The organism is Thiomicrospira microaerophila (assembly GCF_000934765.1).
In the GTDB taxonomy this organism is placed as follows: Bacteria; Pseudomonadota; Gammaproteobacteria; order Thiomicrospirales; family Thiomicrospiraceae; genus Thiomicrospira; species Thiomicrospira microaerophila.
In genome coordinates, this window is record NZ_JYNN01000003.1 from 115,343 (window position 1) to 163,708 (window position 48,366).

Sequence of the window (48,366 nt, forward strand, 5' to 3'; positions counted from 1 at the left end):
TTAATGACGAATGACACGCGGGACATTCACTCTATTTTCAATGGTTACAGGTTCATACACCACGCGACCTTTTTCAGAGTCATAGCGCATCTCAACATGCCCGGTTAAGGGAAAGTCCTTTCGCAATGGATGACCGACAAACCCATAATCTGTAAGGATGCGACGCAAATCTGGATGCCCTGAAAACAAAATACCGAAAAGATCAAACGCTTCACGCTCAAACCAATTAGCACAATTCCAAACATCAACAACGGAGTCGACTATGGGCTGTTCGGTATTATCCGGATAAACTTTAATACGTATTCGATTATTATTACAAACCGAAAGTAGATGATAAGTAACACAAAAACGGCGTGGTTTTTTAAGCGTTTCATCTGACTCTATCTCATCAAAGTCAAATACACCACGACTAAAACCTGTATTACATGCTTGCGCACTTTCCCAATTAGCTATTCCATAACTTAAATAATCAACACCACATAAATCAATAAGCATATCAAAACCTAGTTCGAATCTCAGTTGGTTAAGAATGTTTTTTGAATTAGCTGGGGACACCTCAATCGTTAACTCGTCAAACTGAATTTCAGACGATAACAAACGGCCTTTAAAATGCGTATCTACTTTATTTTTTAAATCTAATACAGACTGTTTCATAAGGGCTACTCTTTGTAACACAAACACTATCTTGCAATAGTATTTGTGCGTCGAATTTTGTTTTGAAGTTGGATAATACCATAAAGCAAAGCTTCGGCTGTTGGAGGGCAACCTGGCACATAGACATCCACAGGTACAATGCGGTCACAACCGCGAACCACTGAATAAGAATAATGGTAATAACCTCCACCATTAGCACAAGAACCCATTGATATTACCCAGCGCGGCTCAGCCATTTGATCGTAAACTTTTCTCAAAGCTGGCGCCATCTTATTGACCAGCGTCCCCGCTACAATCATTACATCTGATTGCCGAGGACTTGGACGAAAAATAATACCGAAGCGATCAAGGTCATAGCGCGAAGCCCCTGCATGCATCATCTCAACAGCACAACAGGCTAACCCAAAGGTCATTGGCCAGAGTGAGCCTGTACGCGCCCAGTTAATGAGTTTATCTGCCGAAGTGGTAACAACCCCCTCTTTTAATACGCCTTCTATTCCCATTCTAGCGCTCCTTTTCTCCACTCATAGATAAATCCAACAACCAACAAGGAAAGGAAAACAGCCATTGACAACAAACCAAACAACCCTATTTCATCCAGAACAATGGCCCATGGAAATAGAAATGCAATTTCAAGGTCAAATATAATAAAAAGAATGGCCACCAAGTAAAAGCGGACATCAAACTTCATCCGTGAGTCTTCAAAAGGTTCAAAGCCACATTCATAAGGCGAGTTTTTCTCAGCATCAGGCTTATTGGGGGCTAGAACGAAACTCATCAGCAATGGCCCAACGCCAAATAACACACCAAGAACAACAAAAACAAGAATAGGTAAATAGTTTTCTAGCATAGGTTTTTTCCACCTTTTCTAGGATTAAAAACCCGGCAGAAGCCAGGCTTAAAAAAATGGTGCCGATGGCCGGACTCGAACCGGCACAGCTTGCGCCACTACCCCCTCAAGATAGCGTGTCTACCAATTTCACCACATCGGCTTTTAAATTAATTCGGTACAACCGGAATATCAGAACGCGCATCTCCCTCTTTTGAAGGTGCCTGCTGTTCAGTTACAACACTTTGATAGCCTTTGACTTCTTTACTTGCGACATAGGCCAAACTTAAACTTGTGATAAAAAACAATGTTGCCAAGGCCGCCGTCGTACGCGACAAAAATGTAGCTGTACCACGGCTTCCAAAAAAAGACTGAGAGGAGCCACCAAAACTAGCTCCGGCGTCCGCACCTTTACCATGCTGAATTAAAACCAACACGATAAGGACAAACGCAATAACGATATGAATCGCTAAAATTATTCCGAACATGCATCACCTGCAGCATTACAAATTGCTAAAAAATCAACCGCATTTAATGATGCCCCACCAATGAGTCCACCATCTATATCAGGCTGACTGAACAGTACAGCCGCATTGTCTGGCTTTACACTGCCGCCATATTGTATAATCAAACGCGCGGCAATGGCCTCATCTTGCTCTGCCACAAGACCTCTAATAAAAGCATGTACAGCCTGCGCTTGCTCAGGTGAAGCTGTTTTACCTGTACCTATTGCCCACACAGGCTCATAGGCCACAACCACATTTTCAAACGCTACAACACCGACTTGGTTCAGCACAGCGCGAATCTGAGCAGCCACTACCGCTTCTGTTTCTTCTGCTTCTCGCTGCGCCAAGGTTTCACCTACACAAAGAATAGGAGTTAAACCGGCATCTAATACCAACGCTGTTTTTCGTGCCACGTCTAGATCGGTCTCACCAAATAGTGTGCGACGTTCAGAATGGCCTACTATAACATAACGACAACCTAAATCTTTAACCATATCTACAGACACTTCGCCTGTAAAAGCACCTTGACCGGGTTCATTCGCAATATTTTGCGCACCCAGCTGAACAAATCCTTCACCTAGTGCTGTTTTCACCAGATCAATGTATGCAGCAGGAGGACACACTGCGACATCTACACCTTTTATCGAACCTAACCCAGCTTGTAAATCCGAGGCCAATGATATAACCATCGCCTTAGAGCCGTGCATTTTCCAGTTACCTGCAACAAATGGCTTTCTCACTAATCTAATCTCCAAGTCAAAACTCCGCTAATATTAGCGGCTTTAAAACAAAAAAACAATATTGACAATTTCACGAAAAGGACTCTCTAACCTCAAAAGCTAGACGATTCGCTAACTTCATAGCTATTTCATCCGATGAACTTTCCACCATCACTCTAACCAATGGCTCTGTTCCAGAAGCTCTCACTAGCACTCTAACAGATTGATTAAATTCAGATTCTATTTCATGTATTGCTTTTTCGAGTGCCGGCGAGTCAGTAATTTTAAAAGGTTTAGTAATTGAAACATTTATTAACCTCATTGCAAATTTTTTAATCTCTTTTTGATAGTCGTGTAATTTTTTATTCTCTCTCACTAACACAGACAAAACCTGCAATGCCGCAATAATACCATCTCCTGTTGTCGATTTATCCAAACAGAGCACATGACCTGACCCTTCTGCACCCAGAACCCAATCACGCTCTTTGAGTGCTTGCATGACATAACGATCACCTACATTCGCACGAACAAAGCCTATACCCTTCTCTCTAAACGCATTCTCAAACGCCTTGTTGGTCATCAAAGTGCCGACCACGCCTGACTGACTTTGATAAAGGCCTGTTGCTAAAATATACAATATATCATCACCATCAAAAACACATGCGCGACTGTCTAGCATCATTAAGCGATCACCATCACCATCCAGCGCAATACCTAAATCCGCCCCCACCTCGCGCACCTTATTCTGCAACGCCAATAAATCAGTAGCACCACATCCTTGGTTAATATTGAGCCCGTTGGGTTGATCACCGATTACGGTCAGCTTTGCACCCAGCTCGCTGAACACCAGTGGCGCAACATGATAAGCCGCACCATGCGCGCAATCTAATACAATATGCAATCCATCCAGTTTTTTGGTTTCACGATAAGTGCTTTTACAAAACTCAACATAGCGCCCGGGCGCATCATTAACACGAATTGCGCGCCCGAGCTTGGCTAAATGATCCTGGGCTTGCCCCATCGACATAGGCTGCTCAAACGCCGCCTCAATAGCCCACTCCATCTCATCAGAAATTTTTAAACCTTGCGCATCGAAAAACTTAATACCATTATCATGATGAGGATTATGTGATGCGCTAATTACTATACCCAAATCGGCATGAAAGGTTTGTGTTAGATAAGCAACCGCTGGGGTTGGCATAGGGCCAAGCAGCATCACATCCACACCGGCATAGATCAACCCTGCCTCAAGCGCCGATTCAAACATATAACCAGAAATGCGCGTATCTTTACCAATCATCACCTTGCTTGCACCTTGTGATTTAAGCACACGCCCAACGGCCCAACCTAGTTTTAAAATTTGCTCGGGAGTCATCAACCCTTTACCAATGCGGTCACGAATACCATCCGTTCCAAAGTATTTTTTTGCCATCCACTTCCTGCCTTAACAGTTCAAAAAATTAAAGACCCAATGCATCAAGCAACGTTAACGCATCACAGGTTTGCTTAACATCATGCACTCGAACAATTTGAGCGCCTTGCTGCACGGCCAATACAGCGGCAACAACACTTGGCAGCATTCGCTGCTCCACAGACAGGCCGCCCAACAACTGGCCCAGCATTGATTTTCTTGACACACCGACTAGCACAGGGCACCCCAGGCTGGAAAAGTCTTGAAGACGTTTAAACAGCGTGAGATTATGCTCCAAGGTTTTCCCAAAACCAAAACCAGGATCAACCACTATCCGGTTTTTCGCTATACCTGCTAAGACACAGGCTTGGATACGCTGATTTAAAAAGTCGATGACATCTAGTACGACATTTGAATAGCGCGGTGACTGCTGCATCGTTTTAGGCAAGCCTTGTTTATGCATTAAACAAACGGATACCGTTGAACGTACTACCACATCCAGTGCTTGTGGCGATTGCAGCGCATTGACATCATTAATCATCGCTATAGGATACTTTAGCGCTTCAGCCATCACTTGCGCCTTATAAGTATCGACCGAAATAGGTATATCTGTTAAAGACTGTACAAGCTCAATCGCGGGGATCACCCGCTCCAATTCCTGCTCAACTGAAACAGCCTGTGCACCAGGCCGGGTTGACTCTCCACCGATATCTATAATATCAGCACCTTCACTAACAAGAGACACTATTCTGCGCTTGAGAGCATCCGATCCGACGTAACACCCCCCATCAGAAAACGAATCAGGTGTGACATTCAAAATCCCCATAATCTGAGGCTTGTGCGACGGCATAAAAGTTAACATGTTTTTTTCCAATAAAAAACCCGCTTATTCGCTACATACAAATAAGCGGGCAAACAAGCACAATGATTAATGCAACCTAGGTTCAGGCTCAGTCACATCCGACTGAGGCAGCTCACCCGACAAGTCATCCTCAACAAATGCTGACTCATCAACCGAACTCGCGGCATCATCAGGCTTTGTGCTTGGCTCTGTCCAATCCTTAGGTGCACCAGGCTCGCGCCCCTCCATGATATTTTTAATTTGTTCTGCATCAATTGTTTCGTACTGCATCAAGGCTTCCGCCATGATTTCCAATTTATCCTTGTGTGTGGTTAGAATATCTGTTGAACGCTTATAGTTATCATCAATAAGCTTTCGCACCTCACTATCAATTAACTTTGCTGTTTCGCCTGATACCGACGACAACTTTGAGCTACTCCCCAAGAAAGTTTGCTCTTCTTCTTCATATAATAAAGGCCCAAGCTTTTCTGACAAGCCCCACTTCATAACCATGCTGCGCGCCAGCTTGGTTGCACGCTCAATGTCATTACTTGCGCCTGTTGTTACTGAATCGGCACCAAAAATCATTTCTTCCGCTATACGACCGCCATACAGGCTAGACAACTGACTCTCTAGTTTTCGCTTACTATAGCTCCAAGAGTCTTCAACAGGTAAATACATGGTAACGCCCAATGCACGACCACGCGGAATAATACTCACCTTGTAAACAGGATCATGCTCTGGCACAAGATAACCTACAATTGCATGTCCAGCTTCATGATAAGCCGTCAAACGTTTTTCCGCCTCACTCATCACCATACTCTTACGCTCTACGCCCATTAGAATTTTATCTTTGGCACGCTCGAAGTGGTTTTGCGTTACCATGCGCTCACCCAAGCGGGCCGCAAATAATGCTGCTTCATTGACAAGATTCGCTAAATCAGCACCCGAAAAACCTGGCGTTCCTCGCGCAATTAAAGCCGGCTTTACATCCTCTGCTACTGGCACTTTACGCATATGCACCTTAAGAATTTGCTCACGGCCACGCACATCCGGTAAGCCAACCGTCACTTGTCGGTCAAAGCGACCAGGACGCAATAAAGCTGGGTCCAATACGTCTGGACGGTTAGTGGCCGCAATAACAATAATACCCTCATTGCCTTCAAATCCATCCATTTCTACCAGCATTTGGTTTAACGTTTGTTCACGCTCATCATTACCGCCGCCCATACCCGCGCCACGACTGCGACCGACAGCATCGATTTCATCAATAAAAATAATACATGGCGCATGGGCTTTAGCCTGCTCAAACATATCACGAACACGCGAGGCACCGACACCAACAAACATCTCCACAAAGTCCGAACCCGAAATAGTAAAGAAAGGTACTTTAGCCTCGCCTGCGATAGCCTTAGCTAATAAAGTTTTACCGGTACCAGGCGGTCCCACCATCAGCACACCACGAGGAATTTTCCCACCCAAATTTTGATACTTTTCGGGATCTCGTAAAAAGTCGACTAACTCAGATACTTCTTCTTTGGCTTCATCGGCACCGGCTACATCATCAAAGTTAACCTTGACCTGATCTTCAGATAGCATTCGCGCTTTACTTTTACCAAATGACATGGGGCCACCCTTACCCCCCAAGCCGCCACCCATAGAACGCATAAAGAAAATCCAAATAGCAATCAGCAACAACATCGGAAACCAAGAAATAAAAATCTGCATCAACAGGCCTTGTTTTTCTGGCGGCTGAGAACTGACCGTTACTCTGTTTTGCAATAAGTCACCCATTAACCCAGGATCACCAGGATTATAGGTCGTAAAAGCTTCACCATTGGCGTAAACACCACGAATAGTTGCACCCTCAATATTCACACGACTAACCTGGCCCTCACGCACTTGGTCAATAAATTTCGAGTAATCAAGCCGACTCGAAGTTTGATAGTTTGAGGCACCAAAATGATTAAACAACGACATTAATACCAGCGCAACCGCGGCCCAAATCAACATATTTTTTAACATATCGTTTTTCATTACCTTATTAAACTCCTGCAGCCCTAAGTTTTTTAAAATTCTTCTTCATTACGTGCGATTAATAATAACACGCTCAACGATACCACGCAAAATACTGCGCTCGCTATTTCTTGTTTATTCCTAATAGATAGATTTCCTTGCTTCTCGGTCTTGATGCTTTGGGTTTACGCGTCAACACTTTTGTGTACTTGGTTTTTAACTGCGCTAACAACGCCTCATAACCTTCACCCTGGAAAACCTTCATCAGCACATTACCACCTTGCTTTAAGACCTGGTCGGCTAACGCTACCGTCAACTCAACTAAATACATGGCGCGAGGAATATCGACCGCTTTATTGCCGCTCATATTGGGTGCCATATCAGACATCACTAAATCCACATCACGTCCAGCCAACGCATCAACTAACGCTTGATAAACATCATCATCACGAAAATCGCCTTGAATAAAACGCACACCCGCATAAGGCTCGACAGGCAAGATATCCAATGCAAACACCTCCCCCAGGTGCCCAACCTGATGCGCAGCCCACTGTGACCAACCACCGGGTGCCGCCCCCAAGTCAACGACCACCATGCCAGACTTGAACAAATGGTCCTTTTCATCAAGCTCTTGCAATTTGTAAATAGCACGTGATCGCCACCCCTCTTTTTGCGCCTTAAGCACGTAAGGATCATCAAAATGCTCTTGCAACCAACGTGAACTTGACTTCGTTCTTGCCATAAATTTAATTTACCTGAGGATTAATTCATCGAAAAGCGATGTTTTCCATTAAAATAAAGGTTTTCAACATTGAGTGAGTTATTTATGAAAACCAGCACCACCCTTTCCACCAACCAAAAGAAATATTTACGCGGCTTAGCTCATGGGCTAAATCCGATGATTATCATCGGCTCACAAGGCGTGACCGACAGTTTAATGGCTGAGCTTGAAAAAACACTCAATCACCACGAAATACTAAAAATCAAAATTGCGGCAGGTGAACGTGAAGATCGCAAGGGGGTTATCGAACACATTACCAAGATTTCACGCGCACAACTCGTGCAAAGTGTAGGTAAAATGTTCGTAATCTACCGTGCCCGCGCTAAGGATCCGCAACTCGAACTGCCTAAAAACTAATTTTAACTATCTAACCCGGATATTTAGCCGGGCTAAGCAACGCATTCAAGCCAGCTACCAAGTCGTTCTTAATATCCTCAACATCCTCCAACCCTACCGAAATCCTAATCAGGTTTTCAGTAATACCGGCTGCCTCACGCTCATTGGGTTCAACGCGAGAGTGTGTTGTACTGGCAGGATGCGTTATACTGGTTTTAACATCACCCAAATTCGCGGTGATAGAGAGCATTTTTGTTGCATCAATCACTGACCAGGCCTGGTCACGCCCTCCTTTTACACGAAAGCTCAACAACGCACCCGCACCCTTTTGTTGACGCTGCGCCAAGGCGTATTGAGGATGGGAACCCAATCCTGGGTAAAACACACGCTCAACAGCAGGGTGCTGACTTAACCATTCCGCCAACAGCTGGGCACGCAGGGTATGCGCTTCCATACGTATCGCTAAGGTCTCTAACCCCTTGATAAACACCCAGGCATTGAACGGACTCATTGTGGGACCCGCCGTACGTATTACCCCGCGCACATCCTCACCCACAATCGACTGAGAACCCACTATGGCCCCCCCCAAACAACGCCCTTGGCCGTCTAAAAACTTGGTGGCAGAGTGAATCACAATATCCGCACCCTGCTTTAACGGCTGCTGCAAAATCGGCGTACAAAAGCAATTATCAACAATCAGCAAAGCCTTTGCTTGGCTTGCCAATTGGCTTAAGCGCGCAATATCAGCCACTTCCGTTAATGGATTAGATGGCGTCTCCAGAAACAAGGCTTTTGTATTAGGCTGTATCGCCTCTGACCAAGCTTGGTAATCTGTTTGCGGGACAAAGCACACATCAATGCCAAACTTCTTTAAATAGTTATTAAATAAAACCTTCGTTGTACCAAATATACTCGCCGATGACACAATATGATCACCCGCGGAGAGCGTACCCATAAAGCAAGCTAAAATAGCAGCCATGCCTGAAGCTGTGGCGACACATGCCTCGCCCCCTTCCATGAGAGCCAGTTTATTTTCAAATGTTCGCACGGTTGGATTGGTAAATCTAGAGTACACATTACCCGGTTCTTCACCGCTAAAACGGTCAGCCGCTTGTTGGGCTGATTCATACACAAAACTTGAAGTTGGAAAAATTGCCTCGCTATTTTCTTGCTCATGTGTTCGGTCATAGCCAGCACGTATGGCTAAAGTTGCTAAAGTGTACGCTTCCAAAACCGCCTCCTAGTCCGCATTATTATTATGCAAACCCACTACTTCAGGTGCGGCATTTTTATGATTTGCTTTATTTGTGTCATTTCTTAAATGCGCAATAGCTTCCAGATACTCTTGCGTAATATCTCCAGTAACATATTCACCACTAAAACAAGATGTGTCAAAACAGCTAATATGCTCAGTACCGGCACCGACCGCATCAATCAAATCATCTAAATCCTGATAAATAAGCTTATCTGCACCTATATAAGCCGCAACCTCATCTACTGTTCGATTATTGGCAACCAGTTCACTTGCCGCAGGCATATCAATACCATAAACATAAGGATACCTGACGGGTGGCGCAGCTGAAGCAAAATAAACCTTGTTTGCACCCGCATCCCGAGCCATTTGAACGATTTCGCCCGAGGTGGTACCTCTAACAATCGAATCATCAACCAACAGCACATTTTTACCCTCAAATTCAAGATCGATCGCATTCAATTTTTGGCGAACGGATTTTTTGCGCTGCTGTTGGCCGGGCATAATAAAGGTACGACCAATATATCGGTTTTTAATAAAACCTTCACGATAAGGTTTATTAAGCATAGCCGCAAGCTGTAAAGCAGATGTACGACTGGTATCTGGAATCGGAATGACCACATCAATATCATGATCTTGCCAGTCTCGCTGAATTTTTTCAGCCATTTTTTCACCCATTCTAAGACGCGCTTTATAAACCGAAATATTATCGATCATCGAATCGGGTCTAGCGAAATAAACAAACTCAAAAATACAAGGGCTATAGCGTGGGTTATCATGGCACTGCTTAAAGAATATCTCACCACTTTGCTTAACCACCACCGCTTCACCCGGTGCGAGATCACGATAATGCTCAAAACCTAAACCATCTAACGCGACACTTTCTGAAGCCACCATATAGTCAATCCCTTTCGCCGTTTCACGCTTACCGACAATAATCGGGCGCAAGGCAAAAGGGTCACGAAACGCAAACAAGCCGACACCAGAAACCAGTCCTACTGCAGCGTACCCACCCTTAACGCGTTGATGCACACGACTGATCGCACTAAACACATCATCCTGATCAACAAACAACTTCTGTTTTTGCATCATTTCATGCGCAAACACATTTAATAAAACTTCTGAATCTGAATTGGTATTGAGGTGACGCTGATCTTGCTGGTAAATTTCTTTACTTAACTGATCTGCATTGGTTAGATTACCATTATGGCCCATTACAATGCCATAAGGTGAATTAACATAAAAAGGTTGCGCTTCTGAACTCGATGATGAGCCTGCCGTTGGATAGCGCACATGGCCTATCCCTATTGAACCATGCAAATCTCGCATATGACGTGTACGGAACACATCCTTAACTAAACCATTTTCTTTACGTTGATAAAAGCGACCTTGCTCATAGGTTACGATCCCTGCTGCATCTTGTCCCCGATGCTGAAGAATGGTTAATCCATCATAAAGCGCCTGATTTACAGATTCGCCACTCGCTGAAACGATACCGACTATGCCACACATGTTGAATACTCACTCAATGAATTTAAAAAACTGAACCGCTAAAATCTAAACGGGTCGTATATTATAACGAACAAACTTAATAATAGGCGACGATTGACACCTTACCAATAAGTAAAAGAGACTTATTACTGGGTAACTTTAACTATCACAGAATCAATGTTAAACTCGGCATCAAGCGCTTTCTTGGCTTCAAGTGCTTCATTTAAATGATTAAAAGGTCCAATCCTTACCGAATAGATACGTCTATCCTGTGTTGAAAAATCGCCAATTGTGGCCTGATAACGATTGGCTAGCTGATCCACCAACCGACTTGCCGACTGAGTATTACTATAAGAAGCTAACCTGACCCACCACTGCCCTAAAGGCTCGACCGATTTGGCTGGAGCTTCTATATGCGGCGTCACAGAGGACACAGTCGGCATTGACTTGTCTGGTGCAGGCACAGAGGACGTGTCAGCCGTCAGCTTAGCTGGCAAAAAAGCGTCAGGTAAGTTAGCGCTTTGCGCTACAGACTCAATCGTAAACAAATTTTGTTTTTGTACATAATCCACAGGACTGCCATACCAACTGGGCACAATAATAACCAGCAAACCCAACCAAACTATTGCGCCAGTCATGCGATATTTGGTGAGCTCATCCATCCAACTCACCCAATGCTTGTGAGATCGTGATAAACGAACCATACACCACCACTTGTGCGACAGCTAGGCTTTGCGCAAAGGCAATCGCAGCTTTCATTTGATGAAAGCTATCAATCTGCTGCTCTGGGATACCTGCCTGATGACAGATCTCGTTTAACACCGCCAAGGGTGTCGCGCGAGGGACCGCTAAATCGACCAGTATCCAGTGGTCGATGTGCGACTGCATCACCTTAATCATCGGCACTAAATCCTTATCGGCCAGACCCGCAAAAATCGCTAAACGTCTTGTGCGGGGTTGTTGCTCGATAAATTGCGCCAAAACACAAACAGACTGTGGGTTATGTGCCACATCGAACAGCCAGGCCTGGTTACCTAACGACATAGACTGTAAACGTCCAGGATGATGCAAACTCACCAACCCCTTACGCAAGCTAGCTTCTGTTAGCGCAACACCGGCAACCAATAGCAAGCAAACCACTCCCGCGGCGTTTTGACACTGAAAATCGCCCAATAATGCTGGCTTCGGCAACACCCATTGGATCTCTCCACAAGTAAACTGCCACTCTGTCGACAAAATTTTATAACAATAGGCCTGGTTGATTAAACGCAAATCCACGCCAAGGTTTCGCGCATGATTAACCAAAGACACAGGTGGATAAGGATCCGAACACACCGCCAAACGGTGAGGGCGCATAACCCCCGCCTTCTCAAAACCTATCGCCTCTCGATCGGTACCTAACCAATCTGCATGATCTATATCTATCGACGTGATCAAACAGGCATCCGCATCAACGATATTGACCGCATCTAAGCGCCCCCCCAAACCTACCTCAAGCACAACATAGTCCAAATCCGCTTGATTAAAAACAATCAACGCCGCAAGCGTGGCAAATTCAAAATAAGTTAACGTACATTGCGCGCTTGCCTGTTCGATCGCTTCGAAGGCTTGAATAATTTGAGTGTCACTCACATCGGCGCCATTGAGCTGTATACGCTCATTAAAACGTAAAATATGCGGCGATGTATAACTCCCTACACGATAACCTGACGCCAATAAAATAGACTGCAACATGGCGACTGAAGATCCCTTACCATTCGTACCGGCGACAGTAATTACAAACGGTGCCGGGCGCAAAACACCCAGTCGCTCTCCAACCGCACGAACACGATCTAAACCTAAATCTATTTCCTTGCTATGTAAATGAGACAGCTTATCAAGCCATCCTTCGAGGGTTAAAGACTCAGACATGATCAATCATTGCTTTAATAAAATTCGACAAATCGAAGCCAGTTCTTTGGCCATATGATGACGGTGAATAATACGATCTATTGCACCATGCTCCAGTAAAAACTCACTACGCTGAAAGCCTTCAGGCAACTTCTCGCGCACCGTTTGCTCGATGACACGCGGCCCAGCAAAGCCAATCAACGCCTTAGGCTCCGCGACATTTAAATCACCTAGCATCGCAAAACTTGCCGACACGCCCCCCATTGTAGGATCCGTCAAGACAGAAATATAAGGTAACCCCTGCGCACGCAAACGCCCTAATGCAGCACTCGTTTTTGCCATTTGCATCAAAGAGAACATCGCCTCTTGCATGCGCGCACCGCCACTAGCAGAAAAACAAATTAATGGGCAACGTCGCTCAATAGCCTCATTCACCGCACGTACAAACTTCTCACCGACCACAGACCCCATTGAACCGCCCATGAACTGAAACTCAAATGCAGCGGCCACCACTTCTAACCCTTGAATCTTGCCGACCTGCACGACTAAAGCATCTTTTTCACCCGTCGTTTTTTGGGCAATAGAAATACGATCCTTGTACTTCTTTTGATCCTTGAACTTAAGTACATCCACCGGTGAAACACCCGCCGCGACCTCCACACCCGTGCCTTCATCAAAAAAAGCATCTAAACGACGACGTGCCGTTAAACGCATGTGATGATCACACTTTGGACACACATCTTGATTTCGGTTCACCTCCGAACGGTACAGCACACTTTCACATTTAGGGCATTTAATCCACAACCCTTCCGGTACATTTTTTTTGCGCTCCGTTACCTGCTTAATGCTTGGCAATATTTTTTCAAACCAACTCATTATTCCTCCCCTTGATCCGCGCGCGCTATCGCTTGTTTGAATACCTGCATTTGATCGGCTAATGCCGACTTTAACGCCTGCTCGTCAGTTTGATACGTATCCACTAAACTGACCAATGCCGAACCAATAATCACCGCATCACCCAACTTAGCCATGCTATAGGCTGATGCCGCATCACGAATACCAAAGCCGATTCCAACTGGTAAATTCACCTTTTTCTTAAGCGTATCCACATGTGTAGCGACATCAGCCGCAATCGCGGTTCCCTTACCAGTCACACCTTTAAGAGAGACATAGTATACAAAACCACTGCCTAACTGATTAACGGCATCCAATCTCGATTCTGGGGTAGTTGGCGAAACCAAAAAAATACGCTCTAAACAATGCGCCTGCAAAGATTGCGCATAACCATCCGATTCTTCTGGTGGCATATCGACTGTCAGCACCCCATCCACACCCGCCGCTTGCGCTTGCTGGGCAAACGACTCAAACCCCATCGCCTCAACAGGATTTAAATACCCCATTAAAATCACAGGTGTATCAGTATCGGTTTTCCTAAACGCGCTCACCATAGCCAACACTTGCTTTAAGCTCACATGATAGGCCAAAGCGCGCTCTACCGCTTTTTGGATAACAGGACCATCGGCCATCGGGTCGGAAAAAGGCACGCCCAACTCAATTAAATCCGCACCCTGCGTCACTAAAAGTTGCATTAACTCGACCGTTAAATCTGGGTGCGGGTCACCGGCCGTAATATAAGGAATTAACGCCGTTTTATTTTGCTGTTTTAACTCTGTTAAACGCTGAGCAATGCGATTACTTGATCCACTCATTAGAATTCAAACCCTTCAATTTTAGCAATCGTATTCATATCTTTATCACCACGGCCTGACAAATTGACAATAATCGTTTGGTCTTTTGTCATCGTTGGCGCAAGCTTGCTTATATAGGCTAAAGCATGGCTGGTTTCCAAAGCAGGAATAATACCCTCAAGCTGCGTTAAATCTCGCCAGCCTTGCATCGCTTCATCGTCATTAATCGCCACAAATTCCGCACGCCCGATGTCTTTCAACCAGGCCAGCTCAGGCCCAACACCAGGATAATCTAGCCCGGCTGAAATAGAGTGCGTACCCATAATTTGACCATGTTCATCCTGCATCAAATAGGTACGGTTACCATGAAGCACACCCGGCTTACCTTTGCACAAAGGGGCGGCGTGCTCACCGGTTTCAAGGCCGTGACCGCCAGCCTCTACACCAATAATACGCACCGATTCATCAGGCAAAAACGCGTGAAACAATCCCATGGCATTCGACCCACCACCCACACAGGCGATGACCACATCAGGTAATCGCCCTTCTTTTTCTAAGTGTTGCTGCCTCGCCTCACAACCGATAATCGATTGAAAGTCACGAACAATCATCGGATAAGGGTGTGGACCTGCGACCGTACCTATAATGTAAAACGTATCATCCACATTTGTGACCCAGTCTCGCATCGCTTCATTTAATGCGTCTTTTAAGGTACGCGTACCTGACTCTACCGCAACAACTCGCGCACCCAACATTTTCATGCGGGCGACATTCGGTGCCTGGCGCACGACATCATCCGCCCCCATGTATACCACGCACTCCAACCCTAGACGCGCTGCCACCGTGGCACTTGCAACACCATGCTGCCCTGCGCCTGTTTCAGCGATAATCCGTGTTTTACCAAGATGCTTAGCCAACAAAGCCTGCCCAATCGTATTATTGATTTTATGTGCACCGGTATGATTAAGGTCTTCGCGCTTTAAATAGATTTTGGCACCCCCCAAACGCTCGCTCCAACGCTTAGCGTAATAAAGTGGAGATGGACGGCCTACATAATCTTGATAATCGGCGGTTAGTTCTTTAAGAAAATCAGGATCATGCTTTAAAGCTTGATACTGTTGCTTAAGCTCTTCCAAAGGGGCCATTAAGGTTTCAGGTGCAAACACACCACCATAGGGACCAAAGTGCCCCTTGTCATCGGGAAACTGTGCAAAATCTATCGTCATTGAATTCTCTCACCATCCTACACACAAATCGCTAGATTTGTGTTTGATTAATAAACTGCTGAATTTTATCAGCTGACTTTATTCCTTTTTCGGCTTCTACACCACCACTTACATCCACAGCCCAAACACCCGTTTCAGCCATAGCGCTTGCGACATTTCCGGGCGTTAACCCCCCCGCAAGAATCAGCGGCATCGAGAAAGATCGTGGTACCCATTGCCAATTAAAGGCCTCCCCCGTACCACCGGGTACACCCGGTTTATAGGTATCGAGCAGCAAGCCTTTGGCATCGTAATAGCTGGCGCTAATCGCCAGCAAGTCTGTTGCAGGCTGCATCGCAATCGCTTTAATATAGGGGCGTGAAAACTGACGACAAAACGCCGCCGATTCTTGCCCGTGAAACTGCAGCAAGTCAACCTTCACCTGCTCAATAACCTGGTTAACTAAATCAATCTCAGGATCCACAAATAAAGCGGTCGTCGTCACAAAGGCAGGCAAGTGCTTGACCAGCTCAACGGCTGCTTCTACGGATACCGCCCTTGGACTCGGCGGGTAAAATACCAAACCTACAGCATCTGCACCCGCATCCGCAACGGCACGCATATCCTGCGCACGCGTAATGCCGCAAATTTTTACCCGTGTTCTATGTATCACTGCCAAAGCACCTCATTGGGTTCAATTAATGGTATAGCAAACTCATCAGGATAAAATGCATTAACAAAGTATAATCCAGCCGCCGGTGCTGTCACCGTTGCCTTGGTGCGATCCTTTAATGCCAACAGCGTGGCAACCCAACTCGGTTCAACCTGCCCACGCCCAACCTGCATCAACGTACCCGCAATGTTTCGAACCATATGATGCAAAAAGGCATTGGCTTTAATATCGATAAACACAAAATCACCGCGACGACTGACTGCCACCTGCTGAACCTCTCGCCGAGGATGGGCGGCTTGGCAGCCAGCCGCACGAAAAGATGAAAAGTCCTGCTCACCCATCAATGCCTCCGCCGCCTCTTGCATTAAATCAACATCGAGATACTGGCGCTCCCAAGTCACCCGTGCCGATAAAATAGCACTTGGCCTTGGACGATTAAAAATCACATAACGGTAAGCGCGCGCCAATGCGCTAAAACGCGCATGAAACGTATGAGCAACCTCAGTAACCCAGCTAATACGCACATCATCTGGAAGCCGCGTATTCACGCCTTCGACCCAAGCATTTAACGGGCGCTTAGCCTCTGTTTCAAAATGCACAACCTGACCAATAGCGTTGACGCCTGTATCGGTTCGGCCAGCGCAAAAAACCTCGATCGGCTGATTGGCAACAAAACGTAACGCAGCCTCAACCTGCGCTTGTACAGATGCACAATGGTGTTGCTTTTGCCAGCCACAATAAGCATGACCAAGATACTCAACGCCTAGCGCCAATTTGTACATAGTTTAAAGATACTTTTCAATCAACAGTTCAGCGATCTGGACAGTGTTCGTCGCCGCGCCCTTGCGTACGTTATCGGCCACGACCCAAAGATTCAAGCCATTTTCACAGGAAATATCCTCGCGAATACGCCCTACATAAACAGGATTGGTGTTGACTGCATCGCTAACAGCGGTTGGATAACCACCATCCTTGTGTTCATCAATCACAACCAGGCCGGGTTGTTGAGCAAACAACTCCTTTGCCTGCTGTGCTGTAATTTTCTTTTTAGTTTCAATGTGCACGGCTTCACTGTGTCCAAAAAATACAGGGACACGCACCGCCGTCGGGTTAACTTTGACACCATCATCACCTAGAATTTTCTTTGTTTCCCACACCATTTTCATTTCTTCTTTGGTGTAGCCATTTTCCATAAACACATCAATCTGAGGAATGCAATTAAACGCAATTTGCTTAGGATAAACCTCACACTCAACCGGTTTTAAGTTCATGATATCGGCAGTTTGCTTGGCCAACTCCTCAATCGCTTCTTTACCTGTGCCTGATACGGCCTGATAGGTTGCCACATTAATGCGATCAATACCCACCGCATCATAGATAGGCTTCAAGGCAACGAGCATCTGAATAGTTGAACAGTTTGGATTCGCAATAATACCTCGTGTTTTGTAACCCGCAATAGCATCGGGGTTGACTTCAGGTACAACCAAGGGAATATCATCATCATAACGAAATTGCGATGTATTATCCACGACAACACAGCCGGCCGCCGCGGCTTTTGGTGCATAAATGGCCGATACACTAGCACCGGGCGAAAATAAACCAATTTGCACTTGTGAAAAATCAAAAGTCTCTAGATCTTGGACCGTGATCCATTCACCGTTAAACTCAATCTTTTTACCGGCAGAGCGGCTACTTGCTAAAGGGTATAACTTGCCAACAGGAAAATCACGCTCCTCTAGCACCTTCATAATTGTCTCACCTACTGCGCCGGTCGCGCCGACTACCGCAACATCATACTTTTTCATCGATTACACCTTTTCATTTTCGGTTTTTTTTGACTCAATCTGACCTACTTCACCATCAAATAATGCCGTTGTGTCAGCGTCGGGCTGCTCAAACGATTGCCCAATGAATTTGCCACCACGCTCAATCGTCAATTCACCACTAATTAATTCACCTAAAAAACGACCATTGCTCAAAACCTCAAGACCCTGGCAACGCACCTTACCTTCAAGACAGCCACTCAAATAAATCACTCTTGCTTGAACTAGCCCATTAATCTGACCATTTTGACCTACGGAGATATCTAATGCTGTTTGAACAGAGCCTTCAATCCTACCATCAACATGTAATGAACCCGCTAACTGTAAATCACCGGTTATGGTGCAGCTTTCGGCGATAATTGTCTTTCCACCATCTCCACTTGATTTCGTATCGCTTGACTTAAAGAGCCCCATGGCACCCCCTCAATAGATTCAAAAATTTTCTCATACTCCTCCATAGACCACTGCACAAAAGGTGCAGGGTTAAGCTTTCTTTGTACAAAATTAACCTCATAATGCAAATGCGGCCCTGTGGACACGCCGGTACTGCCAATACCACCTAGCAGATCACCCTTTTTAATAAAATCCCCGGTTCTAACATTAATAGTATGCATATGGCCATAAAAGGTCTTAAAGCCAAAATCATGACTTACAATAACCAAGTTTCCATATCCACTTCCTCGGTTATAGCCTGCAAATTCGACAACCCCATCCGCGGTGGCAATAATCGGGTCGCCTTGCTTGCCACGATAATCAATACCGTTATGAAATTCACGTGTTCCACGCACAGGATGTGTACGCCAACCAAAACCACTTGAAACACCTTGAAATATAGCTACAGGACGTCCATTCGGAATACGTTCGAGCATAATTTGTTTTTCAAGCGTCGTCATTTGCACCAACTTCACTCTGTCTTCGATGGCCACAGCGTCTTCGCGAGGCTCACCGCCGATCAAGTCCTCAAGGCCTTGAAGCGTTTGATCTAAGAAACCAATTTGCTGTGCCTTTAACTCTAACTCATAGATTAGGGCTGATTTTTCAGCAACTAAACTTCTATATTCCTTGCGTTTGAATTCAAGTGCAGTCAAAAATGAGCTTTCTGCATCATGGCGTATTTGCTCTAACTCATCCAAACTTTTATTTAACCACCATACGGTCGCAAAACTGAATAGAATGACGGCTATAATAGCCAACACCACTACCCAGAGATACCTTTTAACAACATGGCCAAACGAATAATGCTTAGAACCATGTATATCAGTAATCGTAATGGTAAAATGGTGCCTAGAAGCCATGATACTAGTTTACTTTGCTAGGACATTAACCACAGCCTGCCCCATTTCCGAAGTAGATACCTTCGTCATACCTTCAGAATAGATATCACCGGTGCGTAAACCTTGATCAAGTACCTCACTGACCGCCGACTCCACCTTAAGCGCTAGGTCTTCACGCCCTAAACTATAACGCAACATCATGGCGGCAGACAAAATGGTAGCTAGCGGATTAGCAAGATTTTTTCCTGCAATATCCGGCGCTGAACCATGACTAGGTTCATACATACCTTTATTATTAGCATCTAAAGAAGCCGAAGGCAACATCCCTATCGAGCCCGTTAGCATCGAAGCCTCATCCGAAAGAATATCGCCAAACATATTCCCTGTTACAACCACATCAAACTGCTTTGGATTACGCACTAACTGCATAGCCGCATTGTCAACATACATATGACTTAACTCTACTTCAGGGTACTCCTTAGCCAAGCCCGTCATCACCTCACGCCACAACTCAGTCACCTCAAGCACGTTTGCCTTGTCCACTGAACAAACTTTTTTGTTACGCTTCATCGCCGCCTGGAACGCAACGTGACCAATACGCTTGATCTCAGACTCCGAGTACACATACGTATTATAACCCTGACGCTCGCCACTATCTAAAGTACGAATACCGCGCGGCTGACCAAAATAAATACCCCCTGTCAACTCACGAACAATCAAAATATCCAACCCAGACACAACCTCTGGTTTCAAGGTAGAGGCATCGGCTAGCTGTGGATACAAGAAAGCTGGACGCAGATTGGCAAACAATTGCAAACCTGAGCGTAAGCCTAATAAACCTTTTTCAGGCCGCACAGAAATATCAAGCGCTTCCCATTTATAGCCACCGACTGCACCCAATAAAATGGCATCGGCCTCTTTGGCCGCTTGCATTGTCGCTTCTGGCAATGGATGGCCTGCAGCATCATAGCCTGCCCCCCCCACCAAACCCTCGGTCATTTCAATATCCAAACCGTGGTTTGACTTTAATACATCCAACACCTTGACGGCTTGAGCAACAATTTCAGGCCCAATGCCATCACCGGGTAATAACAATACTTTTTTTGACATATCTAATCCTACGAATATTTAATGAGTTATTGAGTTGAAAACAACCAAGGCGCCTGCTCTCTACGCTTGGCTTCGTATTTTTTAATCGCATCTTGATGCACCAGTGTTAAGCCTATATCATCCAAACCATTTAATAGGCAGTGACGACGGAACGCATCCACTTCAAAACAGATTTGAGTGCCATCCGCCAGCGTAATCGTTTGCGCGGTTAAGTCGACATCCAGCTGATAACCCGCCTGAGCCATAACCTGCTTAAACAGGCTATCTACCAAGGCCTCAGGCAACACAATCGGCAAGATACCGTTTTTAAAGCAGTTATTGAAAAAAATATCCGCAAAGCTCGGCGCAATCACTACATCAAATCCATAGTCTTTTAAAGCCCAAGGTGCGTGCTCACGACTCGATCCACAACCAAAATTTTCACGCGCTAATAAAATTTTAGCACCCTGATAGCGCGACTGATTTAATACAAAGTCTGGATTAATCGGACGCCCCGCGCAATCCTCTCCAGGCTCACCGACATCTAAATAGCGCCACTCATCAAATAAATTAGGCCCAAAACCGGTGCGTTTGATTGATTTTAGAAACTGTTTTGGAATAATCGCATCCGTATCAACATTCGCGCGATCCAAGGGCGCAACAATCGCTTTTAACTGGGTAAATAATGTCAAACTCATTGCACCACCTCCACTAGATCACGCACATCGACAAAATGCCCTGCGACCGCAGCCGCAGCCGCCATTTGCGGACTCACCAAATGGGTTCGCCCACCCGCACCCTGACGTCCTTCAAAGTTACGATTAGACGTCGATGCACAATGTTTTTTAGCCGGCAAACGATCGGCATTCATCGCCAAACACATCGAGCAACCTGGATTACGCCACTCAAACCCCGCCTCAATAAAAATCTGATCCAAGCCTTCGGCTTCGGCTTGTTGTTTGACTAAACCAGAGCCAGGCACCGCCAGCGCCTGCTCAACACTCGCCGCGACCTTACGTCCTTTGAGCACTTGTGCAGCGGCACGTAAATCTTCAATCCGTGAGTTGGTGCATGAACCAATAAACACATAATCAACTTGAATATCTTGGATCGCCATATTCGGTGGCAACCCCATATACTCAAGCGCGCGCGAAATACCCGCTGACTTGACAGGGTCCGCCTCCAGAGCAGGATCAGGTACGCGATCATGTACAGAACCAACCATTTCCGGTGAAGTACCCCAAGTGACTTGCGGCTGAATCCTCGAACCGTCCAACTCAACGACCTTATCAAATACCGCATCCTCATCGGACTTCAGGTTTGACCAATAGGCAACGGCCGCCTCCCAATTATCGCCTGTTGGAGCAAAAGGGCGACCCTTTACATACTCAATCGTTCTGTCATCACAAGCCACCAAACCCGCTCTTGCACCCGCCTCTATCGCCATATTACACACGGTCATGCGCCCTTCAATTGACATATCACGCATCACTTGACCACCAAACTCTAACGCATAACCTGTTCCACCTGCTGTGCCTATCGCACCAATAATAGCGAGCACCACATCCTTAGGACCAACCCCGGGTTGCAACTGACCATCGACACGCACCAGCATGTTTTTCATTTTTTTCTGAATTAAACATTGTGTCGCCAACACATGCTCAACCTCAGACGTGCCTATCCCGTGTGCTAATGCGCCGAGCGCGCCATGGGTAGATGTATGCGAATCACCGCAGACCACAGTCATACCCGGCAAGGTCGCGCCAGACTCAGGGCCCACCACATGCACGATACCCTGGCGGACATCCCCCATCCCATATTCCGTAATACCAAACTCGCGGGTATTGCTATTGAGCGTTTGTACTTGAATACGCGAGATAGGGTCTTCAATACCGTCTACTCCGCCTTCAAGACTCGTAGTAGGCACATTGTGATCCGGTGTTGCCAAATTTGCATCAACACGCCAAGGCTGACGGTTGGCTAAACGTAATCCCTCAAAGGCTTGCGGCGACGTCACTTCATGTAAAAGTTGACGGTCAATGTAGATGAGTGCTGTGCCATCATCCTCTTGACGCACCACATGGTCATCCCACAATTTATCGTAAAGTGTTTTTCCTGCCATAGTCTTTAGTCGCTCGTTCAATATTGTTTTATGATGTTGTCATCAATGTTGCATTGTTTAAAATAACTTAAAATTATATCATTTCATCCATTGATTAAACGAGTAAAATACTCGGCATTTACCAAGCAAAATAAAATAATTCCTATGAGCTATCAAATAAAAGAGGTGTTTTACTCCCTCCAAGGCGAAGGTTTTTACACTGGACGACCGGCTATTTTCTGTCGTTTTAGCCAGTGTAACCTTTGGACAGGCCGCGAAGCGGATCGAAAAAATGCGGTTTGTGCGTTTTGCGATACCGACTTTGTAGGTACCGATGGACAAAACGGTGGACGGTTTTCAACCCCACAAACACTCGTCACACACCTTAAATCCTTCTGGCCACAAGCAACACAACAACCCCCCTTTATCGTATTAACCGGCGGCGAACCTCTTTTGCAGCTTGACACCTTACTGATCAATGCACTGCATCAACAAGGTTTTGAAATCGCTATTGAAACCAATGGTACCAAAACCGCACCGCCAGATATTGATTGGATCTGCGTCAGCCCAAAAGCAGGCGCACCCTGGCTATTAACCGAGGGAGATGAACTGAAGCTTGTTTATCCACAACCCGGTTTAATGCCGGACGATATCACGCTCAATGGATTTAAACACTACTACCTCCAGCCAATGGATGGCGAACATCAGCAACACCATTTGCAGCAAGCGATTGCCTATTGTTTGGCACACCCGGACTGGAAACTCAGCTTACAAACTCATAAAATCATGCAAATTGACTAAACATAGGCTGTCGAGTGACCAGGCCTGGTCACTCGACAGCCTTAAAAGGACTTCTAATGTGGAATGAAAAATATGATCGCGATGACTTTTTATACGGCACAGAACCTAATGAATTTTTACGCATAGCCAGCCTAGTTCTGCCAGAAAACGCCAATATTTTAAGCTTGGCGGAGGGTGAAGGGCGTAATGCATGTTATTTAGCACAACAAGGCCACCAAGTGACCGCTATCGATGCCTCCGAAGTGGGCTTAGAAAAAGCACAAATTTTAGCCGAAGCGCAAAATGTTACGATCACGACGCAACTGGCCGATTTAAATAGCTATGATATGGGCACTGAACAGTGGGATGCTATTATCGCTATTTTCTGCCATTTAGCACCCAGGCTAAGACAAAAAGTAGCTAAACAGGTCATTAAAGCCCTCAAGCCCGGCGGATTTTATATTTCTGAAGTCTACGCAAAAGCGCAACTTCAACATAATACGGGAGGCCCTAAAGACCCTGACCTGCTGATTGACTTAGTGGAGATACAACAATCTATGCCACAGTTTAACTGGATTCATGCCGAACAAACTGAAAGGGAAATACTAGAAGGGACGGGACACACAGGTATTGGCTGGGTAAGCCAAGTCATTGCCCAAAAACCAATAGGCAATCCGACAAGACCTCGGACTTAAGGTCGCTGGCGCGGACGGCCGGTCTTATCGACCATAATAATAACGCGCCGATTGAGTGAGCGTCCATACGCATTGTCATTGGGCGCCACCGCATCATTATCGGCACGCCCCTCAATAGTGATCAAATCACGCTCAACCCCCATAAAAATAAATGTACGCGCAACGGTCGCGGCACGTGAAGCAGACAATTCCCAGTTTGAAGGAAATTGTAGCGTATTAATTGGCAAACTGTCTGTATAACCCGTAATCCTAATCAACTGCCCTCGACCGGCAAGGGTTTCACCCAGCAGCTCCAACTGCAAGCGCGTACGCTCATTAATCGTAGCACGCCCACTTTCAAAAAAACTGTCTGAGCGTAACGTAATTTTAGTGAACTCTGGCGTATCTTCAATATCAATATCCTTAGGGTCCACCCTTGACATCGCTTGTTGAATTTCCGCTGTTGAAGCCGGCGGTTTAAGATCGAGTGGATTAAGCTCTTCACCACGAATACTGGCTTCTTGCTGTTGAATAACCGATGACTTCTCTCCAAGCAACGAATCCACGAACGCATCACGATCACCAGGGTCAACCACTGAAATCAGCCACATCACCAAAAAAAACACCATTAACACCGTCATTAGATCGGCAAGTGCTATTTTCCACGAGCCACCATGCGCGCCCCCTTCATCATGTCCACCGCCTCGACGCCTCGCCATTAGCGCATCCCCTTATGCATGCTACTACTTTCTGGGCAATTCATATTCAGGAGGGATACGTTGACGTGCGATTTCAATCGCTAGATTAGGCGATACACCGTTTGCATAAGCATGCAAATAAGCCGCCACCATTTCAAGCAATGCTTTTTCTTGGCGATTCATTACCTCGAGAAAATGCGTAAACGGCGCCACAAACGCAAACGCCAAGAAAATACCCATCAGCGTTCCCACTAAAGCCGCTCCAACAGATTGCCCGATTAACCCCACATCCATCTCACCACCGAGCAAGGTCATCGTCATGATAACCCCCATAATCGCCGCAATTATCCCAAAACCTGGCATCCAATCCGCGATTTTACCTGTTGCCCTAGGCACCTCCATCAAAGAGTTATAGATGCCATCGATTTGGTCTAACAAATGGCCTTCAAAATCTTGACTCTGAGGCGGGTTAAGCAACAAATAACTAAAGTTATCAACAATAAATTTCTTTAAAATACGATGCTTTAGCACCTTGGGATACTTACGAAAGATAGGACTCGCATCAGGTGTAAGCACATGCTTTTCAAGCGCCAGCATACCGCTTGCACGCCCCAATCGGACCAATTCATCCAAAACAGCAAGCGTATCGCCATAGATTTTCTTGTTAACCCGCTCACCGCCAAAAATGCGTCCAACACTGGTAATCGTTGCCATCCAGACATAGACTGGCGCCGACAACAAAAAAGCCCCTAACGCAATACCTAAAATAACAACCAACTCAGCTGGATGCCATATCGCAGCTAGGTTGCCACCCATTAACAAAAAACCACCTAAAAAGCTAAGCAGAATTACAATAATGCCAAAGGGCTTAGTTAATGTCGTCATGTATTTATTTCACATTATTCATTTTTAATCAGCCACTCGTATCAAGGTTACTTTCTTTAATGTTCTAGGCAAAGTAACACCGCGCTTTGCTCTTTCTGACAAGGCCTCCGCTAACGCGGCTGGACTAAAGCTTTTTACATAATCACCCGCAACCAATTCAAGTTTAGCTGTGGTTGCGCAGCTAAACACCGCATTGACCTGCTCCCCCTTAGGCAACTGAATTAACTTATTGCCCTTACCTTTTGCCAGTTCCGGCAAGGATTGAGCAGGAAAAACCAACAATCTCGGTTCAGAAGTCACCACAACAATCCAACCCTGCTCAACCCACTTACAAGGCATCAACACCCGCGACTCCTTCGCCAATGATATCAATAACTTACCTGATTTTGTTTTCGACAACAGATTATTGAATCCAGTGACAAACCCATAACCTGTGCTCGAGGCCAGTAAAACCTTATCAAGACTTTCACCGATATACAATTGCTCAACGCGCGCACCGGCGGGCAAACTGAGTCGTCCAGATAAAGGCTCACCATGACTCCTCGCCGATGGCAAACTATGCCCTGGCAAACTATAAGTGCGCCCTGTTGAGTCGAAAAACACCGCTGTCTGTCGGCTATGACCTAAAACCTGAGCCAAAAATGCATCACCGGATTTGTAGCTTAACTGCCGTCCATCCGTATCATGCCCTTTCGCGGCACGCACCCAACCGTTTTCTGACAACACCACCGTGATAGGTTCAGAAGGGAGTAAATCTTGCTCACTCATCGCCTGTGCCGCCTTTACCGTGACTAAAGGCGAACGTCGCGCATCACCAAACAAACGCGCATCCTCAAGTAACTCTTTTTTAACCAAAGTCTTAAGCCGCGCTTCACTTGACAATAAACGTTCAAGCTTTTTACGTTCCGCATCAAGCGCCTCTTGCTCAGCACGAATTTTCACCTCTTCCAGCTTCGCAAGATGACGTAACTTCAGCTCTAAAATCGACTCCGCTTGCATGTCACTAAGCGCAAAACGTGCCATCAATACCGGTTTAGGCTTATCTTCGCTACGAATAATCGCAATCACTTCATCAATATTCAAAAAAGCAATTAATAAGCCATCTAAAATATGTAAACGGGCCAACACCTTATCAAGCCGATGCTGTAAACGTCGACGCACCGTTTCTATGCGATAAACCAACCACTCCGTTAACAAGGTTCGCAGGTTTTTCACCTGTGGGCGCCCATTTAAGCCTATTACATTTAGATTCACCCGGTAACTGCGTTCTAAATCTGTGGTAGCAAATAAATGACGCAGGGTAGCGTCAATATCAACGCGCTTAGAGCGCATCTCAATCACCAGTCGAGCGGGGTTTTCATGGTCCGATTCATCACGTAAATCCACGACCATAGGTAATTTTTTCGCACGCATCTGCGTAGCGATCTGCTCCAATACCTTTGCACCCGACACCTGAAACGGCAGCGCATTAATCACGACATTCACCCCGTCCTCAACCTCATAAGCCGCACGTTGACGAAGCGAACCATGCCCTGTTTTATAAATTTGAGCAATGTCATCCAACGGCGTAATAATCAGCGCTTGATTCGGATAGTCCGGCCCTGGCACCAACTCAAACAGCGCTTCATCCGTCAAGGTCGGTCGGTCGATCAAGGCCACACAGGCATCAATAATTTCGACCAAGTTGTGTGGCGGAATATCGGTCGCCATACCCACAGCAATGCCTGAGGTACCATTTAACAAAATGTGCGGCACACGCGAAGGCAACACCTGAGGTTCAGATAACGAACCATCAAAATTAGGCACCCAGTCAACCGTTCCCAACCCAACTTCATCCAGTAACAATGCCGAAAATTTTGAGAGCTTTGATTCCGTGTAACGCATCGCCGCAAAGGACTTGGGGTCATCCATCGACCCCCAATTACCCTGCCCATCGACCAAAGGATAGCGGAAAGAAAAATCCTGTGCCATTAACACCATCGCTTCGTAACAAGCACTATCCCCATGCGGATGAAACTTACCCAGCACGTCACCCACCGTCCTGGCTGATTTTTTATATTTTGCCGAAGCCTTTAATCCCAACTCTGACATGGCATAAATAATGCGACGTTGTACCGGTTTGAGACCATCGCCAATATGCGGTAACGCTCTATCAAGGATGACGTACATGGCATAGTCAAGATAGGCTTTTTCAGTGAAGCGAGCAACGCTTTGTTGCTCGATCCCTTCATAATTGATGATTTCCTGAGACACGCTAATCCTTTTATTAATCTTTTGCGATCTTACCTAGTGCACAGCTTACCAATGATTTTGCTTTTGCGCCAACAGATTCAAGTCCATCCACACTCCCTTTTTCAGGGTAACCTAACTTGGCCAGCCGATACTTTACCTCCTCAACCAGACTAGGCGGTTGTATTACAAAGTCAACCGTGCTTTTTTCAACATCTACTCTGACATCGCTTACACCCTTTAATGCGCTTATTTTTGATAGAATAGTATGTGCACAACCGCCACATTTTATATTTTCAACATAAAGTGTATGCTGCATATCTTCACCCCTAACAATTAAATTTGGAACCCAAAATGAACCATAGCCTTATGGGCGCAGACAAAAGACGCGCGAAACGAGCCAACCTAGACAAACAAGCGACGATGCTTATCGAGCAAAAACAGCTGAGCGTTCGAGTGGTCAATATCTCCACGATCGGACTAGGCATTATTAGTCCAATACAACTTGAAGCTCAAACATACATAGCTATTCGCCTTGAACTGCTGCTAAATAACCAACAGATCCCACTTCATCTCGCGGGCCACGTTGTTCACACAACGGCAGTACAAACCCAATTTCTGGTAGGTATCGAGCTTGATAAGCCTAGCGAGTACTGCCAACGCATCATACATCAATATGTAACACAACACCGCTAAGCTAAAGCTGTTTTTGCTTTGCACGGCCCAACCAGGTCTTAGTACTTTTGTCAAGCTTACCTGCTGCATTCGGTTTTATTTTTTTAACCGGCTTTTGCAATAACAAATTATTTGGGAACACGAGAATATCTTGCTGACTATCTTTAAGGTGTATTTGAAACAAACCAATTTCAACCAACTCACCCTTCACCGAATTTACACCATCAATGATTTCTATTGTATCGCCCACTTTTGCAGGAAAGTTAAAAAATACAATCACACCCGATGTCAAATTACTCAAAATAGACCATTGGGCAAATAAGGCAACACCCAGTACCGCCAGCACAGAAGTTGTAACAACCCAAAGCCCTTTATAATCCACACCCCAAACCATCGAAATGGCAAAAACCAACACAACCGATAAAATAATTTTAAACAGCCAGACAACCTGCTCAACCCTATTTTTGTGTTTTTTATGCTCCGATGCCCAGTCACGTATCAGCGACGAGGTAATGCGAAGTATAAAAAAATAACCCAACACCACCAAAAGCGTTAAAAACGATTGAATTAACCAACGATACTCAATCAACATTGAATTTTCAGACATGATTTCGTTTTCCAAACACCTAAGTACCTGTGGGACAAAAGCCAGACTTTTTCACTTCGACCGGTTTAGTCCGACAGTCTCCTAGTAAGATTGTTGAAGATAATCCTTAAAAGCCGCAAGCTCCTCTTTAATTATCTGTATTTCATGGTCATTTGCAACACAAAAGCGAGAAGAAAGCGTTTTGACAGGTGGCGTTAGATCTTGTGAACGGGATGTAGTTTGTGACAAACGTGCTTTGGCGCCCGAAATAGTAAACCCTTGATCATGCAACAGCGTTTTAATTTCAAGCAATAAAACCAAATCTTCTTTTTGATAGTAACGCCGACCCCGGCGCTTATTCGGATTAAGTTGTGGAAACACCTGTTCCCAATAACGCAGCACGTGGGACTTAAGCTGACACATTTCACTCACTTCACCAATCGTGTAGTATTTCTTGTCAGGGATATCCAGATCCCACGGCGGCACATTAACCATCTTAACTATTCACGGCTATCCACTTGCGCTCGAAGCTTTTGGCCAGGTTTAAAGGTTACCACACGTCTAGCCATAATCGGCACTTCCTCACCTGTTCTCGGGTTACGCCCTGGGCGCGAATTTTTATCACGCAACTCAAAATTTCCAAACCCAGAAATTTTAACGCATTCGCCGCCCACTAAAACATCAATCATTTCTTCAAAAAACTGTTCCACCAAATCTTTCGATTCGCGTTTATTAAAGCCGTATTTATCAGATAAGGTTTCTGAAATTTCTGCCTTGGTTAGGGTTGCCATTACTCGATTTCCTTTCACTATTTAATGTTTAATTCTAACACTATCGCAACTGTGCATTAAGTGTTTGCTTGACGTTCTGAACAATCGCATCAATCAAGCTATCGACTTCATCATCTAACAAGGTGCGATCATGATGTTGAATTCTTAAGCTTAATGCGACACTCTTGTGCGTTTCCAATACACCTTGACCTTGATAAATATCAAAAACCTGCACGTCCTGCAACAAACCGCCTTCATGATGACGAATACAATCCACTAAAGATTTAACCGGCATGCTCCGCTCAACAACAAAGGCCAAGTCACGCTGCACCTCTGGGAACTTTGAAATCCCGGTCACCTTTGGCACCTGCATGGTTAACAAGCTATCCATAAAGATTTGAAACATAAATACGCCGCCATTGACACCAAATGGCTTTTGCCATTGTGGGTGCAGTTGGCCCATGATGCCAATAGGCTGATCACCCAGCATAATCGCGGCACACTGACCAGGGTGAAACTCCGGTGACTGACTTGCTTCGAAATGCACACGTCCATGCAGATGACTCATCGCCAATAGATTTTCAACATCACCTTTCAAGTCATAAAAATCAACCTTACGCGCCGCATCCGCCCAGCCAGCAGGGTAAACATCGCCCGCGATTAACCCACCTATCACCGCCGTCTGCTGTATTTGCTCACCTTCTAAACTAAACGTCAAACCTGTTTCAAAAATACGCACACGATTCTGTTGACGTTTTTGGTTATAACCAAGCGTTTGCAACAAGCCTGGAAATAACGACGTACGCATCGCTTTCATGTCCTCAGAAATTGGATTTTTCAACAATACATACGGAATTTCGGGGGAAAGTTTTTGTAAGGCGGCCTCTTCAACAAACGAATAGGTAATGACCTCCTGATAACCCCGTTGCAACATCGCCTGTCGAAGCATATGCGTGTCCTGCTCTGACTCCGGTAAAGCTTTTAAACTTAATGGCATCCCGACTTGACTATCGGGTAAATTGTTATAACCGTAAATACGCGCGACTTCTTCAATCAAATCAACTTCGATTTGCATATCAAAACGATAAGAAGGCGCCTGTACCTGCCAGCCTTCAGCCACGTCGCTCACCTGACAGCCTAAACGGCTTAGTACATCGCGCACAAAACCCTCTTCAATCGATGCGCCTAACAATTGGTGTAAGCGTTGACGACGCAACAAAATCTCGGCCGCTTCTGGCATCGCGTCATCATTCACTACTTGCACCCAATCAGAAATCTGGCCGCCGGCAATCTCAGTAAATAACTGCAATGCACGCGATAATGCACGCTCAGGCAACAACGGATCCACCCCACGTTCAAAACGGTGAGACGAATCCGTATGCAAACCATATTGACGCGCCTTACCAACAATCGCCAAAGGTGAAAAGTGCGCACACTCAAAAAACAAACGAGAGGTATCATCGCTCACCGATGTTGACAGTCCGCCCATCACACCCGCCAACGCAATCGCACCCGAATCATCAGCAATCACTAACGTTTGCGCATTAAGTTTTAATGCTTTCTCATCCAGGGTGACAAGCGATTCATTTTCTTTTGCATGGCGAACTTGCAGCGTTCCAACTAATTTATCGGCATCAAACGCATGCATAGGCTGGCCTAATTCCAATAGCACATAATTGGTGATATCGACCGTCAAACTAATCGCACGCACACCCGAACGCGCTAAACGACGCACCATCCAATCCGGTGTTTGTGCAGTTTTATCATACCCCTCAACCACGCAACCTAAATATTTAGGACAAGCCTGAGAATCTACAACCTCAACCGCTTGTGGGCAAACACCTTGTGTTGAAACACTTTTTAACTCAAAGGGTTGCTTAAACGCCGCTCCGCTAACTAGCGCCACTTCACGCGCTAAACCTTCGACACTCAAACAATCTGCACGATTAGGTGTCAAATCAACATCAATCATCACATCATCGAGCTGTAAATAGTCACGAATAGCCACACCAATCGGCGCATCCTCCGCTAAGACCATTAAGCCATCATAATCCTGCTCTAAACCTATCTCTGTACCCGAGCACAGCATCCCAGAGGAGGCAACACCACGCAACTTCGCCTTTTTAATTTTAAAATCACCCGGCAATTTAGCACCGACCAACGCACAAGGCACTTTCATCCCAACCACGACATTGGGCGCACCACACACAATTTGTAACGGCGCATCCGCCCCGACATCCACCTGTGTGACGTTTAACTTTTCAGCATCAGGGTGCTTTTCAACCTGCACAACCTGGGCAACCACCACCCCACTAAAAGCAGGCGCAACGAGCTCAACATCATCAACCTCTAGTCCGGCAAGGCTTAATGCCTCCGACAACATCACTGTATCCCAATCTGGATTGACCCACGTTCTTAACCACTGTTCACTTACTTTCATTTTTGAATAACTCAATCATTTAGTCTAAATTTGGCACAAATCACAACCAGGCCTGGCTGTGATTGTAATAATTTTGGTGCACTGCTATCACTTCGTTCACTATTTAAACTGCTTTAAAAAGCGCAGATCGTTCTCGAAGAACTGACGTAAATCCTTCACACCATAACGCAACATCGCCAAGCGCTCGACACCTAAACCAAACGCAAGCCCCGTATACTCTTCAGGATCAATACCCACGTTCTGCAACACATTCGGATGCACCATGCCACAGCCCAGCACTTCAACCCAACGCCCCTCTCCAAATAAATCCGTGGCAATATCGACTTCCGCAGAAGGTTCGGTAAACGGAAAATAAGAAGGCCTAAACCGCGTCTTTAGGTGTTCATCTTCAAAGAAATGACGTAAGAAATCGGTTAATAAATTCATTAGCTGGGCAAAATTAGCATTTTTTTCAACAATCAACCCCTCTACCTGATGAAACATGGGGGTATGGGTTTGATCTGAATCACAACGATAAACGCGCCCCGGCGCAATGATCCGTATTGGCGGCTTATTGTTTTCCATGATACGTATCTGTACACCGGACGTATGGGTGCGCAATACAGTAGACTCATCAACATAAAATGTATCATGCATCGCGCGCGCAGGATGGGTTTCTGGAATATTTAATGCGCCAAAATTATGCCAGTCATCCTCAATCTCCGGCCCTGTTGCCACCTCAAAACCCGCACGCGCAAACAGGGTTTCAATTCTGCGCAAGGTACGTGTAACAGGATGCAAGCCACCCAGGTCCACACGCCGCCCTGGCAAGGTGACATCCACTGACTCCTGTGCCAATTTTTCGGCTAGTTTGGCCGCCTCTAAATGCGATTTTTTTTCAGTCAAAAACTGCTGAATAGCTTGTTTTGCATCATTAATTAATTGTCCAGCCACCGGCCTTTCTTCCGCTGACAACTGACCTAAAGTCTTCATTAGCTGGGTAACTTGCGCTTTTTTACCCAAAAACTCAACACGCAACTGCTCAAGAGCAGGTAGGTCTTGGACGGTTGAAATTTTCACTTTTACTTGTTCAAGCAGATCTTGCAGGGTGGATTGCATGGTTTATTCCTAGCTAGCTAAATAGTATTGATAAGCTGTTTGTGGTTTTACGAAATTTATGCAACAAACAGTTTAGCAATAGTATTTGACAAAAAAGGGGCTTACGCCCCTTCCAAATCAAGGTAAAACTCGATATTACGCTAAAGCAGCTTTTGCTTTTTCAGCGATGGTTGCAAAAGCAACAGCATCATGAACTGCAATATCAGACAATACTTTACGGTCAACCATTACACCCGCTTTGCTCAAACCATTAATAAAACGGCTATAAGTCATACCATTAATACGTGCTGCCGCATTGATACGCGCAATCCACAGACGACGGAATTGACGTTTTCTCTGACGACGGTCACGGTATGCATACTGACCTGCCTTAATAACAGCTTGGTTAGCCGTAGTAAATTGCTTGCGACGGGCACCGTAGTAACCTTTCGCGGCTTTCATTACTTTTTTGTGCGCTGCACGGGCCGTAACGCCTCTTTTAACTCTTGCCATGTTTCAAACTCCTTGACTATAAGTACGGTAACATACGACGAACCATAGCCACATCGTGGTCATGGATCATGTTAGGCGCACGCAACTGACGCTTACGCTTGGTTGATTTTTTAGTCAGGATATGACGCAAGTGAGCTTGCTTACACTTGAAACGGCCTGATCCAGTTTTTTTGAAGCGCTTAGCCGCGCCACTATGAGATTTAATTTTTGGCATGTCAAACTCCGCATTTGGATAATTAACCAGTATGATTAAGTATCTGCCTTTTAAACAAACGACTACTTATATTAAGTAATCAGTCGGAACAACGAACAGCACTGAGGGAGCTGCACCAGTCAATACATCGCACTAAGACCATGTAGAGCCGATTGTTGTAGCGATAAACGATTGGATTAGAATCTATTTACCTTTTTTTGTTGGCGCGATCATCATTTGCATCTGACGACCTTCCATCTTAGGTTCTTGTTCAACGGACGCAACGTCCTGAACATCCTCTTTGATACGATCCAACATCTTCATTCCCAGTTCCTTATGAGTAATCTCACGTCCACGAAACCAAATGGTTACTTTGACGCGATCACCCTGTTCTAGAAAACGCATCAGGTTGCGAAGCTTGACCTGATAGTCCCCATCCTCAGTTCCTGGGCGAAATTTCACTTCTTTAACTTGCACTTGCTTTTGATTTTTCTTCGCTTCGTGCTGTTTTTTCTGTTGCTGATAAACAAACTTACCATAGTCCATTATTCGGCAAACAGGAGGTTCTGCTTTCGCTGCAATCTCAACAAGATCAAGACCGACTTCTATGGCTTGGGCTAAAGCCTGTTTTGTTGGCACAACGCCAACTTGTTCACCGTCTTGATCAATGAGTCGAACTTCTTTAGCCGTAATAGCCTCATTGATATTGTCTTTAGGTGCTTCTGGTTGTTGTGGTCTTGGACGACCTCTTCTTACAGCGATAGTTTTATCCTCCGAACTAATTCTTCTACTGCGCAATGCCCTGGTTTCTGCCTAAGCAAGAAATGTCTCGCATCAACAAATCCATTAATGCCTCAAAGCTATAACTTCCAAGGTTATCACCATTACGCGCTCTTACATTCACGCTACCATCCTGCACCTCTTGATCACCTGCGACCAAGATATAAGGCACACGTTGCATAGTATGTTCACGAATTTTAAACCCAACCTTCTCATTTCTCAAGTCTGTTTCGACTCTAAACCCCTGTTTTTTCAGTTTTTCTGCAAATTGAACCACATATTCGCTATGGGTTTGTGAAATGGGGGCTAAAACCAGCTGTACTGGCGCCAGCCAAGTTGGGAATTTTCCTTCATAATGTTCTATTAAAATACCCACAAAACGCTCAAGCGAACCCAAAATAGCACGATGTATCATCACAGGATGATGCTTTTCATTATCCTGTCCTACATACACCGCATCTAAACGGTCCACATGCGTCATCGAAAAATCGAGCTGAATAGTACCGCACTGCCAGACGCGCCCAATACAATCCTTTAAACTAAATTCAATTTTCGGACCATAAAACGCGCCTTCACCAGGCTGCAACTCATAACTTAGGCCCGCATCTTTTAAGGTTTGCTCCAACGCTTGCTCTGCCTGATCCCAAATTGCATCGGAGCCTACCCGTTTCTCTGGGCGCGTTGAAAACTTCACCTCTATATGTTCAAAGCCAAAGTCCGCATAGGTTTGATAAACCAAATCAATACACCCCTGCACCTCCGCTTTTACCTGATCTGGCGTACAAAAGATATGTGCATCATCCTGTGTAAACGAACGCACGCGCATCAGACCGTGCAAAGTACCAGAGGCCTCATTCCGGTGCACCGTACCGAACTCCGCTACACGCACAGGTAAATCACGGTAACTGTGAAGCTGACGGTTATAAACCATAATATGCCCTGGGCAATTCATCGGCTTCACCGCATAATCACGATGCTCCGTATGCGTGGTAAACATATTATCTTTGAACTTATCCCAATGCCCTGATTTCTCCCACAAAATACGATCCATGATAAAAGGGGTGCGAATTTCCTCATAATCATGATAACGCAACTGCTCACGCATATAATCTTCGACAACACGGTACAGCATGGTGCCCTTAGGGTGCCAAAATGCCATACCGGGCGCAATATCTTCAATATGAAATAAATCTAATAACTTACCTAGCTTACGATGATCACGTTTTTCTGCCTCTTCCATCATCGTCAAATAGGCATCTAAATCCTGTTTAGAAGCAAAAGCGACACCATAAATACGCTGAAGCATTTTGTTTTTTGAATCGCCGCGCCAGTAAGCCCCCGCCAGATGGGTTAGCTTGAAAGCTTTAATATGTGACATATTTGGTACATGCGGCCCGCGACACATATCAACATATTCTTCATGATGATACAAACCGAAGGCTGTTTCATCTGGCAAATCAGCCACTAACTCAAGTTTATAATCTTCTTGGCGTGCTTTAAATATATCAATAACTTGCTCACGAGGTGTCATCACCTTGCTGACCAAATAACCGGTTTTAGCCAGTTTTTTCATTCTTGCTTCGAGTGCAATCAGATCTTCAGGCGTTAAAGAAATCGGCGTATCGACATCGTAATAAAAGCCATTATCAATCACTGGACCGATCGCCATTTTCGCTTCAGGATGCAATTGCTTTAATGCATGCCCTAACAAATGCGCACAAGAATGGCGCATAATATGCAAACCATCTTGATCTTTTAGCGTAATAATCTGCAAATCAGCGTCATCAATGATTAAATCACAGGCATCCACCAAGCGACCGTTGACTCGGCCAGCTATTGTGGCCTTGGCTAAGCCCGCGCCAATATCTTGCGCCACCTGCATCACAGACACAGGACTATCGAAATTTCTTTTTGAACCATCAGGTAGAGTAATGACCGGCATAACGCTCTCACAACCAAGTTAAAATTTAAAAATAAGCGCATGATTATAGCATAGCGATAACAAAGCGCTTTAATCTTTATGGTAAAAATCTGCTAACGTCTGATATAAAGTGGCCGGATTAATCGGTTTTGTAATATGCCCCACCATCCCTAGCTTCTGACAACGCTGCTGCTCTTCAATCATGGCATGCGCTGTCATCGCGACAATAGGCAACGCATCATAACGTGATTGTGACTTAATCTCTGTCGTTGCGGTATAACCATCCATGACAGGCATTTGTAAATCCATCAGCACCAAATCAAATGCTTGCGCGCCCTTTTGCTCAAGGATATCCAAAGCCTTCTGCCCATTTTCCGCTAGCGTGACCACGACCTTTTTAGCTTCTAATAGTTTACGTGCCAACAACTGATTAACCAGATTATCTTCAACCAATAAGATACGCATGCCTTCAATATTGACACTATCGACCTCTTCTTTTCTATCCTTCACGGGTGTCTTTTTCGCCAGTATATCTTCAATATCCTTAGGCATCAAAGGCTTCATCATCACACGCTTCGCACCTAACTGCACCGCTTTCTGGTGAAGCTGGTCGGAGTCAAACGCTGACACCACAATCAACTCAGGCTGGCGAATAGACAGCTTTGCAATTTCGCACAATAATTGATCGCCATCCATCCCCGGCATCACCCAATCGACGAAACAATAATCAAAATCATCACCACGAGACAAGCGTGCCAAGGCTTTTTCACCCGAATCGACCGACTCAACTTTAATCCCATACAACCCAAGCATCTCACTCATCACTTGACGCGCCGCCAACTGATTATCAACCACCAGCGCACGCAACCCAGAACCATCCACCCTCACGGGCAAACTGCTCGCTTCAAACGGCTTAGCTACACCCAACGTAACCGTAAATCCAAAACACGAACCCTTACCGACTTCACTTTCAACTTGAATCTTGCCGCCCATTAACTCAACTAATTTTAGTGAAATAGTTAAGCCTAAACCCGTCCCGCCAAAACGTCGTGTTGTTGAATTATCTGCCTGATTAAACTCCTGAAACAGGTTAGCCATCTGCGCCTCAGTCATTCCAATCCCTGTGTCCTCAACCACAAAGCGTAACGATATACTCGCAGGCGAACACTGTGCATCAACCGACACAATATCAACAGAAGAACGCACATAACCCTGCTCTGTAAATTTAACTGCATTCGACAATAAATTCGTTAACACCTGACTCAAGCGTAAAGGATCCCCTTCAAAATGCGTATACACCTTAATCAACTGTTGATTCTTAACATCCAGCAACAACTCAATACCCTTTTCACCCGCCTTCTGTCGCACCATCACCAGCGCATTGCTCAACACATCCTGTAAATTAAAATCCACCTTTTCCAGCTGCAACTTACCTGCTTCAACTTTTGAGAAGTCAAGGATATCATTGATAATACCCAGCAAAGACTGCCCTGCACCATGAATCTTATTCACATAATCGTATTGGCGCTCATCCAAGTCTGTTTTCAAGGCTAAATACGCCATGCCAATAATCGCATTCATTGGCGTTCGAATTTCATGACTCATGTTAGCTAAAAACATCGACTTGGCTTTACTCGCTTCAGTCAACTGCATATGGGTATTTTTCAAATCCGCTACCGCCGCATTTAACCCGCGCTGCAACTCCGCTAAATCCCCCTGATAAACACCCTGCATCTTGCGTTCAAAGTCACCATTCGCGGTAGATGAAATAGTCTTATTTGCCTCACGCAACGCCTCAGCCCAGCAAGTTAAGAGACTATTAAAACTACGCTGCATCTGACCAAACTCATCCTGCCTACTGCATTCAACGGTTTTATCAAACCGCCCCTGGCGCATTAAGTCCGTCATCATACCGGTCATGCCCCGCAAAGGCTTAATCACCCTTTGACGCACATCCCACAGAAGCACCAAAGTTAATAGCAGCAAAATTAATAAAATAGCCAAGTTAATATTGATCAATGAACTTTTCATCGCCGCAACCTGCTCAAGCACAGGCGCCGCATCCAACATTAAAATATTACGCCCAATTTGGATACCATTATTATCAACAACCGGTGCAACCACAACAATCTTGTCCTCAATCAGCATCGGCCCCACGCCAGTCTTAATGCGCGCCCAAATCGAGGCCACAAACGCCGCATCCTCCTCTTCAAACCAATCGTTGTGCGCAACAAGCTGGCCAGGCGCAATCTCTCTATTACCTTGATAAGCCCGAGGCAACACACCTTGGGTTCTGGCCGACACCGCCTCTTCATCAATCACCATCACCCAATCAATACCTTGTTCCTTTAAAACACGTACAACCGAACCGACACCTTGGGTTAATGAAATCAACCCCACCATCTCATCCATATGATACACCGGCACAAAACCAACAATACCGACCCCGGCATTACCCACACCAAACGACGCCATTGCCCGTGCTTCTTTTAACACACGAGCACCCAAGGGGTGCGGAGCGGGCGCACCGTAAAATTCCAAATCCCATGAACGTGCCAATATGATACGCTCTAAACTTACTACCTGTGCCGTTACACAGCGGAAATCAGAAACCCGAGCATAATCTTCACGCATTTCCGACAAAGCCGACACCATCAAAGAACGATCATTAAAAAACAACCCCTCTTTAATGCGCATATCTCTTGCAATCGAACTGCCCATACTGATTACAGACTCCTCTTTCGACTCTAAACGCAAAGCTAACTCCCTCAAAGCTAACTCAGCGGACTGGTTAAACGCCTTATCCGTTTCAGGCGCGACCGTTGTATAATAAAAGGTTGCACTAATACCCAACATAATTAACAAGGTAGCAAGCAGGGATCTTAAAATCATGGAATTAAACAAAGATTGGGAAATGGTATTTTTGATTTGCGCGAGGAACATTTGAGCTCTACCCTGAAATAGTAAGTAATATTATTTTTTGCTAAATAGAAGCTAATTCTACCATTTACTCGAAGCCTAAGCACTTTGAATTAACGCCGCCGACTCATCCAACTTGTTTGAAATGTTTTTTTCTTTGTTTAAAACATTCTCGTTTATAATAGCAATCATGAAAAATATACCAAACACCCTTGCCCAGATCCCTATGCAATCTGTAGGGCCCTTTAAATTAATTGGCGACATCGACACCGATAACCTAATGGTACCGATGGCGACCTATGAAACCCCCTTATGGCCATCGGTGGCGCGTGGGGCACGAACGACCGCCCATGCGGGCGGTATACGCGTAACACTGATTGATGAACGTATGACACGCTCCATTCTGCTGCAAGCCGACAATGCAGGGTGCGCGCTGCAAACCATGCGTGCCTTACAAAAACGCCTGCCTGACATGCAGGCTATTATTAGCCGAACCAGCCGATTTGCGCAACTAATAGACACGCACTTTCAAATTATTGGCAACCTGATTTACTTACGCCTTGAGTTCACTACTGGCGATGCGTCAGGTCATAATATGGCAACACAAGCCGCCGACCAGCTATTTCCTTGGATACTCGCCCAGTACCCATCCCTGCGCTATGTCTCCATTTCTGCCAACTTCTGTACCGACAAAAAAGTGTCAGCGGTAAACGGTATTCTTGGGCGAGGTAAAAATGTGGTTTGCGAAACCACTATTTCAGCTAAACTCTGCCAGCGCTTCCTCAAAACCACGCCCCACGCACTGGTTGACCTGCACATAAAAAAAGACCTCATCGGTTCGATTGTGTCCGGCGGGCTTCGCACTGCCAATGCCCACGTGGCCAATATGCTATTGGGATTCTATCTAGCTACAGGCCAAGATGCGGCCAATATTGTTGAAGGCTCACAAGCGATTAACCATGCTGAAGTCACGCCAGAAGGTGCACTCTATTTCTCAACCAGCCTACCCAACTTAATTGTAGGCACCGTAGGAAATGGCAAGGGATTAGATTTTGTGCAACAAAACCTAGAACAACTCGGCTGTGCCAACCCGAATGCGAAACCCGGCGATAACGCCCGACGCCTAGCCTGCATCGCTGCCGCCACCGCACTATGTGGCGAACTCTCACTACTGGCGGCGCAAACCAATCCAGGTGAATTAATGGCGGCTCACCTCAAACTTGAAAGACAATAAATGTGACCCCGCATCCGCTTATCACCCAACGCAAACAAGACCATATCAACGCACTGCTCGATGACCCACAAATAGAACGTGCGACAACCGGCTTTGACCAGATCCAACTGATTCACCGGGGCCTACCCGAATTGGACTTCGCCAAACTGGACACCCAAACATCGCTTTTTGACAAGCCACTTAGCTTCCCACTACTTATTTCGTCCATGACCGGTGGTGCCGCTGAAAACTTGGCCCAGATTAATCAAAACCTTGCCGAAGCCGCCGAAATATGCCAGGTAGCCCTAGCGGTCGGCTCTCAACGCGCGATGATTGAAGACCCCCGCGCTAAAGCCAGCTTTAACCTGCGCCGTTATGCCCCCAGTACCCCCTTGCTCGCCAATATCGGCGCGGTACAACTTAACAAGGGGTATGGCGTTGAACAGGCAAAGATAGCCGTAGACTGCCTAGAGGCGGATGCACTGATCCTTCACCTTAACCCGCTACAAGAACTCATTCAACCGGAAGGCGACCATGACTTTGCCGGCTTAGCTGACAAAATCAACCAACTCGCGCAGCAGCTGCCCGTGCCTATTATATTAAAAGAAGTCGGTTGCGGACTGTCGGCGGCCGATATTGAACTGGGCTTGGCCGCAGGTATTCGTTATTTTGATCTGGCCGGTCGTGGGGGGACCTCTTGGAGCCGAATTGAAGCGCATCGTGCCCAATCTGAATTAGGCATCCTGTTTCAGGACTGGGGACTCACCACCCCACAAGCCCTGCAACAAGCACGTACTTACCAGTCTCGCGCCTGTTTTTTTGCATCCGGCGGTATTCGCAATGGCATTGACATGGTGAAATCAGTTATAATGGGCGGCTATGTTTGCGGGGTAGCTGCGCCATTGTTGCGTCCTGCAATGCGTAACACAGCAGATGTAGTTGACAAAATTCAACAACTTAAACACGAATTTAAATTGGCACAATTTTTACTAGGTGCGCCAAATATTGAATCGCTATTTTTAAATGATGCGCTTATTTTACGCGCCCCAAGCGGAAAACATACCTATTCATGAAAGTCGGCATAGATCTTATTCACTTTGCGACCTCTGATTTTTATCTCGGGTTAGATTTGTTTGCGTTGGAAAAAAACCAAGACCTAAACAAATATCTGGTTGGCATAGGTCAGGAGAAAATGTCGATTGCGCCGCCTGATGAAGACATTGTTACGCTCTCGGCTAAAGCCGCCGAACCGATTTTAAACCAAATCGAGCGTCACAAAATTAGCGCGGTACTCTTTGCGACCGAGTCGGGGGTTGATCAGTCAAAGTCAGCGGGCGCCTTTGTGCATAGCCTACTCAACCTATCAAATCGTTGTCGGGTGATTGAATTAAAACACGCCTGCTATGCAGGCGCGGCCGCGCTGCAAATGGCCGTGAACATGGTCAAGGTCAACCCCAAAGAAGAAGTATTAGTGATTGCCGCCGATATTGCCCGCTATGACCTCAACACTTCAGGCGAAGCAACCCAAGGTTGCGGTGCCGTAGCGATGCTTGTGCGACAAGCGCCGCGTATCTTAGAAGTGGAACCTGGCTCTGGCTACTACACTGAAGATGTAATGGATTTTTGGCGCCCCAACTACCGCGAAACGGCATTGGTAGATGGCAAATACTCCACCAAGGTTTATCTCAGCAGCCTCAAGCAGGCCTGGTTACATTTTACTGAAGAAACAGGCAAAAAAATGTCTGATATTCATCAGTTCTGCTACCACATCCCCTTTACCAAAATGGCTGAAAAAGCGCATAAACAGCTGATTAAAATCACTCAAACACAACAAACTGAAGCCGACACCCTTGAACAAATCAAGGCCAGCCAAATTTACAATCGCATTGTGGGCAATAGCTATAGTGCCTCATTATTTGTTGGTTTTTGCTCCCTCCTTGATCATGCGCACAACCTAGCCAATCATCGCGTTGGGTTTTTTAGTTATGGTTCTGGCTGTGTAGCCGAGTTCTTCACAGGCATCATCCAACCTGGCTACCAATCCTACCTAATGACAGACAGCCATCAAGCGCAGATTGAGCAGCGCCAACCCTTAAGTTACAACCAATACCTTGCGTTTTACCACCAAACAGAACCTAATCAAGACAATATTGAGTTTGCAACGCATCACACAGGTCCTTTCCGCCTGAGTGCGATTAAAGACCACAAACGCATCTATATTAAAACGCAGGATTAAAGCCATGAGGCTGCGATCCACAGCGCCAGCAAAACTGATTCTGAGTGGCGAGCATGCTGTGGTCTATGGTCAACCCGCGCTCAGTTTAGCGCTTGATTTACCCACCCAATGCCTAGTTGATTTTGAATACGCCCATCAACCTTGCTTCACCCTTAAACTCAGCGATTATTCGCTTGAAAAACAGCTAGATTTCAACCAGGCCTGGTTAGAAACCCAACAAATTGAGCAACGTTTTTCGCAGTTTCTTAAAAACCAAATACCCATTAACGCCGTCTGCCAAACACCGTTTGATTTAATTTTATTATGTCTTTCGCACTTCAACCAATTTCATCCACTGCAACCAGGTCACTGGCAAATTCAGATTCAATCTCAAGCATGGCGTGGGCGCGGCTTAGGCAGCTCAGCCGCGGTGATTTTAAGTCTGTTGCGAGGATTATTTTGCGCCCATAAAATAAATGACGACATAAATGACGACATAAATGACAGCAAAACCCCAAATGACAACAAAAACCTAAATGAAAACAATACATTACGGCGTATTAGCCAAGCGCTTGAATGCTATCAGCATGGACAATCCAGCGGCATTGATCCAGCCACCCTACTATCCAAGGGCTTAATTCGTTATCAGCGCCATCAGCCGATTGTAGCACTCGATTCAAGCCCACAATCCTTTTGGTTGATTGACACAGGCGAACCTGCCAGCTCTACTGGCGAATCTGTGCAACAAGTGAAAACCGACTATGCCCAGCATCCAACCCTATGGCACAAATTTGCCGACTGCACCGAGAAAATGCAAACCGCTTGGCTAAATCAAAATAACCATGCCATCGCGCAGACCCTATCAGCCAACCAACAACTACTAGAACAAATTGGTGTAGTGCCTAAACCTGTGCAAGACTTTATTGCACGGCTAAAAAGCCAAACAGCCATGGTGGCGAAGGTTTGTGGTGCAGGAAGCGTGCGCGGCGACAAAGCCGGCGTTTTACTGGCCTACCATCCAATGAGCAATTCACCAACCAACCCAGCGACAACACCCAATACTGAAGACCAACTGAAACAATTCTGTAAATTGGCTGGCTATCATTTGCAACAGGTCAACACCAGCACAAAGGGCGTGCAATGTGAGCTACTCGATGCCTAAAATTAATCAGTTCATATCCAGCGCCCCCGCCAACACCTTATTAATGGGTGAGCATAGCGTGGTCTACGGACAACCGGCGCTAGTTGTCGCCTTGCCGCCACGCATTAAGATTCACTGGCAAGCGCGTGATGACCAGATAATTGAAATACAATCCAGCCTTGCGCATTACCGCAATCCGCTTTCACAGCTCGATGACCATCCCCAATTGCGTTTTGTGCTGGCGGCACTGCGCCTATTCCAGCCCCAGTTAACCACAGGCTGGACACTAAAAATTGACAGCGAATTTCCATCGGATTGGGGGCTAGGAAGCTCTGCCGCTGTTTTGGCCGCCTGCCTTGTGGCACTCGAAAAAATAACCCACCAAGACTCAAACCTGCCAAACCTTTCTTTATGGCAGCGCTTTCGGCTAGGCCATCAGATCATTCAACAAGTACAAGGACGCGGTTCAGGCGCAGACTTGGCCGCGAGCTTGGCGGGGGGCGGCGTTTTATTTGATCCCAGTCAACAACTTATTGAACCACTCGGCATAACCCATCCACTCTGTCTTGTATACAGTGGCTACAAAACCCCGACACCCGAGGTATTGGCATGGGTGGCCGAGCAATGGCAACACCGACCCGATCAACTTAACTCGCTTTATCAAGCGATGGGCGACACAACTCGTCAGGCTTACCAAGCCCTAAAGCAAAATAACTGGACACAATTTTACAGTCAGGTGGACCATTATCAAGGGCTAATGCAACAACTAGGGGTTAGTGATCCAACACTTGAGCAAATTCACCAACAACTCAAGCGCAGCCTGCCAGCCGCAAAAATCTCAGGATCTGGGTTGGGTGATTGTGTTCTCGGCTTTGGTCATATTAACCACCAAATAAATCACCCATTACTTAACACTGAGATAAGCCACTCAGGTGCGTATTGCCAAGCCGTTCAGGCATAAACAAAATCGAAGAACATGAATATGAACATGACAAAACAACAAATTATTAATCAACTCATTCCCCACCTGCAACCCGCCAAGCTGCAAGCTAAGGGCGAAGCGGACGTTAATATTGCGCTAAGTAAATACTGGGGGAAACGTCAAACTGAACTCAACCTACCGACCAATTCAAGTCTATCCATTGGGTTACCCGGCTTAGGAACAAAAACACAACTTACACTGATTGAAGCAGAGCACAACCAGGCCTGGTTAAATAATCAGCTTTTAGCGCCAGACAATCCTTTCAGCCAGCGACTTGACAACTACCTAGCCCCCTTTCAGCCCAGTGGCTTGAAGTTCAAACTGCAAACCCAAAATACTGTACCCACCGCCGCTGGCCTTGCCTCCTCGGCCTCAGGCTATGCCGCATTGGCCTTAGCCCTTAATGACTTATTTGATTGGCAGCTTGACCCAGCCTCCCTCTCAATACTAGCCAGAATGGGTAGCGGTAGCGCCAGCCGCTCAATTTACCAAGGCTTCGCACTATGGCATAAGGGTGAAAGAGAAGACGGCATGGACAGTGTGGCGCAAGGCTTATCACACACTTGGCCAGGCTTTTCAATTGGGTTAGTGAAAATAGATGTCAATCAAAAACCGATTGGCTCAACAGCGGGAATGCAACAAACTGTAAAACACTGTGAACTCTACCAGGCCTGGCCAGCCCAAGCCGAACGACAAGTTAAACTGATTCAGCAAGCGATTGAGCAACGTGATTTTACGCGACTCGGCGAAACGGCTGAACACAATGCCTTATCAATGCATGCCACCATGATGGCCACTTGGCCACCGATACTCTACTGGCAAGCCGAATCCGTGAGTGCAATGCAAAAAATTTGGCAACTACGCCAACAAGGCATCGAAGTTTACTTCACGATGGATGCCGGCCCAAACCTAAAGCTGTTGTTTCTAGCAGAAAACAAAAAGGCCATCGAAACGGCCTTTGAGAATATAACCATTATCCAACCTTTTGGTTAGACCCACCAAGCACACAAGTTAAACACATAACATCCGTTAACCCGGATATTTCATAAAAATCCGGGCTAATAAATAACTACCACTAATAAAACAGCTTAGGTCATAGCGAGGCCGAATGCATTGGCATGGGCAAAAACGTAAATTTTCTATACCTGAAACAGCCACGCATAGCGCCACCGCCATTAAGTTAAAAAAATGGTCATTGCGAGGAGCGCAGCGACGCGGCAATCTTTCAAGGGCGTGCACCGTCTGCAAGAAATTGCCACGGCCTTCAGCCTCGCAATGACCCATTTCTTTTACCCAGAACCGTCATCCTGCGCGAAGTCGCAGGATGACGGATTTCTAACTGCTGGCCGCCAATTAAAACCGCCACATCCGATTGCCCCACAATCTTGACATTGGTGATTATCAAACACACGATGATCCAACTGTTCACCGATTTTAGCACCAGCTAATCCACCCGTACCCGCACCGATTAAAGCCCCATCATCGCACCAACCAAACTCCCTAACTCAATACCTGGTGGTCCACCAATCATACCAAGAGTAGCGCCGGTTTTAGCACCACCCAATGCTCCTACGGCACCTGAAGCACTGCCAGCAATCATGCCGGCACTGCCACCCACCTTGCGTCCCATATTGCGTTGAATAACATGATGAGAGCCACATTTCGGACAATAAATAGACATACCTGTCTCCTTTAAAAAATAATAATTTGAGTAGATAAATTGAATAAAAATAAGTCGAATAAAAATGAATATTTTGCTGTATAGCCTATCAAACGATCCCGTTAAAAATGAACACAAATACTATTACACTAAAGCCATTTAAACACTCTTTTCTGGCGGTTACATTTGCAGATTAAACCTAAACCCATCAATAAGCCAATCCAGTGTTGCTTATTAATAAACACCCTGCTAGAATCTGTACGTAATAGCGTACGACAAGGATACATCCGCATGACAACACTCAATAGCTCCGAAGCCCGATCTCACTTCTACGGCTTATTAGCGCAAGTAAATGACTCACATCAACCTGTAACCATTACAGGCAAAAATGGCAATGCCGTATTAATCTCTGAATCAGATTGGCAGGCCATCAATGAAACCCTATACCTTCTAAATATACCCGGCATGCGAGAATCGATTATTGAAGGCATGAACACCCCTCTGGACGCGTGTCACGAGCAATTGGATTGGTAGATGATATGAGTTGGACACTGGTTTATACCAAGCAAGCTCAAAAAGATGCCAAAAAACTAGCCGCCAGCGGCCTTAAACCACAAGCAAAAAAGTTATTAGACATCTTGCACATTAATCCCTATCAAACTCCACCTCGCTATGAGAAATTAGTGGGCGACTTAAATGGTGCCTATTCAAGACGCATCAATATTCAACATCGTATTGTTTACCAAGTATTAGAAAGTGATAAAACGGTTAAGATATTGCGACTTTGGACACACTATGAATGATCTGATTATTGATTGTTTTTCTATCATTATTTTTTAAACAGATTGGTGAGACATCACTTATCTAACTTATTGATTAAAAACAGATTAAAATACATGCAGGAAGATACCTTAGAGCCCATTTAAGCCTCGCTGCGACGACTTTGGGTCAAATGGATCTATTGCAATTGTAAGTGATTTATTTAGCCTTTAATAGCATGAATGAGAGCCACATTTAGGACAATAAATAGACATACCTGTCTCCTTTAGAAAAATAATTTGAATAGATAAATTGAATGAAAATGGTAACTATTCACCCCATACAAGCTACTCATCTTGATTGGGCGTGATAGCCTCCGCCATGAAAGGAAGTGGCTCTCCCTTAAAAAGCGATGTCATCGCCTCTGAACTCGTGAGGCCTTGTTTCGTTGCCGTTGATAAATAACTTCGGACACGACACAGGATATTTGCACCACCCATTGATCGAAAACAGCCTGATACTTTCTGGTGAACCTTAAGCATGCGGATATCGCGCTCACCTTGATTATTGGTAAACGGGGCATTGGGGTCTTCTAAAAACCGAAGCACATCTGCTTCATAGCACCTTAACCTTTCAAGCAGATTGCGTGATTTTGAGCGTTTTAATTTACCGCGTTT

At 45.7% G+C, this 48,366-nt stretch carries 52 protein-coding genes and 1 tRNA gene; 12 read left to right on the plus strand and 41 right to left on the minus strand.

Going from position 1 to position 48,366, the window contains the following annotated elements:
• The 10 genes from NA59_RS02500 to rlmE all read right to left on the minus strand — a co-directional run bounded on the left by NA59_RS02500 (position 1) and on the right by rlmE (position 7,718).
• Positions 1–654 (minus strand): NADH-quinone oxidoreductase subunit C, encoded by a 654-nt coding sequence (locus NA59_RS02500; protein ID WP_052501409.1) that lies wholly within the window; start codon positions 652–654, stop codon positions 1–3.
• Positions 655–680: 26 nt separating this feature from the next.
• Positions 681–1,157 (minus strand): NuoB/complex I 20 kDa subunit family protein, encoded by a 477-nt coding sequence (locus NA59_RS02505; protein WP_044407423.1) that lies wholly within the window; start codon positions 1,155–1,157, stop codon positions 681–683.
• Positions 1,148–1,504: an NADH-quinone oxidoreductase subunit A gene (locus tag NA59_RS02510; protein WP_044407425.1), complete on the minus strand. Its 357-nt coding sequence runs from the start codon at positions 1,502–1,504 to the stop codon at positions 1,148–1,150. The genes NA59_RS02505 and NA59_RS02510 overlap by 10 nt, the downstream gene beginning before the upstream one ends.
• Before the next feature lie 57 nt (positions 1,505–1,561).
• A tRNA-Leu gene (locus NA59_RS02515) sits at positions 1,562–1,646 on the minus strand.
• Positions 1,647–1,653: 7 nt separating this feature from the next.
• Positions 1,654–1,971, minus strand: coding sequence for a preprotein translocase subunit SecG (gene secG / locus NA59_RS02520; protein WP_044407428.1), 318 nt, complete (start codon positions 1,969–1,971; stop codon positions 1,654–1,656).
• A complete protein-coding gene (tpiA, locus tag NA59_RS02525; protein ID WP_044407431.1) occupies positions 1,959–2,729 on the minus strand; it encodes a triose-phosphate isomerase in 771 nt (256 codons plus the stop codon). Before tpiA ends, secG begins: the two co-directional genes overlap by 13 nt.
• A 70-nt stretch (positions 2,730–2,799) precedes the next feature.
• Complete coding sequence (glmM, locus tag NA59_RS02530) at positions 2,800–4,140, minus strand: phosphoglucosamine mutase (RefSeq protein WP_044407434.1); 1,341 nt, start codon at positions 4,138–4,140, stop codon at positions 2,800–2,802.
• A 28-nt stretch (positions 4,141–4,168) separates the two neighbouring features.
• On the minus strand, positions 4,169–4,981 hold the full coding sequence (gene folP / locus NA59_RS02535) for a dihydropteroate synthase (protein ID WP_044407437.1): 813 nt from the start codon (positions 4,979–4,981) through the stop codon (positions 4,169–4,171).
• Positions 4,982–5,047: 66 nt separating this feature from the next.
• Positions 5,048–6,997, minus strand: coding sequence for an ATP-dependent zinc metalloprotease FtsH (ftsH, locus tag NA59_RS02540; protein WP_083944874.1), 1,950 nt, complete (start codon positions 6,995–6,997; stop codon positions 5,048–5,050).
• Positions 6,998–7,100: 103 nt separating this feature from the next.
• Entirely contained in the window at positions 7,101–7,718 is a 618-nt protein-coding gene (gene rlmE, locus NA59_RS02545; protein WP_044407441.1) for a 23S rRNA (uridine(2552)-2'-O)-methyltransferase RlmE, read from the minus strand.
• 84 nt (positions 7,719–7,802) lie between these two features.
• On the opposite strand from rlmE, the gene yhbY reads away from it, so the two are divergent.
• Positions 7,803–8,114 (plus strand): ribosome assembly RNA-binding protein YhbY, encoded by a 312-nt coding sequence (gene yhbY / locus NA59_RS02550; RefSeq protein WP_044407634.1) that lies wholly within the window; start codon positions 7,803–7,805, stop codon positions 8,112–8,114.
• Positions 8,115–8,124: 10 nt separating this feature from the next.
• Here the strand turns inward: yhbY and NA59_RS02555 are convergent, their stop codons facing one another.
• From NA59_RS02555 to leuC, 15 genes are all read right to left on the minus strand, one after another.
• On the minus strand, positions 8,125–9,324 hold the full coding sequence (locus tag NA59_RS02555; protein WP_044407443.1) for an O-succinylhomoserine sulfhydrylase: 1,200 nt from the start codon (positions 9,322–9,324) through the stop codon (positions 8,125–8,127).
• A 9-nt stretch (positions 9,325–9,333) separates the two neighbouring features.
• Complete coding sequence (gene purF / locus NA59_RS02560; RefSeq protein ID WP_044407445.1) at positions 9,334–10,857, minus strand: amidophosphoribosyltransferase; 1,524 nt, start codon at positions 10,855–10,857, stop codon at positions 9,334–9,336.
• 125 nt (positions 10,858–10,982) lie between these two features.
• Positions 10,983–11,498, minus strand: coding sequence for an SPOR domain-containing protein (locus NA59_RS02565; protein ID WP_044407449.1), 516 nt, complete (start codon positions 11,496–11,498; stop codon positions 10,983–10,985).
• The gene (folC, locus tag NA59_RS02570; RefSeq protein ID WP_052501410.1) at positions 11,491–12,747 is read right to left on the minus strand and encodes a bifunctional tetrahydrofolate synthase/dihydrofolate synthase; all 1,257 of its coding nucleotides are present in this window, start codon (positions 12,745–12,747) and stop codon (positions 11,491–11,493) included. The genes NA59_RS02565 and folC overlap by 8 nt, the downstream gene beginning before the upstream one ends.
• Positions 12,748–12,753: 6 nt before the next feature.
• Entirely contained in the window at positions 12,754–13,602 is an 849-nt protein-coding gene (gene accD, locus NA59_RS02575) for an acetyl-CoA carboxylase, carboxyltransferase subunit beta (RefSeq protein WP_044407452.1), read from the minus strand.
• Positions 13,602–14,435: a tryptophan synthase subunit alpha gene (trpA, locus tag NA59_RS02580; protein WP_044407455.1), complete on the minus strand. Its 834-nt coding sequence runs from the start codon at positions 14,433–14,435 to the stop codon at positions 13,602–13,604. Before trpA ends, accD begins: the two co-directional genes overlap by 1 nt.
• Complete coding sequence (gene trpB / locus NA59_RS02585; protein ID WP_044407457.1) at positions 14,435–15,640, minus strand: tryptophan synthase subunit beta; 1,206 nt, start codon at positions 15,638–15,640, stop codon at positions 14,435–14,437. The genes trpA and trpB overlap by 1 nt, the downstream gene beginning before the upstream one ends.
• A gap of 31 nt (positions 15,641–15,671) precedes the next feature.
• On the minus strand, positions 15,672–16,292 hold the full coding sequence (locus NA59_RS02590; protein ID WP_198401034.1) for a phosphoribosylanthranilate isomerase: 621 nt from the start codon (positions 16,290–16,292) through the stop codon (positions 15,672–15,674).
• Positions 16,289–17,074 (minus strand): tRNA pseudouridine(38-40) synthase TruA, encoded by a 786-nt coding sequence (gene truA / locus NA59_RS02595; protein WP_044407463.1) that lies wholly within the window; start codon positions 17,072–17,074, stop codon positions 16,289–16,291. Before truA ends, NA59_RS02590 begins: the two co-directional genes overlap by 4 nt.
• A 3-nt stretch (positions 17,075–17,077) precedes the next feature.
• Entirely contained in the window at positions 17,078–18,097 is a 1,020-nt protein-coding gene (locus NA59_RS02600; protein WP_044407467.1) for an aspartate-semialdehyde dehydrogenase, read from the minus strand.
• Positions 18,098–18,100: 3 nt separating this feature from the next.
• Positions 18,101–18,529, minus strand: a complete 429-nt coding sequence (locus NA59_RS02605; protein ID WP_052501411.1) for a bactofilin family protein — start codon at positions 18,527–18,529, stop codon at positions 18,101–18,103.
• Entirely contained in the window at positions 18,451–19,410 is a 960-nt protein-coding gene (locus NA59_RS02610) for a M23 family metallopeptidase (RefSeq protein WP_044407470.1), read from the minus strand. The genes NA59_RS02605 and NA59_RS02610 overlap by 79 nt, the downstream gene beginning before the upstream one ends.
• 9 nt (positions 19,411–19,419) lie before the next feature.
• Positions 19,420–20,499 (minus strand): 3-isopropylmalate dehydrogenase, encoded by a 1,080-nt coding sequence (gene leuB / locus NA59_RS02615; RefSeq protein WP_044407473.1) that lies wholly within the window; start codon positions 20,497–20,499, stop codon positions 19,420–19,422.
• A 26-nt stretch (positions 20,500–20,525) separates the two neighbouring features.
• Positions 20,526–21,176: a 3-isopropylmalate dehydratase small subunit gene (gene leuD / locus NA59_RS02620; protein WP_044407476.1), complete on the minus strand. Its 651-nt coding sequence runs from the start codon at positions 21,174–21,176 to the stop codon at positions 20,526–20,528.
• On the minus strand, positions 21,173–22,600 hold the full coding sequence (leuC, locus tag NA59_RS02625; RefSeq protein ID WP_044407479.1) for a 3-isopropylmalate dehydratase large subunit: 1,428 nt from the start codon (positions 22,598–22,600) through the stop codon (positions 21,173–21,175). Before leuC ends, leuD begins: the two co-directional genes overlap by 4 nt.
• A 144-nt stretch (positions 22,601–22,744) precedes the next feature.
• Between leuC and queE the strand changes: the two genes are divergently transcribed.
• Entirely contained in the window at positions 22,745–23,380 is a 636-nt protein-coding gene (queE, locus tag NA59_RS02630; protein ID WP_044407482.1) for a 7-carboxy-7-deazaguanine synthase, read from the plus strand.
• A 56-nt stretch (positions 23,381–23,436) separates the two neighbouring features.
• Positions 23,437–24,054, plus strand: a complete 618-nt coding sequence (locus tag NA59_RS02635) for a class I SAM-dependent methyltransferase (RefSeq protein WP_044407485.1) — start codon at positions 23,437–23,439, stop codon at positions 24,052–24,054.
• Here NA59_RS02635 and NA59_RS02640 read toward each other — a convergent pair.
• From NA59_RS02640 to NA59_RS02655, 4 genes are read right to left on the minus strand one after another with little or no spacing between them, the layout of a single operon-like run.
• Positions 24,051–24,752 carry an OmpA/MotB family protein gene (locus NA59_RS02640; protein ID WP_044407488.1) on the minus strand — a complete coding sequence of 234 codons (702 nt, stop codon included), beginning with the start codon at positions 24,750–24,752 and terminating at the stop codon, positions 24,051–24,053. The two genes, NA59_RS02635 and NA59_RS02640, sit on opposite strands and share 4 nt — an antisense overlap.
• A 24-nt stretch (positions 24,753–24,776) precedes the next feature.
• Positions 24,777–25,616, minus strand: coding sequence for a motility-associated protein (locus NA59_RS02645; protein WP_044407491.1), 840 nt, complete (start codon positions 25,614–25,616; stop codon positions 24,777–24,779).
• Between the two features lie 24 nt (positions 25,617–25,640).
• Positions 25,641–27,869, minus strand: coding sequence for a DNA topoisomerase IV subunit A (parC, locus tag NA59_RS02650; RefSeq protein WP_044407494.1), 2,229 nt, complete (start codon positions 27,867–27,869; stop codon positions 25,641–25,643).
• Between the two features lie 13 nt (positions 27,870–27,882).
• Entirely contained in the window at positions 27,883–28,164 is a 282-nt protein-coding gene (locus NA59_RS02655; protein WP_044407497.1) for a heavy-metal-associated domain-containing protein, read from the minus strand.
• 35 nt (positions 28,165–28,199) lie between these two features.
• Here NA59_RS02655 and NA59_RS02660 point away from each other — a divergent pair, with 35 nt between their 5' ends.
• Positions 28,200–28,541, plus strand: a complete 342-nt coding sequence (locus tag NA59_RS02660) for a PilZ domain-containing protein (RefSeq protein ID WP_044407500.1) — start codon at positions 28,200–28,202, stop codon at positions 28,539–28,541.
• 1 nt (position 28,542) lies between these two features.
• Here NA59_RS02660 and NA59_RS02665 read toward each other — a convergent pair whose 3' ends face one another.
• The 10 genes from NA59_RS02665 to NA59_RS14180 form a co-directional block, all read right to left on the minus strand.
• On the minus strand, positions 28,543–29,127 hold the full coding sequence (locus NA59_RS02665; protein WP_052501412.1) for a mechanosensitive ion channel family protein: 585 nt from the start codon (positions 29,125–29,127) through the stop codon (positions 28,543–28,545).
• 81 nt (positions 29,128–29,208) lie between these two features.
• The gene (locus tag NA59_RS02670; RefSeq protein ID WP_044407503.1) at positions 29,209–29,601 is read right to left on the minus strand and encodes a MerR family transcriptional regulator; all 393 of its coding nucleotides are present in this window, start codon (positions 29,599–29,601) and stop codon (positions 29,209–29,211) included.
• A 5-nt stretch (positions 29,602–29,606) separates the two neighbouring features.
• Positions 29,607–29,897, minus strand: coding sequence for an integration host factor subunit alpha (locus NA59_RS02675; RefSeq protein WP_044407507.1), 291 nt, complete (start codon positions 29,895–29,897; stop codon positions 29,607–29,609).
• 40 nt (positions 29,898–29,937) lie between these two features.
• Positions 29,938–32,316 (minus strand): phenylalanine--tRNA ligase subunit beta, encoded by a 2,379-nt coding sequence (gene pheT / locus NA59_RS02680; RefSeq protein ID WP_044407509.1) that lies wholly within the window; start codon positions 32,314–32,316, stop codon positions 29,938–29,940.
• 99 nt (positions 32,317–32,415) lie between these two features.
• Positions 32,416–33,414 (minus strand): phenylalanine--tRNA ligase subunit alpha, encoded by a 999-nt coding sequence (gene pheS, locus NA59_RS02685; protein ID WP_044407512.1) that lies wholly within the window; start codon positions 33,412–33,414, stop codon positions 32,416–32,418.
• A 135-nt stretch (positions 33,415–33,549) separates the two neighbouring features.
• Positions 33,550–33,906, minus strand: a complete 357-nt coding sequence (gene rplT / locus NA59_RS02690) for a 50S ribosomal protein L20 (protein ID WP_044407515.1) — start codon at positions 33,904–33,906, stop codon at positions 33,550–33,552.
• 16 nt (positions 33,907–33,922) lie between these two features.
• On the minus strand, positions 33,923–34,120 hold the full coding sequence (gene rpmI / locus NA59_RS02695) for a 50S ribosomal protein L35 (protein WP_029935855.1): 198 nt from the start codon (positions 34,118–34,120) through the stop codon (positions 33,923–33,925).
• 183 nt (positions 34,121–34,303) lie between these two features.
• Positions 34,304–34,861 (minus strand): translation initiation factor IF-3, encoded by a 558-nt coding sequence (gene infC / locus NA59_RS02700; RefSeq protein ID WP_044407644.1) that lies wholly within the window; start codon positions 34,859–34,861, stop codon positions 34,304–34,306.
• 25 nt (positions 34,862–34,886) lie between these two features.
• Entirely contained in the window at positions 34,887–36,821 is a 1,935-nt protein-coding gene (thrS, locus tag NA59_RS02705; RefSeq protein ID WP_044407537.1) for a threonine--tRNA ligase, read from the minus strand.
• Positions 36,822–36,890: 69 nt separating this feature from the next.
• On the minus strand, positions 36,891–39,692 hold the full coding sequence (locus tag NA59_RS14180; protein WP_198401035.1) for a response regulator: 2,802 nt from the start codon (positions 39,690–39,692) through the stop codon (positions 36,891–36,893).
• Positions 39,693–39,909: 217 nt separating this feature from the next.
• Between NA59_RS14180 and NA59_RS02715 the strand changes: the two genes are divergently transcribed.
• Genes NA59_RS02715 through mvaD form a run of 6 tightly spaced genes read left to right on the plus strand, consistent with a single transcriptional unit; the run spans position 39,910 to position 46,263 of the window.
• Positions 39,910–40,953, plus strand: a complete 1,044-nt coding sequence (locus tag NA59_RS02715) for a hydroxymethylglutaryl-CoA reductase (protein ID WP_044407540.1) — start codon at positions 39,910–39,912, stop codon at positions 40,951–40,953.
• Between the two features lie 2 nt (positions 40,954–40,955).
• Positions 40,956–42,005, plus strand: a complete 1,050-nt coding sequence (fni, locus tag NA59_RS02720) for a type 2 isopentenyl-diphosphate Delta-isomerase (RefSeq protein ID WP_044407543.1) — start codon at positions 40,956–40,958, stop codon at positions 42,003–42,005.
• Complete coding sequence (locus tag NA59_RS02725; protein ID WP_044407545.1) at positions 42,002–43,168, plus strand: hydroxymethylglutaryl-CoA synthase; 1,167 nt, start codon at positions 42,002–42,004, stop codon at positions 43,166–43,168. Before fni ends, NA59_RS02725 begins: the two co-directional genes overlap by 4 nt.
• A 4-nt stretch (positions 43,169–43,172) precedes the next feature.
• Positions 43,173–44,309, plus strand: a complete 1,137-nt coding sequence (locus NA59_RS02730; protein ID WP_044407548.1) for a mevalonate kinase family protein — start codon at positions 43,173–43,175, stop codon at positions 44,307–44,309.
• Entirely contained in the window at positions 44,302–45,249 is a 948-nt protein-coding gene (locus tag NA59_RS02735; RefSeq protein WP_052501414.1) for a mevalonate kinase family protein, read from the plus strand. Before NA59_RS02730 ends, NA59_RS02735 begins: the two co-directional genes overlap by 8 nt.
• Positions 45,250–45,276: 27 nt before the next feature.
• A complete protein-coding gene (mvaD, locus tag NA59_RS02740) occupies positions 45,277–46,263 on the plus strand; it encodes a diphosphomevalonate decarboxylase (RefSeq protein ID WP_232504017.1) in 987 nt (328 codons plus the stop codon).
• A gap of 475 nt (positions 46,264–46,738) precedes the next feature.
• On the opposite strand, the gene NA59_RS02745 is transcribed toward mvaD, so the two are convergent.
• The gene (locus NA59_RS02745; protein ID WP_198401036.1) at positions 46,739–46,951 is read right to left on the minus strand and encodes a hypothetical protein; all 213 of its coding nucleotides are present in this window, start codon (positions 46,949–46,951) and stop codon (positions 46,739–46,741) included.
• Positions 46,952–47,221: 270 nt separating this feature from the next.
• Here NA59_RS02745 and NA59_RS02750 point away from each other — a divergent pair, with 270 nt between their 5' ends.
• On the plus strand, positions 47,222–47,464 hold the full coding sequence (locus tag NA59_RS02750; RefSeq protein ID WP_044407554.1) for a type II toxin-antitoxin system Phd/YefM family antitoxin: 243 nt from the start codon (positions 47,222–47,224) through the stop codon (positions 47,462–47,464).
• A gap of 5 nt (positions 47,465–47,469) precedes the next feature.
• On the plus strand, positions 47,470–47,733 hold the full coding sequence (locus NA59_RS02755; RefSeq protein ID WP_044407557.1) for a Txe/YoeB family addiction module toxin: 264 nt from the start codon (positions 47,470–47,472) through the stop codon (positions 47,731–47,733).
• A 303-nt stretch (positions 47,734–48,036) separates the two neighbouring features.
• On the opposite strand, the gene NA59_RS02760 is transcribed toward NA59_RS02755, so the two are convergent.
• Positions 48,037–48,366: IS66 family transposase (locus NA59_RS02760; RefSeq protein WP_044407560.1), on the minus strand; the 330-nt coding region annotated here is incomplete at its 5' end.

What these genes read in the sequence shown, in the direction of transcription:
- NA59_RS02500 (WP_052501409.1), bottom strand. Translation starts at nt 654, where the DNA reads ATGAAACAGTCTGTATTAGATTTAAAAAATAAAGTAGATACGCATTTT.
- NA59_RS02505 (WP_044407423.1), bottom strand. Translation starts at nt 1,157, where the DNA reads ATGGGAATAGAAGGCGTATTAAAAGAGGGGGTTGTTACCACTTCGGCA.
- NA59_RS02510 (WP_044407425.1), bottom strand. Translation starts at nt 1,504, where the DNA reads ATGCTAGAAAACTATTTACCTATTCTTGTTTTTGTTGTTCTTGGTGTG.
- secG (WP_044407428.1), bottom strand. Translation starts at nt 1,971, where the DNA reads ATGTTCGGAATAATTTTAGCGATTCATATCGTTATTGCGTTTGTCCTT.
- glmM (WP_044407434.1), bottom strand. Translation starts at nt 4,140, where the DNA reads ATGGCAAAAAAATACTTTGGAACGGATGGTATTCGTGACCGCATTGGT.
- folP (WP_044407437.1), bottom strand. Translation starts at nt 4,981, where the DNA reads ATGTTAACTTTTATGCCGTCGCACAAGCCTCAGATTATGGGGATTTTG.
- ftsH (WP_083944874.1), bottom strand. Translation starts at nt 6,997, where the DNA reads ATGAAAAACGATATGTTAAAAAATATGTTGATTTGGGCCGCGGTTGCG.
- rlmE (WP_044407441.1), bottom strand. Translation starts at nt 7,718, where the DNA reads ATGGCAAGAACGAAGTCAAGTTCACGTTGGTTGCAAGAGCATTTTGAT.
- yhbY (WP_044407634.1), top strand. Translation starts at nt 7,803, where the DNA reads ATGAAAACCAGCACCACCCTTTCCACCAACCAAAAGAAATATTTACGC.
- purF (WP_044407445.1), bottom strand. Translation starts at nt 10,857, where the DNA reads ATGTGTGGCATAGTCGGTATCGTTTCAGCGAGTGGCGAATCTGTAAAT.
- NA59_RS02565 (WP_044407449.1), bottom strand. Translation starts at nt 11,498, where the DNA reads ATGGATGAGCTCACCAAATATCGCATGACTGGCGCAATAGTTTGGTTG.
- folC (WP_052501410.1), bottom strand. Translation starts at nt 12,747, where the DNA reads ATGTCTGAGTCTTTAACCCTCGAAGGATGGCTTGATAAGCTGTCTCAT.
- accD (WP_044407452.1), bottom strand. Translation starts at nt 13,602, where the DNA reads ATGAGTTGGTTTGAAAAAATATTGCCAAGCATTAAGCAGGTAACGGAG.
- trpA (WP_044407455.1), bottom strand. Translation starts at nt 14,435, where the DNA reads ATGAGTGGATCAAGTAATCGCATTGCTCAGCGTTTAACAGAGTTAAAA.
- trpB (WP_044407457.1), bottom strand. Translation starts at nt 15,640, where the DNA reads ATGACGATAGATTTTGCACAGTTTCCCGATGACAAGGGGCACTTTGGT.
- truA (WP_044407463.1), bottom strand. Translation starts at nt 17,074, where the DNA reads ATGTACAAATTGGCGCTAGGCGTTGAGTATCTTGGTCATGCTTATTGT.
- NA59_RS02600 (WP_044407467.1), bottom strand. Translation starts at nt 18,097, where the DNA reads ATGAAAAAGTATGATGTTGCGGTAGTCGGCGCGACCGGCGCAGTAGGT.
- NA59_RS02605 (WP_052501411.1), bottom strand. Translation starts at nt 18,529, where the DNA reads ATGGGGCTCTTTAAGTCAAGCGATACGAAATCAAGTGGAGATGGTGGA.
- NA59_RS02610 (WP_044407470.1), bottom strand. Translation starts at nt 19,410, where the DNA reads ATGGCTTCTAGGCACCATTTTACCATTACGATTACTGATATACATGGT.
- leuB (WP_044407473.1), bottom strand. Translation starts at nt 20,499, where the DNA reads ATGTCAAAAAAAGTATTGTTATTACCCGGTGATGGCATTGGGCCTGAA.
- leuD (WP_044407476.1), bottom strand. Translation starts at nt 21,176, where the DNA reads ATGAGTTTGACATTATTTACCCAGTTAAAAGCGATTGTTGCGCCCTTG.
- leuC (WP_044407479.1), bottom strand. Translation starts at nt 22,600, where the DNA reads ATGGCAGGAAAAACACTTTACGATAAATTGTGGGATGACCATGTGGTG.
- queE (WP_044407482.1), top strand. Translation starts at nt 22,745, where the DNA reads ATGAGCTATCAAATAAAAGAGGTGTTTTACTCCCTCCAAGGCGAAGGT.
- NA59_RS02635 (WP_044407485.1), top strand. Translation starts at nt 23,437, where the DNA reads ATGTGGAATGAAAAATATGATCGCGATGACTTTTTATACGGCACAGAA.
- NA59_RS02640 (WP_044407488.1), bottom strand. Translation starts at nt 24,752, where the DNA reads ATGGCGAGGCGTCGAGGCGGTGGACATGATGAAGGGGGCGCGCATGGT.
- NA59_RS02645 (WP_044407491.1), bottom strand. Translation starts at nt 25,616, where the DNA reads ATGACGACATTAACTAAGCCCTTTGGCATTATTGTAATTCTGCTTAGC.
- NA59_RS02655 (WP_044407497.1), bottom strand. Translation starts at nt 28,164, where the DNA reads ATGCAGCATACACTTTATGTTGAAAATATAAAATGTGGCGGTTGTGCA.
- NA59_RS02660 (WP_044407500.1), top strand. Translation starts at nt 28,200, where the DNA reads ATGAACCATAGCCTTATGGGCGCAGACAAAAGACGCGCGAAACGAGCC.
- NA59_RS02665 (WP_052501412.1), bottom strand. Translation starts at nt 29,127, where the DNA reads ATGTCTGAAAATTCAATGTTGATTGAGTATCGTTGGTTAATTCAATCG.
- NA59_RS02670 (WP_044407503.1), bottom strand. Translation starts at nt 29,601, where the DNA reads ATGGTTAATGTGCCGCCGTGGGATCTGGATATCCCTGACAAGAAATAC.
- NA59_RS02675 (WP_044407507.1), bottom strand. Translation starts at nt 29,897, where the DNA reads ATGGCAACCCTAACCAAGGCAGAAATTTCAGAAACCTTATCTGATAAA.
- pheT (WP_044407509.1), bottom strand. Translation starts at nt 32,316, where the DNA reads ATGAAAGTAAGTGAACAGTGGTTAAGAACGTGGGTCAATCCAGATTGG.
- pheS (WP_044407512.1), bottom strand. Translation starts at nt 33,414, where the DNA reads ATGCAATCCACCCTGCAAGATCTGCTTGAACAAGTAAAAGTGAAAATT.
- rplT (WP_044407515.1), bottom strand. Translation starts at nt 33,906, where the DNA reads ATGGCAAGAGTTAAAAGAGGCGTTACGGCCCGTGCAGCGCACAAAAAA.
- rpmI (WP_029935855.1), bottom strand. Translation starts at nt 34,120, where the DNA reads ATGCCAAAAATTAAATCTCATAGTGGCGCGGCTAAGCGCTTCAAAAAA.
- thrS (WP_044407537.1), bottom strand. Translation starts at nt 36,821, where the DNA reads ATGCCGGTCATTACTCTACCTGATGGTTCAAAAAGAAATTTCGATAGT.
- NA59_RS14180 (WP_198401035.1), bottom strand. Translation starts at nt 39,692, where the DNA reads ATGATTTTAAGATCCCTGCTTGCTACCTTGTTAATTATGTTGGGTATT.
- NA59_RS02715 (WP_044407540.1), top strand. Translation starts at nt 39,910, where the DNA reads ATGAAAAATATACCAAACACCCTTGCCCAGATCCCTATGCAATCTGTA.
- NA59_RS02725 (WP_044407545.1), top strand. Translation starts at nt 42,002, where the DNA reads ATGAAAGTCGGCATAGATCTTATTCACTTTGCGACCTCTGATTTTTAT.
- NA59_RS02730 (WP_044407548.1), top strand. Translation starts at nt 43,173, where the DNA reads ATGAGGCTGCGATCCACAGCGCCAGCAAAACTGATTCTGAGTGGCGAG.
- NA59_RS02735 (WP_052501414.1), top strand. Translation starts at nt 44,302, where the DNA reads ATGCCTAAAATTAATCAGTTCATATCCAGCGCCCCCGCCAACACCTTA.
- mvaD (WP_232504017.1), top strand. Translation starts at nt 45,277, where the DNA reads ATGACAAAACAACAAATTATTAATCAACTCATTCCCCACCTGCAACCC.
- NA59_RS02745 (WP_198401036.1), bottom strand. Translation starts at nt 46,951, where the DNA reads ATGTCTATTTATTGTCCGAAATGTGGCTCTCATCATGTTATTCAACGC.
- NA59_RS02750 (WP_044407554.1), top strand. Translation starts at nt 47,222, where the DNA reads ATGACAACACTCAATAGCTCCGAAGCCCGATCTCACTTCTACGGCTTA.
- NA59_RS02755 (WP_044407557.1), top strand. Translation starts at nt 47,470, where the DNA reads ATGAGTTGGACACTGGTTTATACCAAGCAAGCTCAAAAAGATGCCAAA.